Annotated in this window: 44 protein-coding genes (1 of these 44 running past the window's edge); 34 read left to right on the top strand and 10 right to left on the bottom strand. The window is 46.2% G+C overall.

Annotation, left to right across the window (positions count from 1 at the left end; genetic code table 11):
• The 6 genes from ACTHMC_RS25440 to ACTHMC_RS25465 all read left to right on the top strand — a co-directional run.
• Positions 1–704 (top strand): hypothetical protein (locus ACTHMC_RS25440; protein WP_440417607.1); only part of this gene is annotated, 704 nt, incomplete at its 5' end.
• A gap of 473 nt (positions 705–1,177) precedes the next feature.
• Complete coding sequence (locus ACTHMC_RS25445; RefSeq protein WP_440417609.1) at positions 1,178–1,483, top strand: DUF4177 domain-containing protein; 306 nt, start codon at positions 1,178–1,180, stop codon at positions 1,481–1,483.
• Between the two features lie 11 nt (positions 1,484–1,494).
• Positions 1,495–2,427, top strand: a complete 933-nt coding sequence (locus ACTHMC_RS25450) for a hypothetical protein (RefSeq protein ID WP_440417611.1) — start codon at positions 1,495–1,497, stop codon at positions 2,425–2,427.
• Between the two features lie 34 nt (positions 2,428–2,461).
• Positions 2,462–2,866 carry an alpha/beta hydrolase-fold protein gene (locus tag ACTHMC_RS25455; RefSeq protein WP_440417696.1) on the top strand — a complete coding sequence of 135 codons (405 nt, stop codon included), beginning with the start codon at positions 2,462–2,464 and terminating at the stop codon, positions 2,864–2,866.
• A gap of 107 nt (positions 2,867–2,973) precedes the next feature.
• Positions 2,974–5,871, top strand: a complete 2,898-nt coding sequence (locus tag ACTHMC_RS25460) for a DUF7619 domain-containing protein (RefSeq protein WP_440417612.1) — start codon at positions 2,974–2,976, stop codon at positions 5,869–5,871.
• Positions 5,872–5,930: 59 nt separating this feature from the next.
• On the top strand, positions 5,931–6,683 hold the full coding sequence (locus tag ACTHMC_RS25465; protein WP_440417614.1) for an alpha/beta hydrolase-fold protein: 753 nt from the start codon (positions 5,931–5,933) through the stop codon (positions 6,681–6,683).
• 65 nt (positions 6,684–6,748) lie between these two features.
• On the opposite strand, the gene ACTHMC_RS25470 is transcribed toward ACTHMC_RS25465, so the two are convergent.
• Entirely contained in the window at positions 6,749–9,208 is a 2,460-nt protein-coding gene (locus ACTHMC_RS25470; RefSeq protein ID WP_440417615.1) for a glycoside hydrolase family 9 protein, read from the bottom strand.
• A gap of 533 nt (positions 9,209–9,741) precedes the next feature.
• Here ACTHMC_RS25470 and ACTHMC_RS25475 point away from each other — a divergent pair.
• The 14 genes from ACTHMC_RS25475 (at position 9,742) to ACTHMC_RS25540 (ending at position 30,515) form a co-directional block, all read left to right on the top strand.
• Positions 9,742–11,439: a trypsin-like peptidase domain-containing protein gene (locus ACTHMC_RS25475; RefSeq protein ID WP_440417617.1), complete on the top strand. Its 1,698-nt coding sequence runs from the start codon at positions 9,742–9,744 to the stop codon at positions 11,437–11,439.
• Between the two features lie 111 nt (positions 11,440–11,550).
• A complete protein-coding gene (locus tag ACTHMC_RS25480) occupies positions 11,551–11,931 on the top strand; it encodes a SnoaL-like domain-containing protein (RefSeq protein WP_440417618.1) in 381 nt (126 codons plus the stop codon).
• 310 nt (positions 11,932–12,241) lie between these two features.
• Positions 12,242–12,814 (top strand): RNA polymerase sigma factor, encoded by a 573-nt coding sequence (locus ACTHMC_RS25485; RefSeq protein ID WP_440417620.1) that lies wholly within the window; start codon positions 12,242–12,244, stop codon positions 12,812–12,814.
• Positions 12,815–12,871: 57 nt separating this feature from the next.
• Positions 12,872–14,083, top strand: a complete 1,212-nt coding sequence (locus tag ACTHMC_RS25490; RefSeq protein WP_440417622.1) for a FecR family protein — start codon at positions 12,872–12,874, stop codon at positions 14,081–14,083.
• Positions 14,084–14,187: 104 nt separating this feature from the next.
• A complete protein-coding gene (locus tag ACTHMC_RS25495; RefSeq protein ID WP_440417624.1) occupies positions 14,188–17,688 on the top strand; it encodes a TonB-dependent receptor in 3,501 nt (1,166 codons plus the stop codon).
• 24 nt (positions 17,689–17,712) lie between these two features.
• A complete protein-coding gene (locus ACTHMC_RS25500) occupies positions 17,713–19,455 on the top strand; it encodes a RagB/SusD family nutrient uptake outer membrane protein (RefSeq protein ID WP_440417625.1) in 1,743 nt (580 codons plus the stop codon).
• 41 nt (positions 19,456–19,496) lie between these two features.
• Positions 19,497–21,509: a phosphodiester glycosidase family protein gene (locus tag ACTHMC_RS25505; RefSeq protein WP_440417626.1), complete on the top strand. Its 2,013-nt coding sequence runs from the start codon at positions 19,497–19,499 to the stop codon at positions 21,507–21,509.
• 47 nt (positions 21,510–21,556) lie between these two features.
• On the top strand, positions 21,557–22,384 hold the full coding sequence (locus ACTHMC_RS25510) for an endonuclease/exonuclease/phosphatase family protein (protein WP_440417628.1): 828 nt from the start codon (positions 21,557–21,559) through the stop codon (positions 22,382–22,384).
• A gap of 5 nt (positions 22,385–22,389) precedes the next feature.
• Positions 22,390–23,613, top strand: a complete 1,224-nt coding sequence (locus ACTHMC_RS25515) for a YdcF family protein (RefSeq protein ID WP_440417629.1) — start codon at positions 22,390–22,392, stop codon at positions 23,611–23,613.
• An 18-nt stretch (positions 23,614–23,631) separates the two neighbouring features.
• The gene (locus ACTHMC_RS25520; RefSeq protein ID WP_440417631.1) at positions 23,632–24,777 is read left to right on the top strand and encodes an SGNH/GDSL hydrolase family protein; all 1,146 of its coding nucleotides are present in this window, start codon (positions 23,632–23,634) and stop codon (positions 24,775–24,777) included.
• A gap of 185 nt (positions 24,778–24,962) precedes the next feature.
• A complete protein-coding gene (locus ACTHMC_RS25525; protein ID WP_440417633.1) occupies positions 24,963–25,844 on the top strand; it encodes a phytanoyl-CoA dioxygenase family protein in 882 nt (293 codons plus the stop codon).
• A 29-nt stretch (positions 25,845–25,873) separates the two neighbouring features.
• Positions 25,874–26,692: an SDR family NAD(P)-dependent oxidoreductase gene (locus ACTHMC_RS25530; RefSeq protein WP_440417634.1), complete on the top strand. Its 819-nt coding sequence runs from the start codon at positions 25,874–25,876 to the stop codon at positions 26,690–26,692.
• Positions 26,693–26,856: 164 nt separating this feature from the next.
• Complete coding sequence (locus ACTHMC_RS25535) at positions 26,857–29,229, top strand: family 10 glycosylhydrolase (RefSeq protein WP_440417636.1); 2,373 nt, start codon at positions 26,857–26,859, stop codon at positions 29,227–29,229.
• A 206-nt stretch (positions 29,230–29,435) separates the two neighbouring features.
• The gene (locus ACTHMC_RS25540) at positions 29,436–30,515 is read left to right on the top strand and encodes an RtcB family protein (protein ID WP_440417637.1); all 1,080 of its coding nucleotides are present in this window, start codon (positions 29,436–29,438) and stop codon (positions 30,513–30,515) included.
• 200 nt (positions 30,516–30,715) lie between these two features.
• Here the strand turns inward: ACTHMC_RS25540 and ACTHMC_RS25545 are convergent, their stop codons facing one another.
• From ACTHMC_RS25545 to ACTHMC_RS25560, 4 genes are read right to left on the bottom strand one after another with little or no spacing between them, the layout of a single operon-like run.
• Positions 30,716–31,468: a LytR/AlgR family response regulator transcription factor gene (locus ACTHMC_RS25545; RefSeq protein WP_440417639.1), complete on the bottom strand. Its 753-nt coding sequence runs from the start codon at positions 31,466–31,468 to the stop codon at positions 30,716–30,718.
• Positions 31,449–32,570, bottom strand: a complete 1,122-nt coding sequence (locus tag ACTHMC_RS25550) for a sensor histidine kinase (protein WP_440417640.1) — start codon at positions 32,568–32,570, stop codon at positions 31,449–31,451. Before ACTHMC_RS25550 ends, ACTHMC_RS25545 begins: the two co-directional genes overlap by 20 nt.
• Complete coding sequence (locus tag ACTHMC_RS25555) at positions 32,570–33,562, bottom strand: NAD-dependent epimerase/dehydratase family protein (RefSeq protein ID WP_440417642.1); 993 nt, start codon at positions 33,560–33,562, stop codon at positions 32,570–32,572. Before ACTHMC_RS25555 ends, ACTHMC_RS25550 begins: the two co-directional genes overlap by 1 nt.
• 3 nt (positions 33,563–33,565) lie before the next feature.
• Positions 33,566–34,357, bottom strand: coding sequence for an SDR family NAD(P)-dependent oxidoreductase (locus ACTHMC_RS25560; protein ID WP_440417643.1), 792 nt, complete (start codon positions 34,355–34,357; stop codon positions 33,566–33,568).
• A 177-nt stretch (positions 34,358–34,534) separates the two neighbouring features.
• On the opposite strand from ACTHMC_RS25560, the gene lpdA reads away from it, so the two are divergent.
• Positions 34,535–35,938, top strand: coding sequence for a dihydrolipoyl dehydrogenase (gene lpdA, locus ACTHMC_RS25565; protein ID WP_440417645.1), 1,404 nt, complete (start codon positions 34,535–34,537; stop codon positions 35,936–35,938).
• Positions 35,939–36,081: 143 nt separating this feature from the next.
• Here lpdA and ACTHMC_RS25570 read toward each other — a convergent pair whose 3' ends face one another.
• Both ACTHMC_RS25570 and ACTHMC_RS25575 read right to left on the bottom strand, forming a co-directional pair.
• Positions 36,082–36,663 carry a hypothetical protein gene (locus ACTHMC_RS25570; protein WP_440417646.1) on the bottom strand — a complete coding sequence of 194 codons (582 nt, stop codon included), beginning with the start codon at positions 36,661–36,663 and terminating at the stop codon, positions 36,082–36,084.
• Between the two features lie 144 nt (positions 36,664–36,807).
• Positions 36,808–38,400 (bottom strand): transferase, encoded by a 1,593-nt coding sequence (locus ACTHMC_RS25575; protein ID WP_440417648.1) that lies wholly within the window; start codon positions 38,398–38,400, stop codon positions 36,808–36,810.
• A gap of 48 nt (positions 38,401–38,448) precedes the next feature.
• Here ACTHMC_RS25575 and ACTHMC_RS25580 point away from each other — a divergent pair, with 48 nt between their 5' ends.
• The 6 genes from ACTHMC_RS25580 (at position 38,449) to ACTHMC_RS25605 (ending at position 44,074) form a co-directional block, all read left to right on the top strand.
• Positions 38,449–39,141, top strand: coding sequence for an NUDIX hydrolase (locus tag ACTHMC_RS25580; protein ID WP_440417650.1), 693 nt, complete (start codon positions 38,449–38,451; stop codon positions 39,139–39,141).
• A 252-nt stretch (positions 39,142–39,393) separates the two neighbouring features.
• Entirely contained in the window at positions 39,394–40,290 is an 897-nt protein-coding gene (locus tag ACTHMC_RS25585) for an NUDIX hydrolase (protein ID WP_440417652.1), read from the top strand.
• A 10-nt stretch (positions 40,291–40,300) separates the two neighbouring features.
• Positions 40,301–41,722, top strand: a complete 1,422-nt coding sequence (locus tag ACTHMC_RS25590) for a nicotinate phosphoribosyltransferase (protein WP_440417653.1) — start codon at positions 40,301–40,303, stop codon at positions 41,720–41,722.
• A 20-nt stretch (positions 41,723–41,742) separates the two neighbouring features.
• The gene (locus tag ACTHMC_RS25595) at positions 41,743–42,558 is read left to right on the top strand and encodes a TIGR02452 family protein (RefSeq protein WP_440417655.1); all 816 of its coding nucleotides are present in this window, start codon (positions 41,743–41,745) and stop codon (positions 42,556–42,558) included.
• Positions 42,559–42,583: 25 nt separating this feature from the next.
• A complete protein-coding gene (locus ACTHMC_RS25600) occupies positions 42,584–43,522 on the top strand; it encodes an ADP-ribosylglycohydrolase family protein (RefSeq protein WP_440417657.1) in 939 nt (312 codons plus the stop codon).
• A gap of 9 nt (positions 43,523–43,531) precedes the next feature.
• The gene (locus ACTHMC_RS25605; protein WP_440417659.1) at positions 43,532–44,074 is read left to right on the top strand and encodes an RNA 2'-phosphotransferase; all 543 of its coding nucleotides are present in this window, start codon (positions 43,532–43,534) and stop codon (positions 44,072–44,074) included.
• On the opposite strand, the gene ACTHMC_RS25610 is transcribed toward ACTHMC_RS25605, so the two are convergent.
• Genes ACTHMC_RS25610 through ACTHMC_RS25620 form a run of 3 tightly spaced genes read right to left on the bottom strand, consistent with a single transcriptional unit; the run spans position 44,066 to position 47,906 of the window.
• Positions 44,066–44,986, bottom strand: a complete 921-nt coding sequence (locus ACTHMC_RS25610; protein WP_440417660.1) for a LytR/AlgR family response regulator transcription factor — start codon at positions 44,984–44,986, stop codon at positions 44,066–44,068. The genes ACTHMC_RS25605 and ACTHMC_RS25610 overlap by 9 nt on opposite strands.
• 49 nt (positions 44,987–45,035) lie before the next feature.
• Positions 45,036–45,686 carry a hypothetical protein gene (locus tag ACTHMC_RS25615; RefSeq protein ID WP_440417661.1) on the bottom strand — a complete coding sequence of 217 codons (651 nt, stop codon included), beginning with the start codon at positions 45,684–45,686 and terminating at the stop codon, positions 45,036–45,038.
• 27 nt (positions 45,687–45,713) lie between these two features.
• The gene (locus ACTHMC_RS25620) at positions 45,714–47,906 is read right to left on the bottom strand and encodes a TonB-dependent receptor (RefSeq protein WP_440417662.1); all 2,193 of its coding nucleotides are present in this window, start codon (positions 47,904–47,906) and stop codon (positions 45,714–45,716) included.
• A 198-nt stretch (positions 47,907–48,104) separates the two neighbouring features.
• Here ACTHMC_RS25620 and ACTHMC_RS25625 point away from each other — a divergent pair, with 198 nt between their 5' ends.
• From ACTHMC_RS25625 to ACTHMC_RS25655, 7 genes are all read left to right on the top strand, one after another.
• Entirely contained in the window at positions 48,105–49,073 is a 969-nt protein-coding gene (locus ACTHMC_RS25625) for a hypothetical protein (RefSeq protein WP_440417664.1), read from the top strand.
• A 166-nt stretch (positions 49,074–49,239) separates the two neighbouring features.
• Positions 49,240–51,111, top strand: coding sequence for a DUF4178 domain-containing protein (locus ACTHMC_RS25630; protein WP_440417665.1), 1,872 nt, complete (start codon positions 49,240–49,242; stop codon positions 51,109–51,111).
• A gap of 9 nt (positions 51,112–51,120) precedes the next feature.
• The gene (locus tag ACTHMC_RS25635; RefSeq protein WP_440417667.1) at positions 51,121–51,294 is read left to right on the top strand and encodes a hypothetical protein; all 174 of its coding nucleotides are present in this window, start codon (positions 51,121–51,123) and stop codon (positions 51,292–51,294) included.
• Between the two features lie 157 nt (positions 51,295–51,451).
• Positions 51,452–52,759, top strand: a complete 1,308-nt coding sequence (locus tag ACTHMC_RS25640) for an SWIM zinc finger family protein (protein ID WP_440417668.1) — start codon at positions 51,452–51,454, stop codon at positions 52,757–52,759.
• Positions 52,760–52,767: 8 nt separating this feature from the next.
• Entirely contained in the window at positions 52,768–54,255 is a 1,488-nt protein-coding gene (locus ACTHMC_RS25645) for a DUF5691 domain-containing protein (RefSeq protein WP_440417670.1), read from the top strand.
• A gap of 10 nt (positions 54,256–54,265) precedes the next feature.
• Complete coding sequence (locus tag ACTHMC_RS25650; RefSeq protein ID WP_440417671.1) at positions 54,266–55,348, top strand: ATP-binding protein; 1,083 nt, start codon at positions 54,266–54,268, stop codon at positions 55,346–55,348.
• 28 nt (positions 55,349–55,376) lie between these two features.
• On the top strand, positions 55,377–57,671 hold the 5' portion of the coding sequence (locus tag ACTHMC_RS25655; RefSeq protein WP_440417672.1) for a DUF5682 family protein. Its footprint extends 9 nt past the window's final position; only the first 2,295 of its 2,304 coding nucleotides appear in the window; its start codon is at positions 55,377–55,379; the stop codon falls past the right edge of the window.

A 57,671-nucleotide genomic window follows, 5' to 3' on the forward strand; every position in this document is an offset into this window, starting at 1 on the left:
ACTATGATCAAGTCGCTTCGAGCGTGGAGGTAGATAGGGAATTGCCAATCGATAGGTTTCCCAATAATTCCGAAGAAATCGGCACATTGCGATTTTGGGATATGGCTCAAGCAGGAAGTGAGGATAAGTTTCCACCTTTCTCGAAATCAATTTTAGCAAATACAATCGGTGTCGCCGTGGCGGTATACACGTTGAACGAGAATAACCAAAAAGTTTATGTGACAAGGAAGCGCACAGATGAGGAAATTATGACGTACCGAGATACAGAGCATCTTATCTTTTCGTTTGCCCTCAAATTAGACGAAAACAACCCTGTCCCAAAGCAAGGAACAATTCAAGACCTTATTCGTTCTTCTTACGAGAAAGAAGAAAAAAGCGAAATAGGGCTTATCATCAATTCTTTTGAGAACGTTAAGCCTTTGGCTCTCTGCCGAGAAATGATACGTGGAGGGAAGCCTCAATTTTTTTTGGAAGTAAAAAGTAAACTTTCTTATGAGGAACTAAAAAAACATATCACGGAAATTCCGGATGAGCATGATAAAGAATTTTTGCCAGAATACTTACCCAATACGTTGAATGGAGATTTGTCCTTTCACAAGAAAAGTATTACGCCTAATGAGCAATTACAGAAGGTTATCGATTTCATATCAACAAGGAAAATTTCTTCCGAACTTTTTGCAAGCTTACTATTATCATTCAAGTAAAACCTTTCTCAGACTAGGGATTGTACAGATAAAGTGGAGTAAGTAATAGAAATGGATCGGAATATTTCAAGTTGTTTATCTACTATCACTTTAATCCTGTTTTGACTACACCTTTACTGTGATAAGGAAGATGGTGAGGGGAAGGTGAAACCTCTATTAAACATTATTTCGTATTGAAGTCGTGTTAGTGTTTGTGTGCTGCAAGTATCACAAATGATTTTATTTGTACAACTATCGCATTCCAGACATAATGTATTAAAATACATTTCATTCAGTCGATACAACGCACTTTGAGTAAAAAGATTTGTTGGGGTTTTCTGAGTATAAGTGTGTTATTTTTCATGCAACAGTTGGTTTGTGGATTGAACAATCCTACATTTTGTTATTATCACAAGAGGTTTACGGGTAACCGTATTTTTTACCATAAGAGGTTTGTTATGTTGCACATCAATTCCACTAAAACAACTTATAAAATGAGAAAGGTACTTTTTATTGCGATTTTAGGACTTGGAATTTCTTCCTGTTCGTCAAAATGGCAATATAAAACTGTGTCAGTAAAAGGTAATGAAGACGCATCTGCGGATAAATTCCAATCTAAAAAATTTGATGTGACTGATGAGGCTCTTGACTTATTTGGAAAGGAGGGATGGGAGTTAGTTGGGATTTATGAAAAAACAGAAACGGTTCATCCGAATTTTGGAAATGATCAATATGTTTCCGGAATTCAACCGAATGTCCGAACTGCAGAATTAAACTTTGTATTTAAACGTAAAAAATAACAAAGAATTCTATGAGAGGATCGTCTTTACTGATTTTATGGCTTACTATTATCTTGAGCAGTTGTAGCAGCATTTCTAATAAGTCTGTTTCTGAAGAACTAAGTACCGGTGAATTATCAAAAGCAATTAAGACCGACACTTCATTTGCCTCTTTTTATGAAAGTCTTAGAAAAAAGGTTGAGAAGATGGATGACATCAAAAAGGCAAAATTTAATGATGTAACATACCGAAGACTTTTTAAGTACTTTAAATTCATTCAGGACTCTGCTTATTGGAAGCCGTTGTCGAAAAAATGGGTAATCGAATGGGAACAGAAATTTGAAGGCTTTCAAATTAAAGCAGATTCAATGTTAGTTTTTTGGAAAAAATACTTAGAAGAAAATTCTCTAAACAATTATGTAAAAATCGAATTGGCATATATTGACAAGGAATATTACGAATACATCGGAGGCATCAAAGACGTGAACTTAGGTTTCAGATTAATACCTTTGAAAGGAACAATAGATCAAATTCGTTTCAATTACGGGTATAAAGCTAAAATTAATGGAGCCTCAAAGTACTATCAAAAGCATAACTGCTTATCCACTTCACCTTTTTCTGCACCGACTATAAGATATTGGGAAGTAGGTTATTCCGACAAGGATGTTTTTGCAGGCAAAAATGTTGAAACATTTTTGAGGGATTATAATGTCAATATTGAAATAACAAACATCCGTCAAAATGGAATAAATATAAGCAATGAAGATTTCCCCGTTCCTAAAGAGATTTCTGAATGTTTGGAATATGAAACTGAATACCCTGCTCTTTTTGAGTTGAGTAAAGAAGACTTAATAAAGAAACTAATACAAAAAGATTATATGGGAAAGTGGGAGTATAAAAATAAGAAAGCTGATGAAGTACGAGAAAAGCAAGACAAGCTTTGTTTTGACTTTGTGAATTTATAAAAAAGGATGAGCTGGTCCAGTCGCACCTGGCCGCATATTGATTGGGCATTCATTGGGAGGTTTAATGGCAATGCATGTACTCCTGAACCATACCAGCTTGTTCAACAAATACGCAGCAATGGATCCCGCTATGTGGTGGGATGACCAGAAATTATTGATCCAGGCGAAGCATGTTCTGGCAAAAAAATCGTTTACATCGAACTCATTGTATCTCGCTATAGCCAACACAAGGAATAAAAACATCAAAGATGTTTCGCAACTCAGAAAAGACACCAGCCGGGAAACTGCTTTGATCCGCCCCAGCCTGACGCTGGCCGACCTTATCCATGAGAACAGAAAAAATCAGCTGATCTTCAACTGGAAATACTATAAAGAATTTGATCACATGTCCGTGGTTCCGTCAGCCGCCTACGATGCTCTGAAATTTCTTGTGAGATAGGCGACTGGCCGGATACTCCATTCCATAGCTCCGACTTTATTTTTTAATTCTATTTCGTGGAATTATCTTCGTTATCAGGTTAACCAGCCCGCTTAACCCATCAATTTATGAAATTTTCCCCCTTTGCCTTCCTGATTTTCATTTTACTGTTTTCTCCCCTTCTTTCCATTGCCCAGGGCTGGGAGAGAAAATATGGATCTGATAAAGATTATAGTGGTCATTATGTACAACCTACATCTGATGGAGGGTATATCCTGGCTGCCCGATCCAATAACGCTGTCTGGGGCTTCTACTACGATTTGCAGATCATTAAAACCGATGACACAGGCAATACTGTCTGGACGAAAACATTCACTGATGTAACAACATACTGGGGCATCAGTATTCAACAAACCACCGATGGTGGTTACATTGCTGTTGCCAGTGAGAAAAACAATGGCCTGTTAAAGCTTATCAAACTCAGCACGGAAGGCATACTGGAATGGACCAAAATAATTCCTTTCAGCACGCCAAACTCAGCAGGTCTTCACGCACGCTCCATAAAACAAACCAGCGACGGGGGATTTGTGATCTCTGGAAATATGACCTATGAAGGACTGGGAAGCGGCGAAGCTCTCCTGATCAAAACCAGCAGCAATGGTGAGCTGACCTGGGCCAGAACATTTATGATCTCCTGGTTGAGGCAGAATGAATCTTTCTATGCTGAACAAACCCGGGAAGGAGGATACATCTTAACCGGTACTTCGGATAGCGGCGGCTTTATCATCAAAACAGATGAAAACGGCTACGAAACCTGGCAGAAAAGGTATTTTGAATACGCATTCTCTGATATTAAAACAGCCAATAAGGAAGACGGTTATGTGCTGGTATCTTCGCGCATTCCTTTCCTTACTCCCAATGCCGAGGCAGGCGCCTATTTTGTAAAACTCAAAAACAACGGCGACACCATTTTCTCCAGGTACCTGGGAGCCTACAACGTTGTTTTCCTCAATTCAATAGAGCATACCAACGACGGCGGCTACTGCGTCAGCGGCTACTCAACCGAAGCTTCTTCCGAAGGAAAAATATTATTGATCAAGCTCAAAAATGATGGAACAACCGAATGGAGAAAACTCCTGGGAGACAATGCCGTCAATAGCGGAAGTTCTGCCATCCAACTCGCTGATGGAAATTTTATCCTGGCAGGAACCAGCAAAATTGAAGGCCAGACAAGCCAGGCGCATGTAATCAGAACAGATAAGCTAGGCAATGTTCTGACAAACATTATCAAAGGAAGTATTTATCACGATCTCGATAATAACTGTGAACCTGGAGCCCTGGAAAAAAGACTTACAAACCCGGCCTACTATAAGATCCAGGTTTCTCCCAGCAATCGTTTCGCGGTTCCGGATGCCAATGGAAATTATGAAATCAAAGTAGATACAGGTGTACACGAAGTGCGGATCATTAATAATCATCCCTACTGGCAAACCAGCTGCGCCGCTAATTATTCCATTGCATTTGATAAGTTCTATGAAACTGCAACTCATGTGAATTTCGGGCTTACAATGAAGACCAGCTGCCCCTTGCTATGGGTAGATGTAGCTGCCAGCAATGTAACATCTTGCGCTGAATCCAGTCACCAGGTCCGTTATTGTAATAATGGAACCTCCGATGCTCAGGATGTGTGGGTGGAGGTTTTTATGGATCCCGCACTCAGCTTCATAAAAAGTATACCTGCCCCCTCTCTGCAAAACGGCAATTATTTCCGCTTCAATCTCGGAACAGTCAAAGCTGGTGATTGTGGTTCCATTAATATAACCAGTACGGTTGCCTGTGGCCTGGCTGACAATAGTGCCGTTTGCGTAAAGGCTAAAATCTACCCGGATTCTGTTTGTGTACCTGTTGCTTCTTCCTGGGACAAATCAAGCATTGCCATCACTGGCAGATGCATTGGAAATGGCCTGGCCAGATTCTCCATCACCAATAAAGGGGAAGACAATATGAACAGCGCCTCAGAATACAGATTCTACGCAGACAATGAGTTCATTCAAAGAAATACAGTGCAGCTGAAATCAGGCGACAGTCTTGTTTTTCAGCTCAATGCCTGTGGCAAAACTATCCGCCTTGAAGCTGATCAATCTGCCGCTCACCCTGGCATCAGTAAACCCAGGTTCTCACTGGAAGGCTGCACAGGTTGCGGAACCTCCGTTACCAGGGGCCTTATTAATACCACCCCAGCCGATGATGAAAATGCAGCCGCTGAGCAGGAATGCACCATTGTGGCGGCAACCAGCATGTCCAATAATAAAACTGTTGTTCCTTCCGGAATCACCAGCAATCACTTTGTGTCATCGAAAGATGAACTGGAATACCGGATCTCTTTTCAAAACACAAGCAAACTGACTGCTGTAAATTTGATATTGAGAGATACCATCAATACCAATGTTCTTGACATTGGCAGCCTTACTCCTGGTATTGCAAGTCATGCATATACCTTCTCCATTTCCGGCAATATCCTTGAATGGAAGTTCAACGGTATCAACCTGCCAACCGCTACCACCAATGAAAAAGAAAGCTCCGGATTTGTGAAGTTCAAGATCAGGCAACCCCTTTCCTTACCCAACAATACCGTTATCAGTAATAAAGCGGGTGTTTATTTCGATGCCAATTCCCCTGTAGTTACTGCCCCCGTTACTGTATTGGTTAATGAAAATGTTTCACGGGCCACCGGTGATTTTGGGATCACTATCATCTCAAATACTTCGGACAATGGCTCAGAACTAAGACTGGCGCCCAACCCGGTTAGCAGCACTTCATTACTCACCGTATTGTCCTCGCAGGTTAGCACAAATGACGTACTGACGCTGAATGTGTATGACGTATACAGCAGAAGAATTCTTACCGGCACATTCTCCGGAATGCAAACGAAACTGTTCAAAGGACTGCTCAAAACCGGGACTTATTACATTGAAGTCAGAAAAGGAGGGACGAGGATAGCTTCTACAGTGATGATGGTAAAGTAAGAAATAAGGATACAGAAAGCTATTTAGCGTATTAACAATATACTTTGTAGTTTCATGCCATGAGACTTGGTATTCTTTTATTAACCGTATTCATCCTCATATGTGATGCGGTTGCACAGCAACCTGGAACTTTCATAAAGAAACAATTTGTATTGGGCGGGGATACATTGCCTTATCGCCTGCTTTATCCGCTTGATTACAATTCTGACAAGAAGTATCCATTAGTGCTATTTCTTCACGGAGCAGGATCATGGGGTAGCGATAATGAAAAACCATTGAAAAGCCTTCCTGCGATATTTCTTGACAGTGCTAACAGGAGAAAATATCCCTGCTTTATCCTGGTACCGCAATGTACAAAGGAGGAACCATGGGTTAGGTTCCCAGACTTCCCGAAAAGTGTTGCCACTCCCGATACGCCTACCACATCCACAAAGTTGACATTGAAATTGATCGCTGCTTTAAAGAAGGATTTCCCGATCAGACAAAATAAAATTTATATTACCGGCCTCTCTTTAGGTGGCGAAGGAACATTTGACTTTTTAAGCAGAGCCCCTCGGTTATTCGCTGCAGCAATACCAATTTGTGGAATTGCAGATACGGCCAGGGCAAAAACTTACCAAAAAGTACGCCTCTGGGCTTTTCATGGAGATGAGGATAAGGTGAATGATGTGAAGTACACGCGCATGATAATAGCCAGCTTGAAAAAAGCCGGAGGCAAGCCAAAGTATACCGAATATAAAGGCGTAAAGCATAATAGTTGGATCAATGCTTATGCCGAGCCAACTTTGCTGGATTGGTTATTCAGAAAATAATCTCACAGTTTCATCTATGAAGAGCTGAAACTACAGGCTCATATCTGAGAATCCATTTTTGATACTCAAAACTCTGCAATCAACGAAAACCACTTCGCCGCCGGCCCTACCCACAACTCCTTATACGTAGCCGTATTGAACTGCGGCCAGTACGGTGTGTCCTCATTAAACCTCGATTGCATCCCCACCGGGATCCCACCAACCGTCTCGCCAGGCAAAGCCGTATACAACTGCGGGTAATTGCTTCCCTCCCCCCATATTATAGACTGCCCGAATGGATTCTTTCCCACAACCCAAAACAATTGCTGCTCAGCAATATCCATCAGCTTCTTGTCCTTTAATAATTTCCCGGCGAGTGCTGCAGCCTTTCCTGTTGAAAGCTGCACAGCAGCATTGCCCTTGAATGAAAACCATACAGGGAATACGCGCAGGTAATGCTCCTCATCCAGTTTCACCCCGTTTTCCAACTGCTCTTTATAATCTTCGGCAGCCCCTTTGTATATTCCAACCTGCACTTTGTAAAAATTCACGGAGTCTTTTACTTCATCTATATGGTAAACACCGCTGGGCACCATTCCATATGGGCTCACATATTGCATGATATTCTTCAGGTAATTTCCATACAACCTCACAGACGATTCCCACTTTTTATAATCCGGGTTTTTCGGTTGTGTTTCGCAAAGTGTCGTTAATGCCTGCATATAGGAGTGATCGCGGGATTGATGCGTGTAATGCACGATGGACTTCTTATTCAGGTCCCGGTAAAAAAAGCCGGATGTTTTATTCTTGTCATTCAGCGGTTCTGTGCGCTGACACTGCAGCGTATACTCAATAGCTTTGGCTGCTTCATCTGCATAGGATTTGTTGCCGGTGAGTTTATACAATAAGCTGGAGGCATAAGAAATATTCGCTGCATACTGACTGTTGGAAGCCATCGCTGCGTGATCGCCACCTCCACCGATGCTGCTCAGGTCATTGAACCCTAAACTATCGAAACGTTTTTTGGCAAAGGCATAATCTTCAATGGCCACTTTCCGCAGGAATTCCTTCAACATGGTATCGTTCTCTATGTGCATTGCTGCATACGCTTCAATACCTGCAAACATGAAATTTTCAAAAGCCCTGTTATGAACACGCACCTGTCTTCTTCTCGAAGAGTCATCCTTGGTGCCGATATATCCATCCGTCCATAGATTGGTGCCCCATGTTTGTGCGCGATAGCCATTACCCAGTCTCGCTTTTAATATGCAATCGATACCCCATAAAGCCTCTTCCTGCAGCCTGATAAATAATTGACTGTTCCCCTTTCTTTTAGCCCGGTCGGCCATTTCAAGCAGACCGAATATGATCTCGCCGGACTGCAATACCTGCTGCGACATATCCGCCGCGTCATGCCAGCCCCCATTGAACGGAAATAGCTTGCCTTCAAAGGTTGTGTTCAGATCATTATGACAGGCGCCGTGCTTGCCCGGGACCGGATAACCACAGCGTTCAACGAAAATATAATTCAGCATCCGCCAGGCAGAATTATCCCAGATATTCTTATTGATGTAAAACGGATTGGAAACCACATTCCCTACCCTGATAAAATACCTGCCTTCTTTTCTGTAATTGCTGAAATCAATGGTTTCGAAATTCCCGATAGCTGTTTGCTGTCTATTTATTTTGCCTTCAAGCACAACGAGCTTGCTGGAATTATCTACCAATTGAAATTTCCCTTTGTTGTTCTTTACATTTACTATTGCGGATTTTTCGCTTTCCACTCCGTAGCCGGTAGTAGAGTGTATGATACGGTTTTGCGCAGGCATCCATCCACTTACCACTTCAGGATCTTCAATTGTCTGAAGTGATACTGCATCGATATCAAATTTGAGCGAGTCGCCCATGGTACGCTCTTTACCGAAGATCTCGATGGCAAATGATAGTTTGGTCACTTTATCCCGGGATAATTCCGGCATCTCAACAAAACATTCATTCCATTTTCCATTGATCAGGTTGATTTCATGAATGCCTTCCCGCTCATACTTATCCGGAACTTTGATCTTGCCGTCATTTTCAATGTACAGGTTCAGGTAGATGCTGCGCGCCCCTTCGCAATGGGGATAGATATAGAAATGAATGCGATTGTACTTTTCCCAGTTGGCACCGCCAACATCATAAGCAGCCAGGGAAGTGCCAAGGCCAATACCCCAATCTAAAAAGGCAGGATTAGTGGTTTGTCCAACCAGCCGCAGACTGTTTTTCCCTGAAATGCTCCTTTCGCTTGTAAGCCGCATGCCGCCGAATCCTTTGTGGGACCACTTATCCAGCGTTTCCATATCGCATAGCATGGTTGAAGACAAAACCTTCTTGGTCAATCCGAATGTTTCAAACGATTTGCTGTAATCCAATGGCAGCGGACTGTGCACATAGCCGGTGTTGATAATATCCCGCTTCAATTGTTCATCAATCTGGGCAGTCAGAAAGCGGGGGCCGGCAAGCAATAATACCAAGACAAGAATTCCCTTAGCTTTTGTCAAATTCATATATCGGTAGTTTAACGTGTATGCGGATCACTGATTTTGTGGGCAGGATAGAAAAACTAACGACCGGCAGGTTTGGAAACAACCGGCATCCTTCAGAGGGAGAAATCAAACAGCATTATTGAAATATAAGCAAAAAATGGACAAAACAGGACAGTTGTATTATATTGTCGTAGTAAGCCCCGTAACCGATCAAAATTATGAACCACCTTATCCTTACAGAAGTAGCGGCAATTATCGCTACTTCCGTTTCTGCCCGGTCAGATAAAATGGTGAAATGGACTTATTCTGCTAAAAGTGAGCAATCATAAAGAGGCAAAGCCTCCCTCTGAAGTTCCATTCACTATCAGGGTAGGGCAGTAGAAATCTAAAAATAACGAAAAGAGCTTCAGACTATCCGTTTGAAGCTCTTTTGCATTTTATGCCCCCGAAAGGGCACAAAAACCAGAAATAGGCAGGCCTGGTCTTCACCCTGAACAGCATTTTGATTGTTAGTATTTAGCTATACTATCAGTCCCACTTTCAAAAAACAAATGATGCGCTTTAATCAGATTTCTTTCTTTTTTACGGCAGGTTTGCTCCTGACAGCCAGTTGCTTATTCAGTCAGCAACCGGATTTCAAATCCCTGGAAAGTGATATTCAGCGGGTAGTTAAAAGAGTTTCGCGCGCAACAGTTTCTATAACCAATTATGATTCTGTGCAGGACAGGGAAACCGGAGCCACTTTCACAGGGGTTGTTGTAAGTGGAGATGGCATTATACTTTCGGCAGCCCATGCAGTAAAAACCAATCAGACATACAAGATCAATTTTCCTGATGGAAGAACTGCCGTGGCAAAGGGATTGGGCAGCTTTGACAATAACGACGCCGCTGTTTTGAAAATAATAAGACAGGGTACATGGCCTTACGCAGAAATGGGCTGGTCCTGTACACTTAATACATATGAACCTTGCCTGAGTTTGGGATACCCTCAGAATATGAGGCAGTCCGGGCCTCCATTGGTAAGGTTGGGATATATAATCGAAAGCAATGAGAATCCCGGCTTTTTATGTAATACTGCGCTGATGGAGCCTGGAGATTCCGGTGGTCCATTGTTCGATATGAATGGTAAAGTGATAGGAATTCACAGCAGGATAGCGCAATCAGCCAACGCCAATTTTGAAATTCCGGTTGACGAGTTTCGTAAGAACTGGGAAAAATTATTGAATACCGGTGAATACCAGTTTTCAAGCCCGATGAAGTCTGTGGACTTGTTGACAACTCCTGTTGAGTCAGGCATCAAGCCGATTCCCAGCCTTGCAAAAATCGATGAAAGTTTATCCCTTTTGTCATCCGGTTTTCAAGCCACTACTCTGGCAATTACCAGCCTGCTGAATAAAACAGCAGTCGATGCTCTGGGAACAGTCCTCTTTTTATCAAACGAGGATCTGAAGAATTACAGCTATATCATCAGCAAGAGCTCAATTGTAGGAGATTCGATTTCTGTAGCGCACGATTCGAAATCCTATCCCGCAATTGTAGTTGCACGCGATTCAATGAACGACCTGGTGCTCCTTAAGATCAATACCTCCATCAAAGAAGGCATCAAAATATTATCCGGCATTGGAAGTATCAATAACTATATGGCAGGAACCATACTGTTTTCGCCGATTGCAGGAAATAAGCCAGCGAAAGTAAGTGTATTGAGTTCGCCGGGTATAAGTTATCTCCCCAATCGCTGGAACACTACAGTAAGGATTAAAGTGATAGAGCAGAATAATTTGCTACGGGTTCAAAGTGTGGAGGCAAACAGTTCAGCAAAAATATCGAAGGTGAAAGCCGGAGACAGGATCGTAAGCCTCAATGGAGTTAAGGTGAGCACCAGGGATGAGTTTAACTGGGAAATAGCAACCTACAAACCTTTTGCAAAGATCCGCCTGAAAGGGAAACGATATGGATTCGGATATACTAAAAATCTGGTGCTGGAAGATATGGGCAATACGCAACCTGCACAGGAACACCTGGCAGAACATTTCGAGGGTGGTAAAAGTGAACGCAGGTACGGGTTTAGGAGAATGTTCAGTCATGATGGCAGACTGCTTCCTGCTGAATGCGGCAGCCCTGTTTTTGATTTGGATGGTAATTTTCTGGGGATCAATATAGCACGTGTTTCCCGAACCAGCTCCATCGCAATTCCTGCTGAAGAAGTAAGGGCTTTCGTGCAGTCAGCTTTGAATATGTCGGCTGGGAAATAAACTTGCCTGATATGTCCAAATCAACCCCTCTTAAAGTCCATGGTGCACAGTATGCAACATGAATAGGTCCGATACCTTTGCTGTATATTATTCATCAGTCAAAACTGTACAATGATCAATCAGCAAAATACGATACTCTCCACCGCAGAGGTTGCAGCGCAGTTCAATGAACTGGCAAAACAGGAAAAGTGGTTTGACATTCAGGAAATGTTCTTTTCAGAGGATGTGAAAAGTATTGATCCGCCCGGTTCTCCTTATATGGGTTATGCAGAAGGTAAAGCTGCCGTAAGAAAGAAAGGAGAAGATTTCGTTAAGCGTATCCGCGATGTGCATCGCCTTTATACTTCAGAACCGATCGTTTCCGCAAACCATTTTGCAGTGGTGAGAGAAAAGGACCTGACCGTGGAAGGGTTTGGCAGGATCCTGATAAATGAAATAATGCTTTATGAAGTGAGGGATGGAAAGATCATTTCAGAGCAGTTCTTTTATTAAGCAATTTTTTACCCCCTCTCTCCGCTAAAAATAACCACCGCCCCAACGAAACCCTCCTCACCAGAATACCGGTCAGCTTCACCGGTACCGGGACGGGCAGATTGTCCAGACTGAAATGTTTCGGGTTCTCCGGATCATATCCCTCTCCTCCTGTAAAAGCAAGAATTATCAGTGATGTCACCAGAAATCCGGTAATTTATTATCTTTAATACCACTGCTGCTACTATATTAATTAATAATCAACATTCATACCCTCTGGCAAAATAAATTATCTTTTATTCCTAATTTCGACACCTTCAATTAAAGCTCAGTGCTAAAACCGCTGGAAAATAAGGCCCTTCTCGATGCAATTGCTCAAGGTGATGAACGCGCTTTCAGATGCGTTTTCAATGAATATCACCAGGAGCTGGGTAGCTTCGTTTTCTCCATTACCAGGTCAAGAGAGCTTACCGAAGAAATCATCCAGGACGTTTTCCTGAAAATATGGGAGGAGCGCAAATCCTTGCCAGGATTGAATAATTTCACTGCCTACCTTTTCATTGTTACGCGTAATCATACCCTCAACGCTATCAGGAAACTGACCGGCGCACAAAAGAAACAGCATGATGCCAGCCTGCACCTGGTACCTGCCCATCAGGAAGAGCCCGTGCCGGCCGATAATTATTATACACTCCTCGACAATGCTGTTGATCAGTTGCCTATGCAACAAAAGAAAGTGTATCTCCTCAGGCAACAGGGGTTCAAGAACTCAGATATTGCCTATCAGATGAATATTTCAGTGCACTCCGTTAAGAAGTACCAGCAATGGGCCCTGCAGGCTATCACCAAGCTCATCAAATCCAGCCCTTTTACAGTGATTTTGCTGGCGTCAGAATTTTTTTAAAATTTTCTTCTTCCCTATATCTCCCTTTCTAACATTTTTTTGTCTTTATTATTAGATATGGCCATATCAAGACTTGACATACTTATTGACCGGTTCCGGAATGGAACCATCGGACAAGATGAACATGAAGAGCTCCTGCAACTTTTGTCGCAGGAAGAAAATGCACGTCAGGCAAAGAAGTTCTTTAAAGAGATCATGAAGCTGCAGCCTGAAAATTCCTTGCATTTCAATGCTTACGAGAGTCATCAACTGTATGAAGAGATCGAAGAACAGATCCACCAGGAAAAGCAGCCTTCCATGCTACGCAGCTTCCCCATCCTGAAATGGGCAGGCATTGCCGCGGCTGCTTCGGTGCTGCTCATGTTCGGATACAGCCTCTTCCAGAAAGGCCCTGAACTGAAGCCGCAGGTTGCAGAAGCTCAACAGGCTGCGCCGGATTTCCTGCCAGGTAAAAAGAACAAGGCGGTATTGATCCTGGCAGATAATTCACAGATCGTGCTTGACTCTACCAATGCAGGATTGCTGGGCACACAGGGCAATGCCATGATCACCAAAGCCGCAAATGGAGAGATCATTTATGAGCACGGAAACGCCTCAAATGGTGCATCAGCACCGGTTTACAATATCCTTGAAATTCCCGTGGGTGGCGAGTACCAGCTGGTGCTGGCAGATGGGACCAAGGTCTGGCTCAACTCTGAATCCCGGTTGAAGTTTCCCGTTTCCTTCTCAGGCAATAGCCGCGAAGTGGAAGTAAGTGGTGAAGCGTATTTTGAAATTGCACAGAACAAATCCAAACCATTCAAAGTGCATTTCAATGATGCTGCAGTGGAAGTGCTGGGCACACATTTCAACGTAAATGCCTACACAAGTGAAAATAACCAGGCAGTTACCCTGTTGCAGGGCTCCGTTAAAGTGGTGAACCCCGGTAAGGAAGTACTGATCAAACCCGGGCAACAGGCAAGACTTACAGGCAATGGAAATATCAACGTGAAGGAAGTGGATACTGAAGAAGCTGTGGCCTGGAAAAACGGATACTTCATGTTTGTAGACGAGGATATCAAAAGTATAATGAAGAAGCTTTCAAGATGGTATGGCTTCACAGCTGAATACCAGGGTAATGTGGATGGAGAACATTTTGGAGGCATGATATCCAGGTACAAGAAAATCTCCGAGGTACTGAGCATGTTCGAGAGAACAGGTACCATCAAATTTAAACTTATACAAGGTGATCAGTCAGGCAAAGGACGCAAGCTGATCATATCCAAATAAACCTTAGTCTTCTCTTTTATCCTGCTGCTATAAAAACAATAGCAATGAATTCTTATTGAAAATTCTGTCATTTCTCTATTTAAACCCAAAAACTGGCGACATATATGTTATTCGCGAGAACTCTCATTGTGCTCATACTCATGCAGCTCAGTCTGGCAGGCATTGCACAGCGCGTTACGCTCAATGAAAAGAACAGGCCACTCACGAGTGTCTTTAAAGAGATCAGAAAACAGACTGGTCTTGATTTTATCTACAATGTGAAGGACCTGAAAAAGGCCGGGAATGTTTCTGTTTCTGTGACCAACATGGAACTTAGTGTAGCATTGAAGCAGCTCTTATCCGGCGCAAACCTGTCGTTTGAGATCAAAGACAACAGCATCATCATCAAAGAATCTGAGAAGCAGGTAGTGGAGCAACCGGTACCCGTATCGCAGCATACAATCACTGTCAAAGGCAAAGTGAGAGATAGTAAGGAGCAGCCGCTGATCAGCGCAACGGTACGCGCAAAACAGGCCAACAAATCCGTTGCAACGAACGACGAAGGAGAATTCGTGCTGACCGATATCGATTCAAAGGATATTATCAGCATCTCTTATACAGGTTACATTACGAGGGAGTTTCCCGCTACATCCACTGCATTCAGTTCCATTGTTCTTACAGAGCGAATGCAGAATATGAATGAAGTGGTAGTGGTTGGTTATGGCACCCAAAAGAAAGTGAACCTCACCGGTGCCGTATCCCAGGTAAGCGGTGAACAACTGGGGCAGCGGGCCACTCCCAATATCGTTACCTCTTTACAGGGCATGCTTCCAGGTCTGAATATCCAGTCCAATAACGGTAATCCCGGCGAAACACCGGAGATCAACGTAAGGGGCTTCAACTCCATCAACGGCGGATCACCACTTGTATTGATCGACGGTTTTCAGGGAGATATCCAGAGAATAAACCCAGCCGATGTGGAAAGTGTTACTGTACTTAAAGATGCGGCTTCTTCAGCTATCTACGGTGCGCGAGGAGCATTCGGAGTGATCCTGATCACTACCAAGAGGGGAAAGGAAGGACGTATCCAGATCAATTACGATAACAATTTCGGTATTTCCAGGCCCGCCACACGTACGGATTTTATCTCTGATCCATACGTTTATGGAAAAACGGTCGATGCAGCTCTTTACGGATACAACGCCACTAATTACACCGGATACAATGATGCGGATTATGAAAGGATCAAACAGGTGGTGGACGGAACCCTGGCTCCATTCAAGGAACTGCAACCAAACGGTTCCAACAAGTTTTTCTACAATACAAACTGGTACGATTTCCTTTTCCGTAAATGGCAGTTCTCATCCAATCACAATGTGTCTGTATCCGGAGGAAATGAAAAAGTACAGGCATATCTTTCAGCCAGGGCCTTCAATACACAGAGTATTCAGAATGTAGATGATGCAGAGATCAAACGCTTCAATATCAAAGGCAATGTGAGAGTGAAGGCCAATGACTGGCTGGAGCTTACTTATAACACGATGCTCAATACAGCCAATGAACTGGAATTCGGCGGCGGCAAGAATGGATACGGGGGTATTTGGAGCAATACCACCTGGTATTTCCTGATGCCATTCCATCCCGCAGAGCTCGATGGCGTTCCCTTTGACTTTTTCGCAAGCGGCGCACAGGGGCCACTGGCAGACAGGTCAAATTACATCAAATCTCACTGGGAACAATATGTAAATACACTCAGCACCAAAATCACTGTCAATAAAGATCTTCAGTTCAATATCGATTACAGCAATACCATCAACCAGATCGCCAATACAACCAGGTTGAACCAGTTCCGCTATCTTACTGGCGACAAGATCATTCAACAGATCGGAGGCGTGAACAGGATCACTGAAACCAGGAACAGGAATTATTACAATGCCCTGAATGCTTATGGCACTTTCACAAAAAGCCTGAACAGGCAGCATAATTTCAAACTTTTGCTCGGCTTCAACCAGGAAGATTTTGATTCAGATAATGTGCTGGCAGAGCAGGGAGGGTTGTTGGCAAATAATCTCGCCAATCTTGGTCTTGGCACTGAAATGCTGCGTGCAACCGGTTCAGGTGTGCAATGGGGTATTCAGGGTTACTTCGGCAGGCTCAATTATGATTTCAAAAACAAGTACCTGCTGGAAGTGAATGCCCGATACGATGGCTCCTCTAAATTTCCGGAAGCAAGCCGCTGGGGCTTCTTCCCATCCGTTTCTACAGGATGGTTTGTAAGCAAGGAAAAATTCTACCAGCCTCTCAAAGATGTAATAAGTTCACTCAAACTGAGAGTGTCTTATGGAAAACTGGGCAACCAGAATATCGACAACAATACTTTTTCTCAGTTGCTCGCAACAGGGCAGACAACCTGGCTTATCAATAATGGAAAGGTGAATTATGTAACAGCTCCATCACCACTACCCAATGTTGTGAGCTGGGAGAATTCCCGCACCATCGACTTTGGAGCTGACCTCGGTTTCTTCAATGACCGTCTCTCCGTATCATTCGATTGGTATGAAAAGAATATCGAAGGCATGTACCTTCCCGGAGCACGCCTCCCTGCTGTGTTTGGAGCCCCCGAACCACGTGAGAATATTGCCAGTCTCCGCAATCGCGGCTTTGAGCTGAGCTTCACTTATAACAATACTTTCAATGTAATGGGTAGCGATCTCCGCCTCCGCGCTACTGCCAGCGTTTACAATTTTGAAGGCGTGATCACAAAATATCCCAACCCCAATGGCCTGATGAGCACATACTGGGAAGGGCAGAAACTGGGAACCATTTATGGATACCGCATCGCTGGCCAGTTCCAGAGCGATAAAGAGGCAAAGGATTATCAGAACAGTTTCGCCAATCCAACCGTAAGCCTGGGACAGGTATATAACTATGAACTGAATATCGTACAGAATATCGAATGGAAAGGTCTCCGCGCAGGAGATATCAAATACATAGATCTGAATGGAGATGGGGCCATCAACAAAGGAAAGAATACACTGACAGATCATGGCGACCTCGATGCGATAGGCAATGCCATGCCACAGTTTCCCTTTGGCTTCAACCTAAGTGCCGAGTGGAAAAACTTCGATTTCAACCTGGCGGGTACCGGCATTGGGCGCCAGGACTGGTATGCAACAGGTGATATTTACTGGGGACCTTACGAAAGACCTTATCTGTCATTTATCCGCAAAGACCTGGTGAGCAGCGCATGGACACCAGAAACACCGGGTAACAGAAATCCTCAGATCAACAGAGGATATGCGGCCCTTGGTAGCATGCGCTCACTTGGAGAAGTGAATGATTATTATCTCATCAATGTCGGCTATTTAAGGATCAAGAACCTGAGCATTGGATACACGCTGCCTGAAAAGATCACCCAAAGAGCGCATATCCAACGTCTGCGCGTTTACTTCAGTGGCGAGAACCTGTTCACCTGGCGCTTTGGTAACCTCACAAAATACATCGATCCTGAAATGGCCGGCGCCGGGATCAATTACTCCAGCCCCGGAGCTGCTGTAACACGCGCCAGGGCAGAAGATTATCCGATAAGTAAGATCTTTTCCGCAGGTATCAACCTTACTCTCTAATCACCCGTTTCAAATGCATCCGTAATGAAGAAGATCAATCTCATACTCATCACATATACTGCACTGCTGGCCGCCAGCTGTAACAAGAATATCCTCGATACCACTGCCAAGGACCAGATAGATGCAGAAAAGTTTTTCAACAACGCCACCGATCTGCAGGTGTACACCAATTTCTTTTATGAAATGCTGCCCAATATTACGGTGTATACTGATGATACCTACACTGATAATGCTGTTCAGCTGAACGTATCCACCCTTGTGAAAGGCTCGCGCATAGTCCCGGCCTCCAAAGCAAATACAAACTGGAACTGGGATAACCTTCGCTCCATCAATTATTTCCTGGAGCATTATCAGAAATGTCCTGATCAGGCAGCAAAACTTAAATACGGCGGCATCGCGCGTTTCTTCAGAGCTTATTTTTATTATGATAAAGTGAAGACCTACGGCGATGTGCCTTTCTACAACAAAGTGATGACTGCCGACGATCCCGATCTGTTCAAAGGAAGGGACTCCCGTAAACTGGTGATGGACTCTGTGCTGGACGATATCAATTATGCAGTAGCCAATATCCCCAAAGAGATCCAGGTGAACCAGGTGACAAAATACACAGCCCTTATCCTGAAAGCCCGCATCTGCTTATTCGAGGGAACATTCAGAAAATATCATCACCTCGGTGATCATGAAAAATTCCTGAATGAAGCTGCATCCGCAGCGGAAGAACTGATAAATACCAACGCTTATAAATTGCTGACCACCGGCGGCGTAAACAATTCTTACCGCGAGCTTTTTGCCCGCAATGATCAGGATGCTACAGAAACCATCCTGGCCAGGGATTACAATCCAACTTTCGGTCGCCATGGATTGAGTTACCTGATGACGTCTCCCACTGCCGGTGTGTATGGTATCAACAAAGACATGATCGATAGTTACCTCATGAAGGATGGCAGCCGTTTCACCGATCAGCCTGATTATGCCACCAAAGGTTTTTACGATGAGATGCAGAACCGTGATCCTCGCCTCACGCAAACCACTCCAGGGCCTGACTTCACAGCTTATAAAGAAACTACCCGCGAACCTGTCAACCTCAATATTTCAGGTACAGGATACCGGATTATAAAAGCGCTCGCCACCAAGGACCAGTGGGGATCTAACAGTTCTTTCAATGATATCATTCTCTTCAGGTATGCAGAAGCATTGCTGGTGCTGGCCGAAGCCAAAGCAGAGCTTGGTACGCTCACGCAGGCCGACCTGGATAAATCCATCAATAAACTTCGCGAGCGTGCGGGCATGCCAAATATGAATCTTGCTGACGCCAATTCCAATCCTGATAGTTTTCTGGAAGCCATGTACCCCAACGTAGACCAGGAGGCAAACAAAGGCGTGATCCTGGAGATCAGAAGAGAACGCAGGATCGAATTATTCAACGAAGGCCTGAGATGGGATGACCTCATGCGCTGGAAAGAAGGAAAGAAAGTGGAAAAACCCATTCTGGGCATGTACTTCCCAAGTCTCGGCGCTTTTGATTTCAATAACGATGGTAAAGCCGATGTGTTCCTGCATAATGGAAACGCCGCCGGCGCGCCTCCCGGAACCTCAAGCATCATCAACGTAAATCAGAAAAGACTTACCAATACCACATCGGGCAATTTCAATCCTCTGTACAATTCGCCTGGGAAATTTGATGAGGACAAGGATTATTACTATCCTATTCCGCTGGAAGAAATCACACTCAACCCCAACCTGAAGCAGAATCCAAACTGGAAGTAGAATATCCTACATATATATTCCTCATTCCTTAATTCTATTCAATGAAAAAAATTCTATTCCTTATTCTATGCTGTTCAGCAGTTGCTGACGGCATGGCACAGTACACCCTGGACTCAACCCGGAGAATGAGCCCGGGCGTAAGGCTCCATCATTATAAAACCACTTCGCCTGCAAGGAAGATAAAAGTGATGGAAATTGACTTTGATGAGTCAACAGTAAGATTACAGGCCGTAAAAGCAGGAGCTGTGATCAATGGTCCGAAAGAAACACTGATGACCATGTATGCAGATCACGAAAATATCCGCGGCCATGAAGTAACAGCTGGTATCAACTCGGATTTCTTCACCAGTGGCGGACCGCAATACAACCCCAGACATATGATGATCGGGGATGGCGAGATCCTCTGGGATACCTCACTCAACAGATCAGTATTTGGGATCACCGAAAGCAGGGTACCCTTCATTACTAAAATCAGTGAAGCGTATACACTTACAGCCGGTGGCTCGAGCATCACCATCAACAGCATCAACAGGAAAGCAACCGGAGACCTGCTGATGTTGTACAACCGCTTCAAGGGAACCAGCACCGGTGCTGCTGCCGGTGGAACAGAGATCAGGATCGTGCCCGTTGGCGGAGTGAATGCCTGGAAAGCCAATGCCACCGTGCCCTGCACCGTACTGGCAAAATCCACTGCAGGCAATATGACCTATACAGCCGGTCAGGCCGTGCTTTCGGGAACAGGCACTGCCAAAACTTTCCTGGATAATATCAACGTAAACGATGTGGTGAACCTGAACCTGAAAGTGGTTGATTCACCCGTAGGCACTGCCAATATCAAACAACTTACCGGAGGACATAACAGGCTGGTAAGAGATGGCGTGAACTGGACTGCAAACAGTAGCGCAGATGAAGGCGGTCCTGTAGTGCTGGAAAGACATCCACGAACAGGTATCGGTTTCAACCAGACAAAAGATAAAGTGTACTTTGTAGTATGTGATGGAAGAAATCCCGGAGTGAGTGAAGGCATGACGCTTCCTGAGCTCGCGGATTTTATGGTCTGGCTGGGATGTTACCAGGCACTGAACTTAGATGGAGGTGGTTCTTCTACCATGATGGGAAACGACAAACTGGTGAATGATCCTTCCGATGATCCTCCAAGAGAAATATGCAGCGCCCTGCTCGCCTATCTTACCACACTTACACTGGATCTGTTCGAGACTGGTCTTGGTCATTTCAACAGAGAACCCACTTACAGCACAACCACCGTTGGTGTAAGCACCACTTCTGTTGTGGAGAACGCAAAGACGGCGCATAGCGGACTGTATTCTTTGATTGTTAAGTTATATGATAATACATCCAGCAGTGCAGCCTGGAAAGTGCGACTGCTTTCCGGTACCGGCTCTCCAGCCAATAACAGGACATTTGCCGGTGCGGGAACATTGAGCTTTTATATGAAGACCAATACCGCTAACACCGGGGCTAAAGTAAGATTATGGATCGATGACAGCGACGGCACGGAGCTATCGCCCACCCTTGATGTGATCAGCGATAACCAGTGGCACAAATATGTGTGGAACCTTTCCAGCTATGGTGGAAGCTCCACGGATGGCGGCAATGGCAGCATCAACAGTTCAGCTGCAACACTGGATGCCATTGAATTCACACAACCCAATACCAGCACCACCTGGTTTATCTTCCTGGATGATCTTATGGTTGATCCGGCTGCTACGGAAGCAACCCAGGTACACGGAGCTGTGAAAACTGAAACGCTGGTTGAATTCACACCGGAAGAGCTTGTCGAAAAAAAGGAAACCAAAACAGCCTTGAATGTATATCCCAATCCCGGCAAAGGCAGGTTCATCATCAACTTTAAAGAAAGGTCCGTGAGCTCCTTTGACCTTCAGGTGCTAGACAATAACGGCCGCAGCGTGCATCGCAAAACTTATAATGGCGGCACGCAGCCAATCGATCTGTCTCTGTTAAAGCCAGGAATATATTATGGATACCTGACAGCCGGAACACTTAACGAAACCTTCAAATTCATTATCAATTAGTACCCATTATGTGGAAACAGCGGATATTTCTTTTTCTGATGCTTCTGATGCTTACAATCCATGTAAATGCCCAGCAGGCTGGCTTGCGGGTGATGACCTACAATATCTATGAAGGCATGAAACTGGATACTGGCGCAGGAAAACCTGTTTTTGCTACATGGATAAAAAAGATCAATCCGGATATTCTTGCTTTACAGGAATGCACGGGATTTACACAGGCATCACTTGAAAAGCTGGCTGAGTTATACGGACATCGGTATGCTGTGCTGTTGATCGAAGGAGAAAAATTTCCGGTAGCCATCACTTCAAAATATCCGATCCTGAATGTGCAGAAAGTAAGCGATAATATGGACCGCGGATTTATTTCCGCCACTATCGAAGGATATAATGTTATCTCTCTGCATTTTACTCCTTTTGATTATCGCAAACGTGCACAGGAGGTGGATTTGTTGCTGGCGCATATTGAGGCAACGGGAAATAAAAAGAACCGGATTGTGATGGGCGATTTCAATACACTGTCGCCTGCCGATTCAGCGCATTACAGCGATGGCCGTATGGCGGCTAACTACCAGGCATACGAAAGGAAATATCCGCCAATCCTGAAACTGGTGGATGGAAAAATAGATTATTCCGTTATTCAGAAAGTGCTGAACGCTTCATTGGTAGATGCCTTGAAGCTTTCAACCCCCGAGTTTGTGAAAACAATACATCCGAAAAGATTTGAACCTAAAACAGGTGAAGACGTTTCTTCCCGGATCGATTTTATTTTTGTAAGTAAGGACCTGGTAAAAAAGATTAAAAGCGTAAAAGTACTGACAGATGAATTCACGGATAATTTTTCAGATCATTATCCGGTATTAATGGAATTGAAATAATGAAAATGAAACGTACTGTAATCCGGCTTCTCACTGTCTGTATTTTAGTTGCATGCTTTTCCGGCAACACCCGGGCAAACGATTTGTATGAGCTCCTGACTTCGAGGAACTTTCCGCTGCTCCTGGAACTGAGCAAAATGCCGGACCTGAAATCCATCGGAGTTGATACTAGGGACTTGCTCTCTGTGAACCAAAGGATGTACCAGGATGCTGAGCTTGCCCTGAAGGAATGCGGATCCGCTGGTTGCTTCGGCAAGAAACTTCAATTTACGGAAGATGAAATTGACAGGGTAGGTAACAACCTGCTGAAAATGGCAGGCACTGTGTCATGGAAAAAAATGGTAAAGAACCTGAGAGCAGGACATTCATACGAGCTTTTTGCTGATGAATCCGATACAGGTTTTATCAGGAAATGCTGGATCGCAGATGCAAAAGGTGTCAATTATATTCTAGCTACTTACGTTGAAGGTAGTGCTCCCATTTATCCTAAGATAGATGCCATCAGTTTTCAGAGTAATGATACGGCATATAGAAGTAAGATAGCCCTCAGTGTAAGAAAGATACTGAAAAGGGATGGACCTGCATTTTTTGCGTTGCCGGTGTTTTTAGCAATCGACGCACTGATACTGAACAGAAGATTGGAAGCAGTTAATTATCTGCCTTTGATCCGTGTACACAATAAAGCTCCCAAACGGCATACTTCAAAAATCAAGTGGGAGAATTACCGATACAGCGCCATACTGGTTCCGGGCCTGGGCCCGGAGCAGCCGGATGTAAAGCTGGATCCGGGCGGCGCCAGGCGCTGCGACAGCGCAGTGATCCGCTGGCGTGCAGGAATGGCGCCATTCCTGTTAGTGTCCGGGGGGAATGTACATCCCAATCAGACTCCCTATAATGAAGCGGAGGAAATGAAAAAATACCTGGTAGAGGTGCATAAGATACCTGAGCGGGCCATCATCATAGATCCGCACGCGAGGCATACCACCACCAACCTGAGAAATGCCAACCGGATCATCAAATGGATGGGAATACCTTTCAATAAGCCGGTAATGATCGTTACTGACGCTTCGCAAAACAAATACATAAACGGAGCAATGAAAGACAAGGTGGTGAAAGAGCTCGGCTACATTCCTTTTGAGGCAATAAAAATGCTGAGTTTCACAGAATCGGAGTACCTTCCTTCCCTGAAATCGATGCATGTTAATTCGTTGGATCCCCTGGATCCATAACTGAATAATCAGAACACCATGATCAAAAAGATTGCACCCCTGCTGTCTGCATTGCTTGTATTGTTGAGCTCCGTAACGGCCATTGCACAGAAAAGTGATTCAGCAATATATACCGATGCCGGTACGCTCATGCTGATCGGGAAGCCCAAAATAACCGACTCCATTTATCAACGTATCGATAGCGTGGAGACCCGCAATATGCCCGATGCCGTAAGGCGGCTTGCACAGAGAAGCGCTGGCATCGCTGTGTTGTTTGAAACCAACTCAAGCTTTATCCGGGCTAAATGGAAATTGTCCAATGAAGTATATCTCTCCAATATGACACCCATCGGCCATAGTGGCCTGGATCTTTACTGCCTGAAAAATGGCAAATGGCAATATGTAAGTGTAGGAAAGCCCGACAAAGGGATCATGCAGGATGGTACGTTAATTCAGAATATGGATACTACCATGAAGCAGTTCATGCTCTATCTGCCATTGTACAACGGGCTCAGTGATCTGCAATTGGGGGTGGCGCAGGATGCGGTACTGAAGAAGCCTGTACAGCGTGGCATCAATATAGCAAAACGGGTGGTAGTCTATGGTTCAAGCATCGTGCAGGGCGCATCCGCCAGCAGGGCCGGGATGGCCTATCCCGCCATTCTGCAACGGCGAACAGGCTATGATGTGATCAACCTGGGCTTCAGCGGCAGCGCTAAAATGGAAATTGAACTGGCAGAATACCTGTCCACAGTTCCCGCAGATTGTTATGTGCTGGACTGCATTCCCAATCCATCTCCTGAACAGATCAGGGACAGGTCATATAACTTTATCAAACTTCTGAGAAGCAGACAACCTGATGTGCCCATCATCCTCGTGGAAACGGTATTCAGGGAGAATGGAAATTTCGATACCCGGATCGGGAAAAATGTAAGAAGCCAGAATGAAGAGATCAGAAAGACTTACGAGCGATTGAGGAAAGAAGGGATCAAGAATTTTTACTACATAGAATCTGCCAGACTTACGGGCAATGATCACGATGCCACAGTCGATGGCGTGCATCTGACCGACCTTGGATTTATGCGTATTGCAGATGCCATACAGCCGGTGCTTGAAAAAGCAATAGATAAGTATTACCAATCAGAAAAGATCCTGGGAGCTGCGGGCAGCCCTCTTCAAAAATAAATTTGGAGGATCAGAAATCTGTTTCTATATTTAGTCTACTAAATTGGTAGACTAATAGATTTTATGCGACCCTGCATTATCATATCTTGTTGTTACTCCTGTTGTTGTTAAGAGCCCCTCTCTTACTGACCCAAGTCTGCTTATTCCCATTTGTCTCTTCATTCATTTTTTAAAGAAACTTCACGATGAAACTCATTAGCCAGCCTGTATTTTATCTCGATAACGGGATAACTGCAGAACACGAAAATTTTTTCCACCGTTACGGTATCATTCAGTTCAGGAATTTTGTTGACAAAGCCACTGTGGCCGGTTTCCTGCAGGAGATCAGGTCTGTGGAGAGATTCCTGATCCGCGAGAATATTCAGAAAGTGAACGGCGTTCCGCTGAAATTCGGTAAGGATATAGACGGATCGTCCATCATTCAGCGACTGGCCTTTACATCCCAGTACAGTAAGGTGCTCAGCGATTTCCTGAAAGATGACCGGCTGGCCTCACTCACCAGATTACTTCAGCCATACGATGGCCGGATAGGAGAGAACGAAAAAGACGGGTTGGTAGTGAATCATTATATCAACACGGAAAACAGTGAGTATACGCAGCTCGGCTGGCATACGGACAGCCCGCGCGATCTCTTCCATGGATCAGCTATCCAACCCATGCTGAATGTGGGCCTGCACCTTGACGACTGCCCGGCGAGCAATGGCGGATTACGTGTACTGGCCGGCACGCACAACAAAGGATTATTCACCCTGTTATTCAAAAAGAAATACTTCATCTCCAATAAGCCCGATGCCAATGAAGTGGGCGTTGACATCGAGGCAGGTGATCTTACCATTCACGATGGCCGCATCTGGCACAGGGTACAGCAGTCGCCATATATCGGTGAACAGAGCAGGAGGCGCGTGATGTATATTCCCATTATCACAGGTGATTACAAACCGAAGAGCGCCAGCAGCCCCACTGCATTTTACCATCGCATCGGACAACTCAGGCTTCCATCTTTTAAACGTAAAGCGGGCAAAGAATTGCTGCAACCCCAAGCAGGCAAAATTGCAGTGGAAATGTAATCCTTTGATCATTCTTCTAATTATATCATATGTCGTACGCGTTAGTAACCGGCGCTGCCAAAGGCATCGGACGGGCCATATCTGCTGAGCTGGCAAAGAAGGGTTATCACCTGTTGCTGGTAGATATCGATCAAAAGCGGCTCCCTGCCACTGCAGAGCAATTGAGCAATACATACGGGATCAGCACTGAACACCTTATACTGGATCTTTCACTGAGTGATGCCGCTCAACAGTTGAAGGACTGGAGCCAACCCTGGCAGGATCAGTTGAATGTGGTAGTGAACAATGCCGGCTTCGGGCTGAATGGCGCTTTTGAATCCATCCCACTGGCCGAGCAACTCAATATCATTGATGTGAATGTGAAAGCGCAGTTACAGATTGCACATGCTTTTATTCCCGTGTTGAAACAATTCAATCGATCCTGGCTCCTGAATGTAGGCAGTACAACCTGTTATCAATCCGTTCCCTTTCTGGCTATCTATGCCGCTTCGAAAGCATTCGTGATCTCATTTACAAGAAGTCTGCGTTATGAATTGAAGGATACGCCTGTTTCTGTTAGCTGCCTGATCCCTGGAAGTACCGACACGGATTTCGTGCATAGGGCCAGGATGGGCGAAAGCATCCGCCGCACAGCGGATAAATTCAATATGAGCCCGGAGGAAGTTGGAAGGATCGCAGTAAAGGGGCTCTTCAATAATAAGGCCGAGATCATTCCGGGATTCACCAATAAACTGAATGCATGGTTACCGAAGTTCTTCCCCAAACTGCTGACAGAAAAGATCGCTGCAAAGATCTATCAACCTGAACCGGAGAAATTGGCAGTTGAGCCCGCCGTGTTACCATCTTAATGAAAAATCCGCTGATTCAGCAAGGCAGCATAGTAGCTCAGTTATGCTGCCTACACTTGTTATTTGTTTAAAATGCGTTTTTCTGCCGGTTTTTTTCTTATCCACAGCCAGTAAAGCCGCTCGTATTTGCAGTATTTTAGGCATAAACCTGCAAATCGAAGCTTATGAGAAAAACTCTACTGGGACTTTTATTCCTTAGTGTGGGCATGATAGTGACAGCGCAGCCAAAAAGGGAAATGCGCGGCGCCTGGATTGCCACCTACTCTAACATTGACTGGCCGAACCGCACTCAAACGCCTGCACAGCAGCGCGCAGCATTCCTCTCCATTCTTGAACATCACAAAGCAACCGGCATGAACACCCTGTACATCCAGGTGAGAAGCCAGTGTGATGCCATGTATCCAAGCACTATCGAGCCCTGGTCGGCAGACCTTACCGGCACGCAGGGTGTAGCGCCGTCAACTCCCTGGGATCCCATGGAGTTTATGATCGAAGAGTGTCACAAACGGGGCATTGAATTCCATGCATGGCTCAATCCATACCGTGCGGTTGGAAATTCCAACAGCCTTCCGGGCTTTGCTGCCAGTCATGTTGCCAAACAACACCCCGAGTGGCTCCTGAGCCAGGGTACGCTCCGTGTACTTGACCCGGGTCTTCAGGAAGTTCGTGAATATATCTTAAGTGTAATTTCGGATATTGTTAGCCGTTATGATGTGGATGGTATTCACTTCGATGATTACTTTTACCCTCCTGCTGCTCCTGCAGGCACCACGCCTTATAATGATGATGCGAGCTTTGCCGCGGATCCCCGGGGCTTCAGTGTCAGAGCAGACTGGCGCAGGGACAATGTGAACCTGCTCATTCAAAAAGTATACGATACCATCAAAACCCTGAAGCCCTGGGTGAAGTTCGGTGTGTCGCCATCAGGCATTTACAGGAACAGCACCAACCCGGCGATCGGAACGCCTACCAGCGGCCTGGAACATTACACTACTTTGTTTGCCGATACCAAAAGATGGCTGCAGGAAGGTTGGGTGGATTATATCGCACCACAGGTGTACTGGTATATCGGTCAACCAGGAGCCAACTATGCGGCCATCGTTCCCTGGTGGAACAACCAGGCCAATGGCAGGCATATCTATATAGGAATGGCCGGCTACAAAGTGAACGATCCCGCGCAAGGCGTGAACTGGGCCAACCCCAGCATGATCCCCAATGAAATGCGACTGAACCGTGATCCATTTCACACGAATATCTACGGGCAGGCCATTTATAATACCAGCAGCCTGAGAAGTGCTACCAAGCTGGGTTTCAGGGATTCTCTCAGACTGGATTTTTATAAGCTGCCTGCTCTTCAGCCACGCATGCCCTGGAGAGATGATGCGGCACCCGCCTCGCCCTCACAATTGAAAGTGTTGAAATTCAGCACTGACTCAATTGTACTTCGCTGGCAACAGGCCGCTGCTGCAGATGAACTGGATAAAGCAAAGCGCTTCGTGATCTATCGCGGCGCTTCTGAATCCATCGATACCGCAGACCCGGCCAATATCGTGGGCATCACCAACCTGGATACGCCCACGTTCACAGATACAACAGGCGAAGAAAATGCTGTTTATTATTATACAGTAACAGCATTGGACAGGTTTCAGAATGAAAGTCCCATTTCCAATAAAAGCTCCAACCTGCCACCAGCCATCAGTTGTCCGGCTGATCAAACTCTGAAAACAGACGCCAGCTGTAATGTGGTGTTGCCGGATTACACTTCTATGGCCCTGGTGAATGGTGAGTCAATTCCTGCCGGTATCACCATCACGCAGTCGCCTGCCGCAGGCACTGTGCTCAATGGAGTAAATAATATATCAGTGACTTTGCAGGCGCTCGATGAAGCGAACAACGGCACAAGCTGTTCATTCACGGTATTTGTAAAAGATAGTATTGCTCCTGTGATCAGCAACGTGGTGCTGAGCCACACTGAGCTCTGGCCCACTACATTGCAGTTAAAGAACGTGGCTGTGGATTATGAGGTGAGTGATAATTGCAGCCAGGTGACCACCTCGCTTTCCGTAACCAGCAGTGAGCCCGTTACAGGCGGGACCTACGGAAACATTGCGCCAGACTGGGTTGTAGTGAACAATCATATGGTACAGTTGCGTGCTGAGCGTGGACTGTTCAGCAGCGGACGCGTTTACACCATTACCATCACTGCCACTGATAGCACCGGCAATACCAGCCAGCAACAGGCGCAGGTGAAAGTGCCACGTCTGCCTGAAAACCCCGTTCCTGATGGACTTCTGGTAGTGAAAGCGCTGCCGAACCCAACGCCCACACAGTTCCATGTGATCACAGCCAGCACATCCGCTGCGCCGATCAGTATTAAAGTAACGGATATCACCGGTAAAGTGATCGAAACCAGGACAGGTCTGCCTGCCACCGGAATGTTCTACATCGGCTCAAACTATGCGCCGGGTATGTACTTCATGCAGGTGAAACAGGGCCAGAAGAGTGAAGTAGTGAAACTGGTGAAGACGTCAGGATAGTCATTCAATGACCAGCCCGAAAGACCATCCGGAGGCGGATGGTCTTTTTTTTATATCTTTGCCTTCCCGAATACTTTCGGCTGCTGACATCTCTGATGGGCCAGATGTTCCTGCCAGGCCCCGAATTAATCTCTTTTTTCTCGAAATTTAAGAACATGACTTCTATTGGATTCTATTGTGATCCCGATAGCATCGAACCAAATGCTATGGATCAAATACAGCAGTACGCGAAACGGGACCATATCACTGAAATACGCGCATTCACCGATATTCACTACTGCTCTGAAAAGGCATTGCCCGTAGGTGTGGCATTTACGGCAACTGACCATGTATACCCGTTGATAACCGGAAAGGATATCGGCTGCGGCGTGATGTATCTCCGTATTGGAAAGGAAAACCTGAAAAAACCTTTCAATAAGGATGAGCATTATCGTGCATTTGATTTCGCCCAGCAGAAAATGACGGATGATGGTCTGGGTGGTGGCAATCATTTTCTCTCCATCGAGGAGGATGATAATGCCCTCTTCATCATTTGTCATACAGGCACAAGAGACCGAGGCATCGCGCTCTATCAGCGTTGCCTGCAACTCACACGCGATTTTTCAAAAGAGTATGGGCGGGATGTGGAATTTATCCATAAGGATACGCTGCAACCTGAATTCATCAGTTACTACAATGCAACATTGAATTTTGGTTATGAACGAAGGAAGAACTTCTGTTTGAAAACCCTGATCTTTTTGCAGAATGCCAATTATGTGGCGGCAGAGAAATCCACCATCCGGAAGGATTATCTGAATGTGATTTATAAGGATCATCCGGAAGAAGGATCCCTGCATGGAACGCTTTACAAGCTGGAAGATTCCATTCACAATCATATCCGATTTGGCGATGGTGAGATCATGCATCGCAAAGGAAGTACGGAGCTGGGAAGATCAAATACTGTGGTGATCCCATTGTCGATGTCCCGCGGAAGCCTGCTTGTGCAGGCGGTTTCAAAAGACGCTGCAATGCCTGCATTGCAATCCTGCGCACATGGCGCCGGGCGCAGGCTTTCCCGTTTCGATGCTATGAAATACTGGAAAACGGTGCTGAAAGAAAAGCAGCGGAAAATGTATAAAGAACAGTTTTCCGAACTGCTCAACCGTTCCGGGGATTTCCCGCCGGGATATATCCAGGAATTTGATTTTGCGTATAAAGATGCCACGGATATTCTGAAGTATCAGCCTTATCTGAAAAAGGTAACGCATACAAGGCCGGTGGCAACTGTGAAGTTCACGGAGATTTAGTGTGTAAAGATATCGTTCGTTACATTCGAACGGTATCTTTGTTTTGTTTAAATTGTTACCTATGCAACAATCACGTACGCAAAGCAGAAAAAAGGGTTGATGATATTGCATTTGGGCTTCTGGATGTTTCTGAAACCGATATTGAATTTCTAAAATCCCGGGCTCCATTTGCCACACTCATTCCAATCATGAAATAACACTCACACCTTTCCCTCCAGCCAATCCTTAAAATCTCCCACCCGCTCCCTGCTGATAATAACATCCTCCGCCGAAGGCGGATTCAACTGTACTATCAGCCTGCTATTATAATAAGCCGTCATCTTTTTGATGGCATCGATATGAATAATGAATTGCCTGTTCACGCGGAAAAATGAATTCTTGTCGAGCTGATGCTCCACCTGGTCCAGTGAATAATCCAGCGGATAGTCCTGTTCTGCAAACGTGGTAGCTTGCGTAATCCCTTTTGCTGAATGTATATAAGCAATATCTTTTGCTTTGATATATACCAGCTGGCTGTTCATCCGGCTGACAAACCTGGTGGTATCCCTTTTGAAAAAAGCTTCTGCCAGTTTGTTGATATCCACCTGCTGGCTCACCGGCCTGAACTGCTTGAATTTTTTCAGGGCATTGTCCAGCGCCGCCAGTTCTACAGGCTTCATCAGGTAATCGACACTGTTCACCTTGAATGCCTGCAATGCGAAATTATCATAGGCCGTAGTGAAGATGATAGGCGTGCTTACATTTGGCCCATTGAAAAGCTCGAAACAATTTCCATCAGACAACTGGATATCCATCAGCATGAGATCGATATCATGAGGACCGTCGAACCATTTGCGGCCATCGGCCACTGATTCCACTACAGCCTGCACCACGATACTGCTATCACATTTTCCCAGCAACTGGATCAGTCGCTCTGCATTGTGGTGTTCATCCTCAAATATGATCACATTCATGATTGAAAATTATGGGAATTTTCACTACAAATTTTTCTGTACTTGCGTCTATCTCAATTGACCTGCCAGAAACCAGTTCATACCGCTTCTGAATATTCTCCAGCCCTATGCCATGCGAATATTCAGGGGTGATCTTTTTCCGGATGGTATTGCTTACAAAAAGGAATCCGTCTTCGCTCCGGATACTTACTTCCAGTGGCTCGCTCGCGGAAAACCTGTTGTGCTTGATGGCATTTTCCACCAGCATCTGTAAAGTGGCTGGCGGCACCTGGCCATTGATCCTGGAATGATCGTCTATTTTCTCCTGGAAAATGATACTGCCCTGCCGTCTTATTCCGATCAGGAAAAGATATGATTGCAGGAAATTCAGTTCTGTTTCTACAGGCACGAGGTTGTCGAGTTTTTTATCCAGGATGTACCGGAATGTATTTGCCAGCTGGGTGATATAATCAGCCGCCAGATCAGGGTCCTTGTACACCAGGTTGGTAAGCACACTCAGGGAGTTGAAAAAGAAATGAGGGTCTATCTGGTTTTTCAGAGCGTCGTATTTGGCCTGGATATTCTCCCTCATCAGCCGTTCTGCTTTGATCTGGTATTCTTTCCAGCTCCTGTAATAAAAAATAAATCCATTGAAGGTGATGATGATGAGGTAGAACATGAAGATGCCCACGATCATATTGTAACTAAGTGAGGTGAAACTCAGCCAGGCTTCAATCCGGTTAAAGAAATACAGGTCAACCCACGCATAAATGAAGCCGAATCCCAATGCTATCAATCCTCCATATATCAATAGCGCAACAGATAAGATAATAATTCTACTGGCTGCAGAACGGCCATGCATTCTGCGTTCCAGGGCACCCGCAAGCGAGGAGGCTCCTTCCCAGGCAAGAAAACCATAAATAACATAAGCAATACTGAAAGCATTGGAGCGCGCTGAAAACCAGCCAAGACCCTCGATAAAGGTAAGATCGAATGATTTGAAGATATTGCTGAACAGGTAGAGGATGAGTATTCTGCCGCCATAGCGCAATGTCCTGCTGTTGAACATTTTCTCGCTGCCGGCAAATTCACCAGGCTTTTCCTGCGAACCCTTTTTTCTCATCAGCAATAATTGTTTTTTCTGAACCAGTCCAGTGTGTGGCTTACCGCCACCGTGATAGGCGTTACAGGTAATGCCAGTTCCCGTTGCGCTTTCCTGGATGAATAATAATTATCAAGACAAAGCATATATGCGTTCGCATAATTTAGCCGCCCGCTTCTGCCCGTGATCCTTTGCCGGATGCTTCCGAAAATACCGCCTGTTTTCAACAGGAAGGCAGGAATACGTATCATGATCTTCGGCTGATCCGCCAACTTGTTCACCAACCGGAAAAATTCACCATAACTGAGATTATGACCGGCCAGCAGATAACATTCTCCTGTTCTGCCCTGGCTGATGGCATGCACAATGCCATTACACACATCATCTATATACACAAAATTCTTTCCACCAGGCGGATAGAACAGGATCTTCTTATTAAGCCCATAGATCAGCAATTTGCCTGTGCCCGGCTTCCTGTCTTCCGGACCTATCATAAAGGTAGGATTCACAATAACAGCAGGCAGCTGCTTTTTCTGCACCTGCTCCAGCACGTACTGCTGAGCCAGGTATTTACTGTTGATATAACCGGATCCTGCCGGAAAAAGTGTAAATCCATTCAGCTCCGTACCAGGATCAGCCTTGCTGCCCGGGCCAATGGTATTGGCGGTGCTTACAAAGATGAGTTTGGGGATTTTCTGCTGAAGACAGGCTTCACAGATATATTGAGTGGCTGTGTAATTGATACGCTCGTATAGCTCAAAGGCAACACCCCACTGCTCTGTAACGGCAGCACTATGCACTACTATATCACATCCGCTTACCGCTTCGGATATCTGCTTTGCATTATCGATATTCCCATACCAGATCTCACATGGTACATCTGAAATCACGCTCAGGTCCGCGTTCTGGCGGACTATCACACGTACATCGTATTGCAGGCGGGAAAAATGACGGGCGAGATGTGCACCAAGAAAACCGCTGGCGCCGGTGATCAGGATCTTTTTTCTTTTCATAATTCAGGTGGCAGACCACTGCATTTCTTTTTTTACTTCATTGGAAACCACGCGCAGCTTCAATCCCAGCGGCAGCAGGTTCAAGAGGGAATGATTCAGCTTATTCATGAGCCCCGGTATGATCACCGGATGGCCCTTCAATGTTTTACGGATAGCAATGCGAGCGATTTCCGGGGTGGCCAGCAATCCCATCTTTCCTTTCAACCCCTGGTGAATGATCCGGCGGCTGGTATTGCTGTTGGTCATGATCGGACCGGGATAGAGCACGCTGATGGAAAGCCCTGTTCCAGCAAACTCTTCTCTCAGTCCAAGAGAGAATGAGGAGATGAATGCCTTGGAAGCGGGATACACAGTTTTATAGGCGATCGGCGTGAAAGCCGCCATGCTGCTTACGTTCAGGATATAACTGTTCGGCTCACGCAGCAGATGAGGGATCATCATGCGCGTGAGCAGGGAGGTGCTCCTGACATTCAGCTGTATGATATCATCGATCCTTTCCAATGGAGTTTCCGTGAGTGATGAAGTGCCTCCGATACCGGCATTATTGATCAGAAAATCTATTGGGAAATGTTCCGTTACAAACAGGATGTGCTCTTTCAGGATTTCCGCCTGACGAAGATCGAACTCAAAGCATTGCACCTGGATCCTGTTTTCTGTTCTGAGGTCGGAGGCCAGGCTTTGCAGGCCACTGCCGGGCAGGGAAAACAGAACAAGATTCCTGCCCATCCTTGCACATTCCACGGCAAATGCCCTGCCTAACCCCGATCCTGCTCCTGTGATGAGCGTGTATGTCATGTTTTCCGGTATTTTATCCACCAAAATTGAAGAATGATCCAGCTGGCACCTGCAATTATTTCATGAGTTGTTGAATAAAGCTTACCAACCGTAAGCCGGCAGAGCCCCGGAACTATTTTACAGGTTGACGATAATTCAGTAACTTTTTGAACTTTTTATCCATTCAATTATCATCTTATGGCAACAGATTTCGATTTTGTGGTAATAGGCTCCGGTCCTGGAGGCTATACTGCAGCTATCAGGGCCGCGCAGCTGGGATTTAAGACAGCCATCGTTGAAAAATACCCGGTACTGGGTGGAACCTGCACCAATGTGGGATGCATACCTTCCAAAGCAATGCTCGACAGTACTGAGAATTATGATATCATCAGTCATAAGGTGTCGAAACAGGGTATAGAGGTGGGCGATGTGAAAGTGAATTTTCCCCAGCTCACAGACAGGAACAAAAATGTAGTGAAGCAGAATAATGATGGATTGAACTTCCTGATGAAGAAGAACAAGATCCAGGTACTTACCGGTGTCGCCAGCTTCGTGGACAATACCAAAATAACAATCATCAGCGGTGATGAACAGCCGAAATCTGTTACCAGTAAATATTTTATCATTGCCACGGGCTCCAAACCCAGCACCATTCCGGGTGTGAATATCGATAAACAAAGGATCATCACGTCCACCGAGGCGCTCTATCTGAAAGAGCAGCCGAAAGAAATGGTGATCATCGGCGGTGGTATCATTGGCGTGGAACTGGCTTCCGCTTACCATCGGATAGGGACCAAAGTCACCATCATTGAATATGCTGACAGTCTGATCCCAACCATGGATAAAGAGCTGGGTAAAGAATTACAAAAACTCCTGACTAAATCAGGGATCAGTATTCTCACCAGCTCTCCCGTGAAATCTGCTGAGAATACCGGCTCGGGTGTAAAAGTGAAGTATACCGATGCCAGTAAGAACGAGCAGGAGATCAATGCGGATTATTGCCTGGTAGCAGTAGGCAGAAGAGCTTACACAACCGGCCTGGGACTGGAAAATACCAAAGTGCAGGTGGAGAAAGGCGTGATTGTGGTGAACGATCAGTTGCAGACATCCGTGGAAAATATCTATGCCATCGGTGATGTAGTGAAAGGCCCGATGCTGGCACACAAGGCGGAAGATGAAGGAGTAGCCGTGGTGGATGGTATTGCCGGAAAGCCGCATAAGATCAACTACCTGCGCATTCCAGGCGTTGTGTACACCTGGCCTGAGGTTGCAGGTGTTGGTTATACGGAAGAACAACTGAAAGCGGAAGGCATCGAGTATCGCAAGGGTAAATTTCCATTCCTGGCCAGTGGTCGCGCCAGGGCCTCCGATGATACCGATGGTTTTGTAAAGGTATTGAGCGATCCCAAATACGGCGAAGTACTGGGTGTGCACATTATCGGCGCGAGAGCGGCCGACCTGATCGCACAAGCTGTACTGGCAATGGAGTTTGAGCTCACCGATAATGAACTCTGCAAGATTTCCTATGCACACCCTACTTTCTCGGAGGCATTGAAAGACGCTTACCTGATCTCTTCAGGAAGGGGTGCCATCAACATTTAAGCAATTGCGGTTTTTTCCGTAGTGCCCAGTCGCTCGCGTCCCCGCGAGTGACTTCTATTCCATCGCCTCCGGCGACACAGTGTTCGGCGGAGGCAAACCAATATAAGTAACTCGCAAGAGGCGAGCTACCGGCCACACGTTGATTATTTCTTAATTACTTCCTTTTTGAACTTCGCAAACTCTTTGAGAAACTCAGCATGCGAGATAGTATTCAGGTTGCTGAAAAATGAAACCTTCTCTTTTAATTCATAATAATGGGGGTTGATCCTGGATAGCGTATCCTGCCTGATCACGAAAGAATGGAATTCATTCACCGCTGCATAATTCTTGTAGGAGTCGATATACTGACGGGTTAGTTTTTTATCCTTTTTCAGCTCTGATCTGATATTGTATTCTTTTTCAACAGAGCAGGTATTACAGGTATAAACACTGGTATACCGATAGATTTTTCCTTCCCGAGCGAGTTGGCTTTTATCGCTTTTCCAGGATTGACTGGCTGCATTATAGTACAGTGTATCCGATTCCAGTTCGCGGGGAAATTTATCTATGAGAATGAAATCTGCGTAAGCAGTATCGCCATTCACCTCAAAAAATGTAGTGGAGAAACCATTACCTGAACGATAGTAGCCATTGTCCAGACGGCTTTTTGCTTCAAACTTCGTGGGTTTGAAATAGCAGCTGTTAAGCGTAAAACAGGCGCAGATAAAGTACAGGTAATATTTCATGGCTTGTTCAGTTTGGTGAAGAGCAGGCATGGAAAACCAGGCCCTGCTTTTACCAGATGTGTGGCAATGGAAAATTACATAAATACCCGGTACAATTTTAAATACATATTTCTTCCATGCCGAAGGGTCATTGAATGAGGCTTGTTAAGGCTTTACACCGATCAGGAACATGGTGGTCACCGGCCAGGGCTCCGGTTGCAATTGCCCGTTTTCCTCCCTGAAGAGTGCAACGCTTCCTTTCCAGCGGTTATCCACTATCCAGTCGTTGGTGAATGCTATGGAAGAAGGATGGATCCTGAATCCTGCGGCCTGCATTTCTTCTTTCCATTCATTGAAATCCCAGAAACAGAAAGTTTCATGCATTTCACTTTGCCAGTTATCCGTGTAATCCTTACGACTGAGAAACTCAGCGGCATCGCCTAAAGAGAGCCGGATGAACTTTTGCTGATCGTACATGGTTTCTGCATACATCAGTTTATATCCTTCCTGTTTCCTGAAGTCTTTGGCGAACCGGAGGAAGCGTGCGTAAGTAGATAATTGAGAGAGATAGTCAGCCAGTGATGTCTTGCTTTCAAAAAGCCGATGTGGGTCAGTATTGCTGCCATCAGTATCATTCAGCCAGAGAAAAACTTCCTGTTGTTTGTTGTAAGGCGCTACTACATCCCGGTTTATCCACACGCCGCCATGAACCAGTTCTTCAAAACGGTTCCGGATGAATTGCAACAGATCCTGACGACTGCCATAGGATTCTATCTCATGCGTGAGGCTGCTGGTATGAATGGTATTCATGGAGCTGGGATCGAAGGCCAGTCCGGTTACTGCATTCTTCTTGGAAAAGAATACAAAGGGGTTATTGAATTCGCCGTTGATCTTTCGCTGCTGGCAAAGTTCGTAGAGATAACGGCTCACTTCGATGCCGTAGAAATCTGACTCCCTGAAGCGCTCATCTTTACAGGCCAGCTTGATCCAGCTGCCAACGGCACAACCGATATCTCCGATACGGCCGGCCTGAATAAAGGGCGCCGTGTCTTTATATTTCATCTCGGCGATATCATCCATCTGACGAACATACACGTTGTAGTCGCGTGTTTCGGTGAGGTCGCCGTCATTACTGATCATCGCATCGCGGAAGAGCAGTTGCACTTTTTCGCTGATCCTGTATTTCTGCCACACTTTGAATGAGGCGGGGTGCATATGTTTTTTAACAAAAGAATCCTGTTGCCAGTCAGGACTGTACGCGATCTTTTCCACTACATCCCAGGGCATGGCCGTATGATGATGCCAGGTATCGATATTATCCAACTCGGCTGGCAGAATGGTGAAACCAAGTTTCTGATACATGGTGAGAACATTGGTGGAACAAACCACAATCGTATTTTCCGGAGTACAGTTGATCAGGCCGTCACTTTCGTGTTTGATACGTTTGATGGTATAGTCGGCAAAATTGGGCAGGTTGCCCACATCATCGATACCATATATGTAAGCTGGAATGCCCAGTTCAATACCGAAAGCCTCGATGGAGATAGCCCTTAGATAGAATGGGAGCGGGTTCCGGCGTGTATTGGAATGGTTGGAACTGGTGACCGGGAATATGATGGCATCGATCTTTTCATTACGGTTCACTGGTTGGCCGAAAGGATCCTGCAATCCCTGCAGGCCATTCTCAATGATATTTTTGAGATACTCAAACTGGAATATTGTCAGCAATTGATGACGCCCGGGGATCAACAGGTACATAGGAACAATTTGCAATAAAGATAGTGGATTCGGTATATTGCAGCTGATATGAGTTCACCGGCTTCAGATATCAAAGTGGCAGTAGACGCCATTGTTTTCGGGTACTCCAAGCAGGAAGGAGTATCTATTCTGCTGATCCAGCGGAAGTACCCTCCTTTCAAAAATGCCTGGGCGATCCCGGGTGGTTTCATCCTGCCTGATGAAACCCTCGAAGATGCCGTAAAGCGGGAGCTGCGAGAGGAAACAGGTATCGAAGTGAATTACCTGGAACAACTTTATACATTCGGCGCTCCCAAACGCGATCCGCGCCAACGTGTGATCTCCATTGCATACGTGGCCCTGGTGAAATCAAGCCAGTTTCAGCAGCTGAAAGCCAGTACCGATGCGGAGAATGCACAATGGTTCAATTTCCGCGAGCTGCCTCCCCTGGCCTTCGATCACCAGGCGATCCTGGAAGCCGCTATTGATCGCATCCGCACCAAGATCCGCTATCAACCCATCGGGTTTGAACTGCTCGACCGCAAGTTCCCTTTCGCCGATCTCGAAAAATTATACATCGCTCTCCTCGGCCGGGATATCGACCGCCGCAATTTCTCCAGGAAAATGCTGGCCCTCGGAATCCTGGATGAAACAAATGAGTATGCCAGGCCGGAAGGCAAAGGCAGGCCCAGTAAGATGTATCAGTTCAACAAGAAACGTTACCAGCAGTTACTGAAGGAAGGAATGCATTTTGAGATATAATCATGCAGTACCCATCATAAGCAGCGTGTGCCCAGTCGCCCGCGTCCCACGGCTGACTTCTATTCCGTCGCCTCCGGCGACACGGCGTTCACCAGAGGCGAACAAATATAAGTAACTCGCCAGAGGCGAGCTAATGGGACCACCCTGACTTTCCCGTGCCCACCCTGATAATCTTTATTTTGCGTGCTTTTAACGCAAAATAAATTTGCGCATTCCAGATTCCTGCATAAATTTGCGTATAAATAACGCAAAATGAAAACGACAGGCGTAATCATAGCAAGGTTTCAGACTCCCTATCTTCACGAAGGGCATATCTATCTTCTCAATGAGATAAAAGCCAAACACAATAAAGTGGTTGTAGTGCTGGGCGTGTCCCCTGTGAAAGGAAGCCGTCGTAATCCCTTTGATTTTTATACACGCGAAAAATTGCTCAAGCAGTTCGCTCCCGAACTGGTGGTGCTCCCGCTCAGTGATCATCCATCAGATGCGGTATGGAGCCAGCAGCTGGACAATCTCCTTAGTTCCACTTTTCCGATGGAAATGTTCAGATTGTATGGGAGCCGCGACAGCTTCATTCCTTATTATTCCGGTACGATGGAAGTGGAAGCTCTACCTGAAGTAGGCGAGCATTCCGCAACCAATATCAGGGATGAGAACGGAGATAAGGTACTCAGCTCTGAAGATTTTCGTCTCGGCATCAATTATGCATATCACAGCATGTATCCTAAAGTGTACGCTACCGTTGATATTGCCGTGATCAATGAAGAAAAGAATGAAGTATTGCTCGGTAAAAAGCACAGGGCCGCTGAATGGCGCTTTCCTGGCGGGTTCTCCGATCCTGAAGACCTGAACTTTGAAGCAGCTGCCAGAAGGGAACTTACTGAAGAATGCGGGGATCTGGAGGTGGAGGAAATGCAGTACATTGGTTCAGCCCGCATTAACGACTGGCGTTACAGGAAAGAAACCGATAAGATCATCAGCCTTTTCTTTAAAACGAAATTCTTATTCGGCAATGCCAAAGCATCGGACGACCTCGCTGAAGTAACCTGGTTCCCCATCAGCGAACTGGCAACCATGAAAGAGCAAAACAGGATCACACCTGAACACCATGTGCTGGTTGACCTGCTGATCAAAAACATAAACCGCTAAACTGGATATCATGAAAACGAAAGAAAACATTTTGCTTCTCGCAGATGCATATAAATATTCTCACCATAAACTGTATTATCCCGGTACTTCCACTATTTACTCTTACCTGGAGAGCAGGGGTGGACAGTTCAACGAAACTGTATTCTTCGGTCTTCAGTACTTTCTCAAACATTACCTGGAAGGTGTGGTGATCACCAAAGAAAAGATAGATGAAGCTGCTGAATTCCTGCCACAGGTATTCGGAAGGGATGATGTATTCGACAGATCAAAATTTGATTATATCCTTAACAAACATGGTGGTAAGCTGCCCATCCGGATCAAGGCTGTACCTGAGGGAACAGTAGTACCCGTGAACAATGTGCTGATGACCATCGAGAATACAGACCCTGAATGTTTCTGGCTGAGTAACTTCCTGGAAACACTGCTGATGCAGGTCTGGTATCCCAACACGGTGTCTACTTTATCCAGGGAGATCAGGAAAGTGGTAGCCTCCTATTTTAAAGACACAGCTTCTTCTTCTGTTCAGGATAGCGTGGACTTTGTACTGAATGATTTCGGATTCCGTGGAGCGAGTTCTGTAGAAAGTGCTGGTGTCGGTGGTGCGGCGCACCTGATCAACTTCAGGGGTAGCGATACCATCATCGGAAGCATGCTGGCAAAGAACTATTACAATGCACAACAGGTATATGGTCTGTCAGTTCCTGCTACAGAGCACTCTGTATGTACACTGCTGGGAGAAGAAGGAGAGCTGGAAGTGTTCAGGCATGTGCTCAAGACTTTCCCTACCGGTATCGTGGCCTGCGTATCCGACTCCTTCGATATTTTCAGAGCCTGCAGTGATTACTGGGGCGAAGAACTGAAGGAGCTGGTGTTAAGTCGTGATGGCGTGCTGGTGATCCGCCCCGACAGCGGTGATCCTATTTTCACCCTGCTGAAAGTATTCGCTATCCTTATGAATAAATTCGGCTACACCATCAACGACAAAGGATACAAAGTGCTGCCTCCCCAGGTGCGCGTACTACAGGGCGACGGTGTGAACATTGACACTATCCGTTTCATCTACGGCGCACTCAAAGTGAATGGCATCAGTGCTGAAAACCTGGTACTCGGTATGGGTGGTGCACTTTTACAGAAAGTGGACAGGGACACTCAGAAGTTTGCTTTCAAGTGTTCTTATGCCGAAATAAATGGACAGCCCACTGACGTGCAGAAACACCCCGTAGAACTGGATAGCCATGGTCAACTGGTGCAGTCCTTTAAAAAATCAAAAGCCGGAAAACTGAAACTGATCTGGAAGGATGATAGTTACCAGACAGTCCGCCAGGAAAATGAACCCGGTTTTGAAGACAAAATGATCACTGTTTTTGAGAACGGTGAGATTACAAACACCAGCCTGTTTGAAGATGTCCGCGAAAGAGCGAAGCTGAAATAAGACTGGTACAAATTGAGTATATGAAAACGAATAGAGTGGAGATAGCCCGCAATACCCTTGCGATCCTGGAAGCCGGCTACTACCACAATAATAAAAATGAAAAGGTGGATGTAAGCGAAGCAAAGCAGTTCACCATCGACCATACAAAATTATTTACGCCCGATGAATTGCAGGAGCTTTCGCTAAGGACTCCTGAAGCGCGCTTCACAACAGCATTTGAAGTAGAGAATGAAACCACGCTGGATGCTACCCGAAGGTTGATTGCAGCAGGAGAACCGGATCCGCTTTGCCTGAACTTCGCTTCCGCGAAGAACCCGGGGGGAGGCTTTCTTGGCGGAGCTGTAGCACAGGAAGAATGTATTGCACGGGCATCAGGCCTGTACCCCAGCCTTCTGAAAGCGCCGGAATATTATGCGTATCACAGGAATAAAACACTGTTGTACTCTGATCATATGATCTACTCGCCCAAAGTGCCTGTGTTTAAAGATGAAGAAGGAAATCTCCTGGATGAAATTGTCTGCACGAGTATTATTACATCACCTGCTGCCAATGCAGGAGCAATTGCCAGTAATGAAAAGGACAGTCTTGACAAGATCCTACCTGTGATGCAAAACAGGATCGAAAAACTGCTGGCGCTTTGCAGGCATTATAATCATGAGACCCTGGTACTTGGCGCTTGGGGATGCGGCGTGTTCAGAAATAAGCCGGAAGATATCGCCAGGTTTTTTCATGAAGCGCTCACCGGAAAATACAAAGGGCAGTTCAAAAGAGTTGTGTTTGCTGTGAAGACAAAAAACGAAAGAATCATTGAGCCATTCAGGAAATGGTTTGCATAATAAGTAAAAGCTTCAATCAGTAGTTATGACCATCGATCAGGTAAAGGGTGCATTGTATGGAGTTGCCATTGGAGACGCACTGGGTGTGCCGGTTGAATTCAATCAGCGGGCATATCTCGACCAGAATCCTGTAGTTGACTTTATAGGGTATAAATCTCATAACCAGCCTCCGGGTACATTCTCCGATGATGCCAGTCTTACATTCTGTTTAGCAGAATCATTATGTTATGGGTTTGATCTTATTGATATGGCCGACAGGTTTGTCAGGTGGCAATCTGCTGGATATTGGGCTGCATATGGTGAAGTGTTTGATATCGGTATGACAACATATGCTGCTATCAGCCGTCTGAAAAGGGGCGTTCAGCCTCAGTTAGCCGGTGATTTTGATGAAGACGCAAATGGAAATGGCAGCCTCATGCGAATCATGCCCCTGGTATTTTATACTAAAGACTTGCCATTGGGAATAAGATATGAAATAGTGAAGGATGTTTCCTCCATTACGCACGGTCATATCAGGTCGGTGATCTCCTGTTTTTATTACCTGGAATTGGCGTTGCATTTATTGAATGGAAAGAGCAAAGAGGAAGCTTACAAAATAACAGCCACAACGGTAAAGGAAGTGCTGGATCAGCAAAAGATCATTGAAAGAGAATTGAAAATATTTGATCCGCTTCTTGAGACCGATATATCATTACGTACAAGGGATAAAATTTCTTCCTCAGGTTATGTAATTGATTCCCTGATGGCATCTGTATGGTGCTTTATGACAACAAACAATTATCAGGAGGCTACCCTGAAATCGGTAAATCTTGGCCATGACACGGATACCACCGGAGCCATCACCGGAGGCCTGGCAGGTTTGTACTATGGCCTTCATGATATCCCTGAAAAATGGCGCAGGGAGTTGGCGAGAACAAAGGATATCGATGAACTGGGCCTCCGTTTGTTCAACATGAGGCAATAAAAACCAACAATGGAAAAGAATCTCAAACATATCAGCAAATTCATGAGCCTGGTGCTGCGGCACAGGCCTGAAGAGATCGGACTGCAACTGGATGAAAACGGCTGGGCCGACCTGCAGGAACTTATCATTAAACTCAATAGTAAAGGAGCGAACGTAGACGAAGCCACTATTCAACTTGTAGTGGATACCAACGAGAAAAAACGCTTCGCATTCAATGACGATAAAACAAAGATCCGCGCCAACCAGGGACACAGTATAAAAGTGGACCTTCAACTCAGCCCGGCTACTCCTCCGGATGTTCTTTATCATGGTACTGCCTTGCATGTGATTGCATCCATCATGAAGAACGGACTGCTGAAACAGAACAGGCATCATGTACATCTTACTGCCAGCAAAGAAACTGCAGTATCAGTGGGGGCCCGTCATGGCAAGCCGGTAGTGCTGGAGATCGATGCGGCCAGGATGGTGGCGGAAGGGTTTGAATTTTATATTACCGACAATGATGTTTGGCTGGTGGAGATAGTGCTGCCAGAATACATCATCTCAGGATAGGGCCTCCGGCCTCACCGCCAGCAGCCTGTCTGAAAATTCTTTATTCAGATTTCTTGAAACCGGCAGTCGTTCTTCACTGCCGGTTATTTTTATTTTATAACCCTGAGCATTGCCTTCAACCGATTCTATCTTGTCGAGATTGATGATATAGGTGCGATGGCATCGGAAGAACATGGTATGATCCTGCAACGCCTCTTCCACTTTTTTCATGGTGCTGCGGATGATGGTATAGTTCAGCCTTCCGTTCTTCTCGAAGAATACTTTCACATAATTGCTGGCAGATTCCAGGTAAACAAGATGATTGTCTTCTACCGAAAGCTTCTCATTGCTGTTGTCTCCTGCAAAGGTGATCAGTTGTGGCGCAGGGGTGGAGGCGGTTTCTGTGATTTCCACTTTTTTCTTGTCTTCCAGTTTTTCCTGAAGCAGTGCAGCTTCCTTCCGGAACTGGCGCAGCCAGATATTCTGCCTGTATAATGTGAAAATGGCAATTGGTAACAGGCCTACCAGGCAGGTGATGAATTGAGCCCGCCAGAAATTGGTCCAGTTGAATTGTGCTCCGAACAGCACCCGGAATAGTAAGGAGTTGGCTACACCGATGCAGAACAAAACCACCAGCACATTGAATATCTGCTTCCCGGTCGTCCAGTTACTTTCTTTGAAGTAATCAGGAAAAAATATCGGTAAGAGCGAATCCAGTAAAAATATACAAACAAACGTAACGAGTCCGAATACGGCACAGTTGAACCAGATAACCTGTTCAGGTAAAACATTCATATTGAATGGACGGAACACCAGCAGGAAGAGGAAGACGAATATGCCGAAATCCCTGGAGATCCGGATACTGCACCCCAGCGAGGTATCATGGGGAAACGGCTGTTTGAGGAAGTTCATGATCTCTGATTGCTTTGCCATAGGTTGCCAGCTGCTGCCCTTTGATAACAGCGGCTGGCAACAAAGATTATTATTTTTTCAATTGGGCCAGCAGTTTTTGCGCTTCCGTATTACCCCAGTTGGGAGCGATGCTGGTGGCGGGTTTAAATTCCCTGAAACGGTTGATCGCTTCTTCCAGTATGGGCAAAGCTGCTTCCGGTCCGCCACCCAGCATGGCCGGGGTATACAGTTTGGTTCTGGCTTCCACATAGTAAGGCCTTGGATTGGCGGCGTCCTGCTGTTTGGCTTTGGCCAGCCATTCTGCTGATGAAGCACTCAGTTCCCTCCAGCGGTTTGCAGGATCAACCAGTATACGGGTATTGGTGATCATCGCACGAAGGGTGCTGATCTCAGAATTGGAGGGATTAAGTTTATCAGCCTTGTCAAGAAAGGCATCAGCCTTGTCGGCCAGTACATCCACCTGGCTCTTATCCTTTACCTGGAAGGCCAGCACTGCATAGCAAAACCCGGCATAATACTGAGGCTCCCACTGTGAAGCTGCTGCATTGGCAATGCGCTCAAAAGCATTTCCCAGCTGCTGGTAGCTTTGAAAATCTTTAGCCGTGTCCATCATGCTGAGATGTGTTTCCATTATTTTGATGAATGCCGGATCAGGTGTTTGCTGAGCTTGCCCGTTAATGTAAGTGATGATGAAGATAACAGCAAAAAAAATGCGTTTCATGTTATGTGTTTTAAAGTAATGAATGAATCAGTTGTCGATGATCTCCCTTCTTCTGTCATTCCCGATAGTCAGGTAGGCACCTATGAATACGAAGCGCTTTGCCATGGGAGTGATGGCTTCTCCGCGATAGAGCCCCGCATTGTTGGGCTTTGAAGCATAATGATAGCCGAACACCTGGTTGTTGCCGATCACGTTGTTTAGGTTGAAGATGAATACGGTATTGGCTTTCCCGATCTCACAGAGATAGTTTACCTGGAATCCCAGGTTGTGGTAATCGATGGTCCTGTCTGACAAAAAATCCTTAACAGGTTTGTTGGGATTATAATAGGGCCTGCCTGATGCATAGGAATAGGTGACGGAAATATTGGTAGCTATCGGAGTGATGAACTGTTTCATCACAAGGTTGAATGTGTGTTTCGCCGCAAATGTAGGTGTGGCCTCCAGCGGATAGTCCTGAAATTGTCTTTTGGTATCGAGGAAGGAATAAGAGATCCAGTAGTCGAAGCCCGGGAATAATTTTTTGTCCCTCCAGAAAAGCTCCAATCCTTTCGCATAACCATTGCCGGTATTACTGAGTATGGATGGCTGATTGAAAGGGAAACGGATGAGCTGCTCATATTTCTTATAGAACAACTCTGCACGGATGGTCCTGTTATTGGCGATCCGCTCATAATTGAAAATATAATGGGTGGCTTTGCTGAATTGCAGATCCGTTTTCCGGAAAAGATAACTGGTCTCTGGTTTCTGGAAATATTTTCCATACGCCAGGCTCACCTGTCCTGCTTTACGGAGTTTCCAGGCAAAGGACAACCTTGGTGAAAGAGAACCCCTTTGCAGCAGGCTGCTGTATTCATACCGGATACCGGGTTTTGCAAGCAGGGAAGGAGTAATGTAGATATCGCTTTCTGAAAAGATGGAAATGAAATTGTCGGTCCTGTTGATGAAAGGGATGCTGTCCCTTGCTTCGATCTTATCCACAATGCGCAGGAATTCAAAACCATTATGCCATTTACTCAGGCTGCCGAACAGCCTGGTAAAAACGGAACGGGCCTGCATAGTGTTATTGGAAATACGCGGGCGAAAATTAAATATCGTGTCGGAGCTGGTGGATGTGCTCAAATCGATACGGTCCTTGTTATAGCTGAAACCTGCTCCGTAATTGAGTTTCCAGTTGTCGTTCAGGTTTCCGGAATAAGTGAGGATGGTGAATATATTCTGTCCTTTCAGGTTGAATTGATCATTGGCTTTTTCTGCTTCTATGGAGGGGCGGTCGAAGCCGATCAGGTTTTGTGTGGCATAGCCATAATATTTGAACATGCCTTTCCGGGATTTCAGCCTGCCATACATTTCCCCATTGATGATCTCGGGTGGTTTACTGTAATGCGGCTTTTGAGGTACCACAGCATAGTAAGGCTGCATATTGTTGTAGTTGATGGAAAAGCCCGCGCTCGCTTTTTTCTCCTTCAGCAATTGTTGCCGGGTGAGGCTGAGCTGCGCAGAAGAAATGATCATATTGGTTTCGGAGCGGGTAGGCAGGTCATGGGTTTCGAGGGTTAGGGCAGAGCTCATGGCTTGTCCGAACTGCGCGGAATAACCGCCGCTGCTGAAATGTGTGCCTTTGAAAATAAGCGGAGAGAAGCGGCCTCGTTGCGCGATATCCGGTACGCTGCTGTAAAAAGGATTGGTCACCATCATGCCGTCTATGAATACTTTCGTCTCTGCCCCTGTACCTCCGCGTACGAACAGTCCTTCGGATTCTCCTATCTGCTGTGCACCGGGCAGGGTGCGCAGCGCCGCTACAATATCCGCCTGCTGACCCGCAGTAGTAACAATATCCAATGGTTTGAGCACAGTATTCCTTCGTTGGTTGCTGGCCTCAAAGCTGCCCGCAGAAACGGTAACCGCCTGCATTTCGTTCACCTCCTCCTTCAGCAGGAACTCTATGGAAAGCTGACTGCCTGTCAGGTGGATTTCTTTCTCCAACTTTTTATAACCGATCAGGCTGACTGAAAGATTGAAATGGCCGGTATCCGGACAGGAAAAAGAGAAACTTCCATCTTTAGAAGAAGTGCTTCCGTACCAGGTCCCTTCCAGGGTAATGCTGGCGCCTTCCAGTGGTTTTTTCCCGTTGGTGCGGACCAGACCTGAAATAATGGTCTGGGCATTTAGGCCGAGGGCGAAGAGGAGCAGAAAAACAAGGCAGGTAGCTTTGGAACGCATCGTTTCTTTTTTCACAAAGCTATCCCAGGAAGGAGGGGGCTTCCAAATGAAGGGGCCGTTCTGCCTGCATTCCGGGATGAAATGCGGGGTCAGGGATGGAATGCAAAGTCCTGGGACGAACGGCTGGCCGCGGTTGGGGAAATGCCTGTTGCATTTCTCTTTTACCTGTATTATCTTGACTACAGAAAAACCAACAACATGCAAAAGCCCCGGTTTTATCGTTTCATGCTGCTTTGCTGTTTCCTTCTGACCTTAACTTTCTCCCATGCACAGGACCCAGCCCCGGATACGGTAAAGACCGGCATTTATATCACCAGCATCCATAATATCGATTTCAAGGACAAGGAATTTGCCGTCAATTTCTGGCTATGGCTCAAGTACAAACGAAAGGAATTCGATTTCTATAACAACCTGGAAGTGCCTGCCGCTAAGTCAGTCAATAAATCCTACGTTACGATCGACAGTTCCGACGGGAAGATTTATATGCTCATGAAACTGGAATGCGTAATGAAAGACTCCTGGAAGATCACCAATTTCCCTTTCGATCAGCAGAAACTCCGGATCAATATCGAGAACTCACAATACGATTCCCGCTCGCTTGTGTTTCAGCCAGACACGGTGGGCAACCATTACGATCCCCGCTTTGCACTCAGCGGATGGAAGATCGACAGCTGTGTGATCAGCAGCGGCATCAAAGCCTATGAAACGGCCTTTGGTGATGAGAGCTTTGAAAAGCCACATACAGAATACAGCACTTTCAAGACCCGCCTCAGCATTCATCGCGATGCCATGGGCCTCTTCTGGAAACTGTTCCTGGGTATGTACATCGCCTGCATGATCGCTTTTGTATGTTTCTTTATCCACTCGGATGGTATCGATTCCCGCTTTGGACTAAGCGTAGGTGCGCTCTTTGCCGTGATCGGAAATAAATATATCATCGATTCCTCCCTCCCGGAATCTGCCTCCTTCACCCTGGTGGACTCCCTGCACGGGCTGACACTCTGCTTCATTCTCTGTACCATTACTGCAACAGCGTGGTCGCTTAAACTGATCAAGAGCGGGCAGGCGCTGAAAGCGGCTACACTTGACAGGGTGATGGCAGCCATACTGCTCAGCCTTTATATCATCCTTAATATTTATTTTATCAGCACAGCCAGCACCGGTTAAGCAAGCGACAGGAAAAAATTGTATTTTGCCCGCAGACTTATGAATAATAAGTTTTCAGCCGGGTAAACACCTGATTGTCCCCCTCACAACAGACCCAAAATAGCTGATCAATAAAATATATAACCTCTGCCATTACTGTTTTTCAGTAACAAATTATCGTATAAGAATGAGTTATATCAAGCCTTGCCCGGGTTGCGGAAAGCCCATCGGTTTTCTCACAGCTAAGCCTGCTTACCGTAGCTGTGATTGCGGAAAAGTGATCAGGCAGGATGAATACGGACAACTGACCCAAACCAAAGAGTCGGCAGTTGATCTGTTTGCTGAGATCATACAACCCGGTACCACCGGCGTTTTCAACGAAAGGGGATTTGTGGTAAAGGGCAGGCTGCGACTGCGTTTTGATCAAACAGTATTGAATTACTGGGATGTCAGTTTCGGTAAAGACAATGATTGCTGGCTGATGGAAGCTTATGGCATGTATGGCATCCTCAAAAGAAATGATGATACAAAAATCCCTTTCGATGGAGCACTGGTCAATCTTACTGTTGGAGCTGTGGCGGCAAATGGGGAAAAAGAGTGGATCCTTGAATCGAAGGATAAGATCTTCGAAATATCATTTGAAGGGGAAGTTAAATCTAACGGATACCGCAAGCATGCAAATATTTATGGAATGGCATCTGCCAAAGGAGATAAACTGCTTGTGATGGAATGGCAGAACAATCAATATGAAGTGTATGAAGTTCTTTTCACTTCTTTTGCTGAATTACAACTGCAACAACTGAGACAGCCTGTATATTCCCCAGAAAAATTTCAATGCACAGAGTGCAAAGCGCTCATCACCGTACAACACTTTCCTTATGCTGGTTCCGTGGCATGTACCAACTGCAGCCAGGTGTATGTTTACAAATACCCTCATGGTTTTGCTAAAGAAAAAAAATTGAAACGGGCAATGCACCCGGCTATTCCTTTAGGAGCCGAAGGTGAATTGAAAGGGAGCTGTTATAAGGTATTGGGTTACGCTGAGAAAACCGGAAAAGGAAATACAGATTTGCGCTGGCAGGAGTATGGTTTGTATAATTCGCAGGAAGGTTTTGCTTTTCTACGGGAAGATGACGGGCACTGGAGCTATCTGCGGAAACATCTGGAGACTCCCGTTCTGCTGGACCGGGCGCAAGAGAATTGTACATTCAAAAAAGAAACTTTCCTTTTATTCAGAAGATACCGCGCCAGCGTAACTGCAGCAGCAGGGGAATTTCCCGGTAATTTTTTTGATGATTCACAGGCCACTGTCCGGGAATATATTTCCCCGCCCGAAATGTGGATTCGGGATGAGAATTTCAATGAAGGCATCTCCTGGTATCATGCACAACACCTGAGCCAGGCGGAAATACAAAACTCCTTCGGGCTGGATACCAGGTCTTCCCAAGCTGGAGTAGGTGCCTTGCAACCAACAGGTTACCTGAACAGGTACAAAGTAATCATAGCAACTGCTGTTTGTGTTACCTTGCTGATCCTTCTGCATAACCTGATCGGAGGCAACAAAGAAGAAAAACTATTGCTGGAAAAAAAATATGCGCTTGCTGACTCCCTGGGCCAAACTTTTAATATGGGGCCATTCGAGCTTACAAAATTCAGCAGTAATATGGAACTGGATTTCTATGCACAAGTACAGAACAGCTGGTTTAAATTGAATGCAACCCTGGTAAATATGGAAACCGGCAAAGAAATCTCCCTTGAAAAAGGAGTGGAATATTATGAAGGAAAAGAAGGGGCTGAACGATGGTCCGAAGGCTCAAGGCGGGATCAGATATATTTCACAGCTATACCCCCAGGTACGTACATGCTGAATATAAAGACCACCCGGCCGGCAACTGCTGCCTTGAATGATTTTGAACTGAAAGTGATGTATGATATTCCCAATGGCGTGAATATCTGGTGGGCAGTAACCTTATTCCTGTTATATCCTGTTTTCCGCCTGCTCAAAGATTTCTTCCTGGAAACCAGAAGATGGAACAACAATCCTTTGTCTCAACATTAAAAAGAAACCATGTCCATTAATATTTTCAATAATAACTCCCCCTATTTTCAGTACAGATGGTTTATCATCATGTTCCTGGTGGTAGCATCGGTGATGGTATTTCATGATTTGACCGGAAGAAGAATGTTTGCCTTCTCAGAGCAGCAGCATTGGAGCGCAAAAGGCCCGGAGCATCATAAATGACCGGGAAAGAACACGGAACAATTCCGCAGACCACGCACTATATTTTGTACGGATTTATCTGAAAGATCCCGCACTGCGATTTCAAAAGGAACAGTGAATTGAAAAGCGCGTAAATTACAGCCAGACCATTATATTGATCATTCCCAAATTGTAACCATTGAGCCTTGACCTGACTGAAGAACAAATACTGAAGCTTGCGCCTGATGCAGGTTCCATAAAATCGGGTAAGGAACTTTCCAACCCGGCAAAATGGGTGAGCAAGGGCGCGAACAGAAGAGCCCTCTGGGGCGAATGCCAGGGTAGTGGCAGCAAGCCTTACCAGACACAGATCGATACAGCCAATATTGCATTCAAATGCAGTTGCCCCAGCAGGAAATTCCCCTGCAAACACGGGCTTGGCCTCCTCCTTCTTTACTCAAAACAACCCTCCAGTTTTACCACCACCGAAGAGCCGGAATGGGTAAGCTCCTGGTTGGCTAAAAGAGAAGAAAAACAGGATAAACAAACAGAGAAAAAAGATAAACCTGTTGACGAAGCAGCACAAGCCAAACGTCTTCAGGCCCGCGAACAGAAAGTTGCCGATGGTATCAGCGATCTTCGGTTATGGATCAGCGATATCATCCGGAATGGCATCATCAGTATGCCCGAAAAAGGAAGCGCCTGGTTTGAACAGATGGCCAAACGAATGGTGGATGCACAGGCCCCAGGCCTCGCCACCTGGCTGCGCAACCTCAGCGATACCCCCTTCTATGCCGAAGGATGGCAATCAGGTTTCATGGATCAGCTACTGCAACTTTATTTACTTATCGAAGGGTATACCAATAGTGAAACACAGGACTCCGCCCTGTTGCAGGACCTGCGCTCCGGTATCGGCTTCGCCCAGAAACAGGAAGAGCTGAAAGATCAGCCAGGCATTACAGACGACTGGCTGGTGCTGGCCAAACAGGTAACCGAACGCGATAATATAACCACGGAAAGATGCTGGCTATACGGCACCAATACCAATCAATATGCACTGGTACTCCAGTTCACGGCACGTGGTCAACTGAATCAGCTGATCCTTACACCGGGACTGTTCATCAATGCGGAACTGGTGTTCTTTCCATCTGTGCTTCCGTTGCGCGCACTGATCAAACAACAGTACAAGGCCGGCACATATAAATCCTACACAGGACTGAATAACTGGGAAGAGGTTACGGCCGCCGAAACAGCCGCCTTTGCCAGCATTCCATTCCGCTCAGAAAGGCCTTATATAGTTCGCCAGCTAAGCCCCGTGCAATACAAAGAACAATGGTGGCTGCAAGACAGTAATGGCGCAGTAATGCAGATGAAGGAATCGCAGCGATATATCTGGAAATTATTATCCGTGAGTGGCGGCGAACCGCTCGATGCTGCCCTCATAGGGAAAGAAGACCGCTACGAAGTAGTAGGTGTCTGGAGTAATGGAGAATACATCATCCTATAAATTATGACATGGAGCATTGGAATCAGATAGTAACGGCTGCTATGATGGGCACAGATAAAAGTCTGGTGAACGCTTCGGCCCTTCCTGCTGAGTTGTCGGAAGCCGCAGCTCTGATCACCGCCAACACTAATATCGGAAAGGAGGAACAGTTCCTGCAACTGGGCGCGCTGCTCATGAACTTTCGCCAGTGCGGTGTTACGGCCCTGCCTGATCCCGGAGTGAATGTGAGCAAAGCAGCAGCAGAGTTGCTTCCCTACTGCAGCAATAATGCCATGCAGCGTTTACAGGATGTGGTGGCTGAAGATATGGATAGCCTCACCTTGCTATGGCTGCAGCTTTGCACGCAGAAGAAGCAACTGATACAACCTGCCTATGTTCCCACCATGCTGGAACAGGCCACTTACAACAAAAAATGGCAACCCATGGTAACCGCCTGCTGCGGAAAAAGAGGCGAATGGCTCAGCCAGTTCAACAACGCCTGGAACTTCTCTGCTAATCAAACAGCAGATGATGCCTGGCAGACCGGCTCTCCCGAACAGCGTAAACAGGTATTACGTGATCAGCGCGCTGTAAATCCATCCGAAGCGATTGCCATGTTGCAGGCGGTGTGGCCACAGGAAGATGCCAATACCAAACAGGGCTTTCTAGAACTGCTGTATGATAATATCAGCGGGCGGGATCTGGCTTTCCTGGAACCCTTGCTCGCAGAAAAGAGCAAAAAGGTAAAAGCTGAAGCAGTGCAGTTGCTCCTGCTCATTCCAACATCAGGCCTGATCAGGAAATACGAAGATACCCTGAAGAAACTGGTAACAGTTCAGAAAGAAAAAACCTTGCTGGGCATGAGCAGCAAACTCAAACTGCATTTCGCACCAGCAGAATCGATCAAAAAAGAACAGGCAGCGCTTGGCCTGGAGCCTAAAAGCACAGAACACGGCTATTCCGATGAAGAGTTCATTTATTATCAACTCCTGCGATCCGTGCAGCCAGCCTTCTGGGAAAGATACCTTGAGCTGCCCGGCGATAAAATAGTAGAGCTTTTTCAATCCGATGCATTGGGAAAGAAACTGATCCCTGCGCTGGTACTGGCAGCGGTTGCCAATAAAGACAAACGCTGGGGCGAGATCCTCTTCAGCAAGAGCGATGTACTCTACACGGATGTGCTTCCATTGCTGCCAAAAGAAAAGCGCGAAGCCAGCATGCTCCGTTTCTTCGACAGCGCTGCACAGGATATCATGAAAGCAGCTTTTGAAAGTGATTCCCCCTGGAGCCTTCCCCTCGCTTCAAAAGTAATGATACATATCGCCAATAATCCTTACCAGTATCCAAAAAATATGATGCAGAAGCATATCCGCCTCATCCCGGATGAAGTGGCGGGTTATCTCGATAGCATCAAAGTGCAGGAGGAATATAAAATGAACCTCTGGCGAAGTACAGCTGCCTATCTCAAACAATTACTGAATACCAGGAAAGAAATCATAAACGCATTCAACGTATAAAACAATCCATATGTCAACCATTTTACGTCAGCATGCAGAAACCTTATTCGCACAGGAGCTTGACGAGCTGAAGAAGCAGGACAGCGATCAGAAGCCTGTCAACTGGGTGATGTCGCCGCGCGCTGTTGTCACTTACCTTGTTGGTGGCAAACTGAAGAACGGATTTGAAGTATCTCCGAAATACATCGGCAACAGGCGGCTGATGGAGATTGCAGTGGCTACGCTCACTACAGACCGCGCACTGCTGCTCTATGGATTGCCCGGCACAGCCAAGAGCTGGGTGAGCGAGCACCTGGCCGCAGCCATCAGTGGTAACTCCACCCTGATCGTTCAGGGTACTGCCGGTACCGGTGAAGATGCTATCCGCTATGGATGGAACTATGCCCGCCTCCTCTCTGAAGGACCTACAGAAAAAGCATTGGTGGAAACACCCATTATGCGTGCCATGAAAGATGGAAAGATCGCACGCATAGAAGAGCTGACGCGTATCGGTTCCGATGTACAGGATGCGCTGATCACCATCCTCTCAGAAAAATCATTACCCGTGCCTGAGCTCAATACCGAAGTGCAGGCTGTGCGCGGTTTCAATATCATTGCCACTGCCAATAACAGGGATAAAGGCGTGAACGAATTGAGCAGCGCCCTCAAACGCCGTTTCAATACAGTGATCCTGCCTGTGCCTGATTCCATGGATGAAGAAATAGATATCGTGAAAAGAAGGGTGGAAAGTTTCGAGAAAGTGATGCAGCTTCCTGCGGAACCTCCGGCACTGGCAGAGATCCGCCGCGTAGTTACCATCTTCCGCGAGCTCCGGAATGGTGTAACGCTCGATGGAAAAACAAAAGTGAAAATGCCTACCGGCACCCTTAGCACAGCAGAAGCAATCTCAGTAATGAACAACGGACTGAGCATGGCCGCCTACTTTGGCGATGGTACACTCAATGCCCATGACCTGGCTGCCGGTATCATCGGTGCAGTAGTGAAAGATCCCGTGCAGGATAAGATTGTATGGCAGGAATACCTGGAGACGGTCCTCAAAACAAGAGACGACTGGCGTGATATTTACCGCGCCTGCCGCGACCTGGGAGTGTAAATGATTTGGATCACATCAAGTAATTGCAATGGCCATTCAAATTCTTGGAATAAGACATCATGGTCCGGGCTCTGCAAGGAACGTCAAAGAATTTCTTGAAAGAACGAAGCCGGACATCGTGCTGGTGGAAGGCCCTCCTGAAGCCGATGGTATTTTGAAATGGGTGTCGGATAAAGAACTGACGCCCCCCGTGGCCATTCTCTGCTTTCAACCGGAAAACCCGCAGCAGGCGGTATTCTATCCCTTTGCAGAATTCTCTCCTGAATGGCAGGCTATCCTCTATGCCCGGAAGAACAATATCCACGTGCGTTTCATGGACCTGCCCATTGCACACAAGTTTGCTTTGGATGCAGAGAATGATAAACACGAAGCACCTGCCGGACCATTGGATAATACAGATCAGTTGCAATCCGACCAGGATGAAGGAAGGCAAACCCTGACAATAACCCAGGAGCCGGAAAAGGAAGACCCTCCGCAAAAACTTCGCACCGATCCCATCCATGAACTGGCCCTGGCTGCCGGTTATGATGATGGAGAGAAATGGTGGGAACATATGGTGGAATACCGGAAAGACAGCCACGAAATTTTTGAAGCAGTTGAAGAAATGATGGGAGCGCTTCGCGAAGCGTATCCCAATGAAGATGACAAAAGAGAGCAACTGCGCGAAGCATATATGCGAAAAGTGATCCGGCAGGCGGAAAAAGAAATGTTCCGGAATATTGCCGTGATCTGCGGCGCCTGGCACGCCCCGGCATTGAAAGACATGCCGAAACAAAAAGAAGACAACGAGCTGCTGAAAGGATTACCCAAAGTAAAAGTGGAATGCACCTGGATCCCCTGGACTTACAACCGCCTGAGCCTTGCATCCGGATACGGTGCAGGCATCTGGAGTCCCGGCTGGTACCACCATCTCTGGAAACATCCCAAAGATGACGGCACCCGCTGGATGGCACTGGTGGCAAAACTTTTCAGGGAACAGCAGATAGATACGTCCGTTGCCCATATAATGGAGGCGGTCAGGCTTTCACAGTCTCTCGCTGCTCTCCGCAATCTTTCCAAAGCAGGACTGGAAGAACTGAACGAAGCCACGCTCAGTGTGCTCTGCATGGGTGAGAACATCCTGCTGTCGCTGGTGAATGATAAGCTGATCATCTCCGATCGTATCGGGAATGTGCCGGTAGAAATTCCCAAGCCCCCCCTTCAACTGGATATTGAAAAACTGCAGAAAAAACTCAGGCTGCCCCCAACAGCTGAACAGAAAGAATACAATCTCGATCTTCGTAAGGAAACAGACCTGGAGCGAAGTATCTTTCTTCACCGGCTCCGCCTGCTGCAACTGAAATGGGGGCATCAGTCGAATGTTTCCGGAAAGGGAACATTCAAGGAACAATGGACACTTCAATGGGATCCCGCTTTCAGCATCGATATCATTGAAAAAGGAAGCTGGGGCAATACGGTGGAAGAAGCTGGCAGCAGGTTTGTAATGCACCAGGCATATTCATCGGATGAGCTGCGGGTGGTTTGTGCATTGCTTGAACAATCGATCCCTGCTGCATTACCCACCGCGGTGGAAGCACTCATCAATATGATCAACAACCTGGCGGCTACCAGCGATGATGTGGTGCAACTGATGGAAGTGATCCCTGCCCTGGTAAATGTAAGCCGCTACGGAAACGTGCGCAATACTGATGCCGGCATGGTGCTGGGCATTGTAGACAGTATGATCACGCGCATATGCGTGAGCCTGCCCAATGCCTGCGTATCCGTAGATGATGATGCGGCTGAACACCTGCTTGAGCTCTTCCGGAAAATGACGGAAGCGGTGAACCTGCTGCAGAAACCAACACTCACACTGCAATGGCAGCAAACATTACAGGTGATAGCAGGCAGCGGTTCCACTTCTCCTGTGATTGCAGGCTACGCCACCCGTTTGCTGAGCGACTATAAAAAATGGGAAAGCGATGAGCTGCTGAAGAAATTCTATCAGGCCATGTCAACAGCCGCAGCGCCAGCCACAGCTGCCGCCTGGCTCGAGGGCTTTCTCAAAGGAAGCGGCACCATTCTCCTGCTGGATAATGAGCTCTGGATGGTGGTCAACGGCTGGCTGGAACAATTACCCGAAGAAACCTTCATGCAGGTATTGCCTTTGCTCAGAAGGACCTTCGCGCATTTCTCCCAACCCGAAAGAAGGAAGCTGGGCGAAAAGGCAAAACATGGCAGCACAGGAATAACCGCTAAACAGGTATCAACAGATATCGATACCGTACGGGCACTGAAAGGCATTCCCGTGGTAATGAAACTTTTCAATTATCCCATTCAAATC

Origin of the sequence: Pseudobacter sp., assembly GCF_051955275.1 — a bacterium.
In the GTDB taxonomy this organism is placed as follows: domain Bacteria; phylum Bacteroidota; class Bacteroidia; order Chitinophagales; family Chitinophagaceae; genus Pseudobacter.

What these genes read in the sequence shown, in the direction of transcription:
- ACTHMC_RS25570 (WP_440417646.1), bottom strand. Translation starts at nt 36,663, where the DNA reads ATGAAATATTACCTGTACTTTATCTGCGCCTGTTTTACGCTTAACAGC.
- ACTHMC_RS25520 (WP_440417631.1), top strand. Translation starts at nt 23,632, where the DNA reads ATGATCAAAAAGATTGCACCCCTGCTGTCTGCATTGCTTGTATTGTTG.
- ACTHMC_RS25510 (WP_440417628.1), top strand. Translation starts at nt 21,557, where the DNA reads ATGCTTACAATCCATGTAAATGCCCAGCAGGCTGGCTTGCGGGTGATG.
- ACTHMC_RS25600 (WP_440417657.1), top strand. Translation starts at nt 42,584, where the DNA reads ATGACCATCGATCAGGTAAAGGGTGCATTGTATGGAGTTGCCATTGGA.
- ACTHMC_RS25545 (WP_440417639.1), bottom strand. Translation starts at nt 31,468, where the DNA reads ATGAATGTGATCATATTTGAGGATGAACACCACAATGCAGAGCGACTG.
- ACTHMC_RS25460 (WP_440417612.1), top strand. Translation starts at nt 2,974, where the DNA reads ATGAAATTTTCCCCCTTTGCCTTCCTGATTTTCATTTTACTGTTTTCT.
- ACTHMC_RS25475 (WP_440417617.1), top strand. Translation starts at nt 9,742, where the DNA reads ATGCGCTTTAATCAGATTTCTTTCTTTTTTACGGCAGGTTTGCTCCTG.
- ACTHMC_RS25535 (WP_440417636.1), top strand. Translation starts at nt 26,857, where the DNA reads ATGAGAAAAACTCTACTGGGACTTTTATTCCTTAGTGTGGGCATGATA.
- ACTHMC_RS25550 (WP_440417640.1), bottom strand. Translation starts at nt 32,570, where the DNA reads ATGAGAAAAAAGGGTTCGCAGGAAAAGCCTGGTGAATTTGCCGGCAGC.
- lpdA (WP_440417645.1), top strand. Translation starts at nt 34,535, where the DNA reads ATGGCAACAGATTTCGATTTTGTGGTAATAGGCTCCGGTCCTGGAGGC.
- ACTHMC_RS25445 (WP_440417609.1), top strand. Translation starts at nt 1,178, where the DNA reads ATGAGAAAGGTACTTTTTATTGCGATTTTAGGACTTGGAATTTCTTCC.
- ACTHMC_RS25575 (WP_440417648.1), bottom strand. Translation starts at nt 38,400, where the DNA reads ATGTACCTGTTGATCCCCGGGCGTCATCAATTGCTGACAATATTCCAG.
- ACTHMC_RS25470 (WP_440417615.1), bottom strand. Translation starts at nt 9,208, where the DNA reads ATGAATTTGACAAAAGCTAAGGGAATTCTTGTCTTGGTATTATTGCTT.
- ACTHMC_RS25625 (WP_440417664.1), top strand. Translation starts at nt 48,105, where the DNA reads ATGCAAAAGCCCCGGTTTTATCGTTTCATGCTGCTTTGCTGTTTCCTT.
- ACTHMC_RS25450 (WP_440417611.1), top strand. Translation starts at nt 1,495, where the DNA reads ATGAGAGGATCGTCTTTACTGATTTTATGGCTTACTATTATCTTGAGC.
- ACTHMC_RS25590 (WP_440417653.1), top strand. Translation starts at nt 40,301, where the DNA reads ATGAAAACGAAAGAAAACATTTTGCTTCTCGCAGATGCATATAAATAT.
- ACTHMC_RS25635 (WP_440417667.1), top strand. Translation starts at nt 51,121, where the DNA reads ATGTCCATTAATATTTTCAATAATAACTCCCCCTATTTTCAGTACAGA.
- ACTHMC_RS25630 (WP_440417665.1), top strand. Translation starts at nt 49,240, where the DNA reads ATGAGTTATATCAAGCCTTGCCCGGGTTGCGGAAAGCCCATCGGTTTT.
- ACTHMC_RS25480 (WP_440417618.1), top strand. Translation starts at nt 11,551, where the DNA reads ATGATCAATCAGCAAAATACGATACTCTCCACCGCAGAGGTTGCAGCG.
- ACTHMC_RS25495 (WP_440417624.1), top strand. Translation starts at nt 14,188, where the DNA reads ATGTTATTCGCGAGAACTCTCATTGTGCTCATACTCATGCAGCTCAGT.
- ACTHMC_RS25585 (WP_440417652.1), top strand. Translation starts at nt 39,394, where the DNA reads ATGAAAACGACAGGCGTAATCATAGCAAGGTTTCAGACTCCCTATCTT.
- ACTHMC_RS25490 (WP_440417622.1), top strand. Translation starts at nt 12,872, where the DNA reads ATGGCCATATCAAGACTTGACATACTTATTGACCGGTTCCGGAATGGA.
- ACTHMC_RS25560 (WP_440417643.1), bottom strand. Translation starts at nt 34,357, where the DNA reads ATGACATACACGCTCATCACAGGAGCAGGATCGGGGTTAGGCAGGGCA.
- ACTHMC_RS25580 (WP_440417650.1), top strand. Translation starts at nt 38,449, where the DNA reads ATGAGTTCACCGGCTTCAGATATCAAAGTGGCAGTAGACGCCATTGTT.
- ACTHMC_RS25645 (WP_440417670.1), top strand. Translation starts at nt 52,768, where the DNA reads ATGGAGCATTGGAATCAGATAGTAACGGCTGCTATGATGGGCACAGAT.
- ACTHMC_RS25620 (WP_440417662.1), bottom strand. Translation starts at nt 47,906, where the DNA reads ATGCGTTCCAAAGCTACCTGCCTTGTTTTTCTGCTCCTCTTCGCCCTC.
- ACTHMC_RS25465 (WP_440417614.1), top strand. Translation starts at nt 5,931, where the DNA reads ATGAGACTTGGTATTCTTTTATTAACCGTATTCATCCTCATATGTGAT.
- ACTHMC_RS25595 (WP_440417655.1), top strand. Translation starts at nt 41,743, where the DNA reads ATGAAAACGAATAGAGTGGAGATAGCCCGCAATACCCTTGCGATCCTG.
- ACTHMC_RS25525 (WP_440417633.1), top strand. Translation starts at nt 24,963, where the DNA reads ATGAAACTCATTAGCCAGCCTGTATTTTATCTCGATAACGGGATAACT.
- ACTHMC_RS25615 (WP_440417661.1), bottom strand. Translation starts at nt 45,686, where the DNA reads ATGAAACGCATTTTTTTTGCTGTTATCTTCATCATCACTTACATTAAC.
- ACTHMC_RS25500 (WP_440417625.1), top strand. Translation starts at nt 17,713, where the DNA reads ATGAAGAAGATCAATCTCATACTCATCACATATACTGCACTGCTGGCC.
- ACTHMC_RS25530 (WP_440417634.1), top strand. Translation starts at nt 25,874, where the DNA reads ATGTCGTACGCGTTAGTAACCGGCGCTGCCAAAGGCATCGGACGGGCC.
- ACTHMC_RS25515 (WP_440417629.1), top strand. Translation starts at nt 22,390, where the DNA reads ATGAAACGTACTGTAATCCGGCTTCTCACTGTCTGTATTTTAGTTGCA.
- ACTHMC_RS25610 (WP_440417660.1), bottom strand. Translation starts at nt 44,986, where the DNA reads ATGGCAAAGCAATCAGAGATCATGAACTTCCTCAAACAGCCGTTTCCC.
- ACTHMC_RS25650 (WP_440417671.1), top strand. Translation starts at nt 54,266, where the DNA reads ATGTCAACCATTTTACGTCAGCATGCAGAAACCTTATTCGCACAGGAG.
- ACTHMC_RS25605 (WP_440417659.1), top strand. Translation starts at nt 43,532, where the DNA reads ATGGAAAAGAATCTCAAACATATCAGCAAATTCATGAGCCTGGTGCTG.
- ACTHMC_RS25540 (WP_440417637.1), top strand. Translation starts at nt 29,436, where the DNA reads ATGGATCAAATACAGCAGTACGCGAAACGGGACCATATCACTGAAATA.
- ACTHMC_RS25555 (WP_440417642.1), bottom strand. Translation starts at nt 33,562, where the DNA reads ATGAAAAGAAAAAAGATCCTGATCACCGGCGCCAGCGGTTTTCTTGGT.
- ACTHMC_RS25505 (WP_440417626.1), top strand. Translation starts at nt 19,497, where the DNA reads ATGAAAAAAATTCTATTCCTTATTCTATGCTGTTCAGCAGTTGCTGAC.